Below are 55,594 nucleotides of genomic sequence, written 5' to 3'. Positions count from 1 at the left end.
GTAGGGGTAGTGGTGGAAGAGTGCGCGGCCGAACATTCTCATGCCGAGCCGCAGCAGCGGCGGCTGCGCATCGGCCATCGCGGAGAGCGGGACGTCGCCACGGAACAGGAACATCGGGTTGAGCAGCGAGGACCCGCCGGTGAGTTCGAGTGCGTCCAGGTGCCCGTCGGCCTGCAGCATCTGGGCGAACGGGACCGACTCGTCGAGGTCGAATCCGCCACGTACGCCGTCGGTCATGTTCATCTTGGCGATGACGGCGACGTCGTCGCCGACCGCTTCCTTGACGGCGGCCAGGATGCGGCGCGGGAAGTCGGCACGGTTGGTCAGGGTGCCGCCGTACTCGTCCCGACGTCGGTTGATCTTGGGTGACAGGAACGACCCGGCCAGGTAGGTGTGGCCCAGGTGCACTTCGACGGCGTCGAAGCCGACCTCGCGGGCGGATGCGGCAGCCTGGCCGTGGGCGTTCACGATCCGCCGGATGTCGGCATGGGTCGCGGCGCGGTCGAAGCCCATCGCCAGAGGGTTGAACCGTGCCGACGATGCGAGTGAAGGCAGCCCGTTCGAGCGGGAGTTCGCCACCGGTCCCGCGTGGCCGATCTGCGCGCTGACCTTGGCCCCGGTGGCGTGTACCGCTTCGGTCAGTCGGCGCAGCCCGGGCAACGCCTCGGGGCGCCAGTAGACCTGACCGCGTTCGGTGCGCCCTTCCGGTGCGACGGCGATGTAGGCGACCGTCGTCATGCCGACGCCGCCCCGGCCGACGGCGGTGTGGTATTCGATCAGCCGGTCGGTGACCAGGGCATCCGGGGTCGCCCCTTCGAAGGTGGCGGACTTGATGACGCGATTGCGCAGGCTGACGGGGCCGAGCATGGCCGGGGCGAGCGGATCGGGAGTCGGGGTCGTGGTGGTCACGGGGCGTCCTCAGGGGCAGTGATGTGTACGTCGAGCCAGCGCAGCATGGTGTCGACGGCGTGGGCGGGAGAGCGGTGATCGCAGTTCTGTGCCCAGTCGCGCAGTGCGGCGTGGGCTGCCTCGCGGTAGGTGGTGGCGACGGCCTGGTAGATCGCGGCTGGGGCGCCCGGCTGACGCCGCGCGATCTCCTGGGCGAGGGCGTCGGTCCACGGCTCGTAAGCGCGTACGGAAGCCGTGGACAGCTCGGGTTCCGCTGCGACGACCCGCATCCAGTGCCCACCGGCGCGTCGTACCAGCGCATCGTCGGAGACCGACGCGACCACGGCGGTGCGCAGGACGTCCGGCAGGGGCGCGTCGAGGGGTAGGGCGCCGAACGCCTCCATGAGGCGCCGGGTCGCCCCGGGAACACCCACCCAGGCGAGGGCGGCCTTGGACGGGAAGTGCCGCATCAGCGTACGGGCGCTGATCCCGGTGGCTGCGGCGATGTCGTCCCAGCTCGTGGCGTCATAGCCGCGCTCCGCCCAGAGTTGTAGCGCCGCAGCGCCGACCGCTTCGGGATCGAGCACCGTGGGGCGGCCACGTCGGCGAGGCGCGGCTGCGGGTGGGTGAGGGGTCACCGAGGCCATGCATCCAGTCAAGCATTTATGTCAGAAACCGTCAATAATAGTTTGGCTGCGCTGGCCGAGCCCCCAAACGACGCGGGTCGGGGCGGGCCGACGGGGGTCAGGGCTGCTCTCGGCCGAGGCCGAGACCGAGGGCGGTCAGGGCAATCGGGACGGTACGGGCACTGGCCAGGTGCCGTACGCCGCCGAACTCGTGGACGTAGAGGTGGCAGCCGCCGAGGTGGTAGCGGATGCTCACCGGCCGCCCAGCGAGGTGCCGGGCCAGGCGCCGGATCAGCCGGATCGGGTCTTCGACCGCTGGGGGCGGCTCCGGCGTCTGCGGGATCGGGATGCCCTGCCGCGGATCGTCCGGTACCGAGCGGTGCGTGGCGTTTCCGAGGTATTCGAGGAAGCACGCGGCGGCAGCCTCGGGGCTGCGCTGGTAGGGCTTCGGGTCGGCCGGGATCGACCGATCGGGCGGGATCATTTCGATGCCCCAGCCCTCGCCGTGGATCTTGGTCGGGTCGTCCTCGTTGAGCCGGTGGTCTTCCAGGGTGACCAGCAAGGTCTGGTGCAGGCCGAGGGCGAGCCGGACCAGGTCGGTCAGCGGCGGGGCGACCGGCGGGGCGGTGCAGACCAGCACCCGACCAGCGGGCTGCCCGCCACCCGCGTCGACGAGATACCGGGCCAGCGGGTCGACCTCGGGATGGTCGACGGTGATCGTCCCCTCGCACAGGTCCTGCCCCACCTCGTAGCGACCGTCGAGATAGGTGAGGTCGGCCGGTCGGCCGCCGAGGTTCATCGCCCAGTGGTCGAGCTGATAGCACAGGGGCAGTTGGAAGACCGGCTTCCCGCCGGGCTGGGTGGCGACCAGCGGTACGTCGATGGGCTGGTCGGGGACCAGCCAGTTGACGTGCAGGGTGGCCTCGGCCAGGTCGGTCATGGTGATCACCAGCCCGTGGTGGAGCCGATGACTGTCCCCGCAGGTGGGGCAGGGCATCGTGGTGGGTGCGACGCCGGCCCCGGAGCAGCCGGGGCAGTCCGGGTCGGGCGGCTGGTTGCCGAGGGTGCAGAGGCAGGGCCGCAGCCGATGTTCCGGATCGCAGTCCGGGCAGGGGCCGTACGGGATGGGGTCGCCCTGCCACCCGGGAGCCGGTGGCTCCCAGACGCGGGCCAGGAGCGTGACGCTGCTGCGTACGACCTGGCCGGTGGCCTCCTCGGTCAGCACCTCGACCTGGTCTTCGACCTGAAGCCGCGTGTGCTGCCAGCACCCGTCCCGCCAGATGGCCTGCGCGCCGGGTGCCCGGCCACCGATACCGTCCAGGTCGGCGTGGATGCGGCTTTCGACCTGGTCAAGGTCGATCGTGGGCGGGCCGGCGCGGTGGGCCGGGTGTGGGCGCAGGTAGTGGGCGGGTGCCGTCCTGGCCCGTTCGACCAGGCCAGACATCGCGTCCGACACGCTGGTGGCGGCGATCGCCGTCGACAGGTCATTGGCCCAACGACGGGTCTTGACCGGCACTGCCCCGCCGGGCAGCTCGTAACGGATCTCCCAGATCACATCCTGCCCACGAGCCCGTCGGGCCTCCACCACCAGGTCTAGGGAGAGCAGGTCGGCCAGGTGACAGAGTCGACTCAGCTCGGCGGGCAGGTCGCGGGCGGGGCTCGGCGTGGACCGACCGCAGTAGAGCCGCCACGGCTGCCACGCGTGTCGGGCGATCGCCGTGCCTTCCAGTCGGTGCCGGTCGGCAATCGGCAGGTCGGGCCGCCAGTCGGCGGGGAGCAGGACGGTGAGATCGCAGGGCCGGCGTTCCAGGCCGTACGCGTCGCGGTATTCGACCGCGCCCACCTCGGCGGCGAGAGCGGCGACGATGGGGGTCAGCGCCAGCTCCCACCGCCCGCCGACGTTGCGTCGGGGTTCCACCCCACCGGGTACGACGTTGGCCGAGCGCGCCACGCCGGTGTCCAGGTTGACCACGGTGAGTACGAGTTGCCCGCGCTGCCGCCCGGTGGCTCGGCACGCGTCACAGTCATGTGTCAGGTAGCCGCTGCCTTTGCACAGCTCACACGCCTGATAGGCCCGCCCGTCCACGGTCCGCTCCGCGTTGGCGTCGATGAGGAACCGGTTGCCCATGCGTACGCAGCGGCAGACCGTCAGCGCGCGACCCTCCCCCTCGCACTGCGCGCAGACCACCACGGGGGGCGAGAACATTCCCAGGCTCACGCCCGCAGCCCTCCCCGAGGTTGGCAGACACCCTCGTGGTCGGGTCGCCGTTCGCAGCGCCGCCCGTTGGCGACCAACTGGGAGCAGAAGATCCGATGATGATCGTCCTGCTTGTCCTCGCACGTGACGGTGGCCTCGCCGCCGTCCAGCTCGTCCAGGAACGCCAACGACCGCACCAGGGTCCGGGCGAAGATCAGCGCCGAACTCAGGTCGCCCGCCGTGAACGGCAGATGTGCCACGTACCGCGCCGACTCGACCGGCGCGACCTTCCGAATCTCACTCATCGGATCAGACCGCCCTTTCCGCAGCTCACAGGGGATGAAAGGGCGGCCCGGCACCTGGCCGTAGGGCCGGGCCGCCCACGCTGCCAGGAGGGAATCCCGGGGGACGGGATTGGCAGCGCTCAGCAACGAACCGGGGTCGGGACGAGCAGCCGGGACATACGTCTGCCCTAGGCTCCTCATCGGACTGCGGTCCGTGAAGTGACCGTCACAGCATGCACAAGTTCGAGTTTGATATCAAGGGTTGCCAGGCGAATACGTGCAGTGTTTAGATTCGGTAAGTTGTCGATGTGTCGCTGGTTGAAGGAGTCGTCGTGGCAGTACGCGCCTCAGATCCGTCCACTTCGCACGAGTCGTCCTCGGGTGCGCTGACCTCGCCCGTCGTACAGGGCTGGGAGCTGGGAATACGGCTGCGCCAGCGCCGCGAGGAGATTGGTCTGACCGCGACCGCCGCCGGTCGCGCGGCGGGCATCATCCAGGCGTACGTGACCGGCGTGGAGACCGGCAAGGTCAAGCTCCCGGCCAAGCGGCTGGAACAACTCATCAAGATCTACGAGCTGGAGCCCGACGACGCGGCCGAGTTGGAGGCGCTACGCGCAGGTGCCACCCAACGCGGCTGGTGGCACGAATACTCCCAACTCTTCCCCGCCGAGTTCATCCGCTTCCTCGGCTACGAGGCCGGTGCTACTTCAATTCGTTGCTACACCACGGAGGTGGTGCCGGGGCTACTCCAGACCGAGGACTACGCCCGCGCCGTGATCCGGGGCGGCACCACCACCATCCGACTCACCGAAGTCGAGCGGCGAGTCGCCGCCCGGATGGCCCGACAGGCCCGCCTCACCAGTGACCGGCCGATCCGGATCAGCGCGGTGCTGAGTGAGGCCGCGCTACTCCAGCAGGTCGGCGGTCCGGCCGTGATGCGCGCCCAGCTCGATCACCTTGCCGAGCTGATGATCGAGCGGCCGGAGCAGATCGAAGTGAGGATCATGCCATTCACCGCCGGAGCCCATCCCGCATTCGGCGGCCCGTTCCAGGTCCTGTCCTTCCCATCGCCTCGGCTGCCCGACCTGGTCTGGGAGGAGATCCTGACCTCCATCGACATCATCGACCAGTCCGTCCGGGTGACGGACTACGTGGTGACTTTCGCCGAGACGCGGGAGCTGGCGTTAAGCTCAGAGGACTCGCTCGCTCTGATCCAACGGATCGCCAAGGAGATGACGTGACCTCCCTCGACACTGCTCCCGGCCAGGACTGGTTCAAGTCTTCTCGCAGCTCTGACAACGCCAACTGCGTCGAGGTGCGGTTCGCCGATGACGCTGTGGGCGTACGCGACTCCAAGGACCGCAGCGGCCCGGCGCTCGCCTTCGGCGCTGCCGCCTGGACCGGCTTCGTCGCCACCCTCAAGGCCGGCACGACCCCGCGTACCTGACCCTCGCTCCCTTCCCAGGAATCGGCGCTACCAACAGTGGCGCCGATTTACTCTTTGCGGTGAATGCCCCGGAGCGAGCCGTCAGTGTCCATGGATTGTGGAGGCAGGCACCGCATGTAACTCAGTGCCCGGCGGAGGTGCTTGAAGGTCGATCGGTTCCGATAGTGTGCGACTGGTCACGCGGGGATGGAGAGCCTCGCTGATGCGCCTGTCCGTGTCCGGCCGCTCCCCAGCGGCGTGCAGGGAGGATCGCATGGCCAGTATCGAGAAAGTCCAAGCCGCACTTGCCCAGCCCGCCGAGCAGGGCAAGCAACAGGTTGCCGAGGCTGCCACCCTGATCCAGGGCAGCTCTGCAACTGCCCGTGAATACAGTGGTCTCCTGAGCTGATCTGATCCAGATAAGCATCGGTGAGGTCAAAGCCACTCTTCGCGCGGGCAATGATGCCGTTGCGGACGGCGAGGTCACCTTCAAGCGGGCTGTCAGTGGAGCCGAGTTAGCGGAGAGGCTGGCTCGTCACACCATTGAGGGCAGTCAAGCCGACGAAGTGCAGGAAGCGTTGATGGTGTTGGCTGAGGCTGCTACTGAGGTTGATCGCACCTTGCGCCGCTATCACGCGGCCGTCGGCCATGCGACTGCCTATTTGGCGAAACTCGGATGAGCGCCAGCGTGGGTGACATCGTTGCCCAACTCCGTGACGTGCGTGAACGTCTGGCCAATGCAGCGGTGACCGCGATGCGCGCCAAGGCGGACACGGACCAGGCCCATAGCCGTTACGCGGAAGTTGCGCAGGGGACCAATGACCCCCTGATCAAGCGGGCGATTGATGAAATTCATACGGCGAGCGATAAGACTGCGAAGTACGCCCGTCTTCTCGAAGGTGCACGGAGCCTGCTCGCCGCATACAGCAACAAAATCGCGCCCGGCTCGGCACCTGGCCAAGAATCCCTCGACGCTCCGATGCCCTCGGGTGAGCAGTTGGTCGAGGAGGTTGGTGAACGCTTCAGTGCTCGTAGAGGCGCGGGTGCTTTCCTTCGGAAGTCGATGCGCAACGCCGAGAATTTGAAAGATGCCGCGAAGGTCCTTACTGGAGTGGGAGAAAAAGGTGTAAAGATCCTGCGTAATCCAGGTGGCTCCCCGGGGCCACAGCCGGTTACCTCTTCGACAATTCCTGCTTTCGTGCCAACTCAACCAAGATCCAAGATTGAGGTGTCCGAGGCAGGCGGTCAGTTGGTAATAGTTGGCCTGATAGTTGGTGCCGCCATAAATCAGGCGGATAGATTAATTCGTAAAGGAATGGCGAGGTTGCGAACGTATGAGCGCAAAAGCAGAGCTAAGTGAACTGATCCGGGCCATGGCTCGGCGTGACTGGGGAACCATCGATCGCCTACTGGGTGAGCTTCGTGCGCTTGAATGGGATGGGGCGATCCAGATGATTGGTGCCGCTTTTGCTTTGGCTGTTCATCGACGTTTCCAAGGTCAGTCAGATCTGCGAGAGATAAGTCGATTCGTTGCCGAGACGAGATCTCGTTATGAGGAGGGGGGTGAACTCCCGGCTTTGGAAACGGAGGGGTTGATTCGAGCTGCGCTAGGTGAAACAGATCTTATGGACAATATCGGCCCGGATGTGGCACTGCCCGCTCAGATTGTCGTCCTGGGAACGTTACTCCAAGATGAGGGTCTCACAGAAGCTGAGCTAGAAGCCTTTATCGAGGAAGTCGAGGAGGTTGCGGCGGAATACATGTAAGCCGCTCATCTTGTTGACAAAATTGATCCCATGAGTGGCCCTTTCAGTGCTGATTGCCCTACTTGCCATGTTGCTCCCGGAAGTCGACGCCGCTGAGGCTCAGCCCGCCAGTCGGGCGCGATCAGTATTTCAAAGCATTAGTGCGGGCGAGCCGCAGCCCACGGCCATCAGATATCCCGATCCAGCAGGTCACATAGTTGTTGTTGGTCTGATAGTTGGCATGGCGGCTCAACAGGTGAGTCAAGTGATCCGGAAGTGGAACGGCGAGTTGATGCCCTCGCTCAGTCAGCCGCCTGGGTCGACGCCCATCTACTGTACGAAAAGAGTCTACGTGAGAAGCTCTCGCTCCGTCCGGCCCGATAGGCGTCACCTTTGGAGTCCCCTGCTGATGGGAATTTTCGTCAGCAGTTGCTTTCACGCACTGTTTATCATGCTCGTTGGAATGTTCCCACAGTCTGGCGACGATTTAAAGTTGTGGTCCACGTATTTTGTCTATGTCAGCGCGCTTTCTGGCTTCGTCACCGTGGTCATCGGGCTCATCCTGGCCTCGCGACGATCACGTCTCGCCCCATTTGGCATCGGCCTGGTGGCTGGTGCGTTGGTGTCTCCCCTGCTTTGGTTGGTTGCTGTGTCTATCTAACCCAGCGGATACGGGCTTCGCTGTACCCCTCGTCCCAAACAACCGCCGGTGCTCGCTTCATTCCTTCAGTGGCTGATCCGCAGGACACGCCCCAGGGCCGTCCTTCGGTAGGAACTTTGCGTGTGGCCCAGCAGGTGTCCCAATAGGGGATGTCTGTGGGTGTCAGGTCCACGGCACTATCTGGGAGGCGAGGCCAGCCGCCGTCTCGCGTACCGCCCCGATGGTGTGTGGCCCAGAATCGAGACGCTCACCCGGTCGGCAGCGGCTCGTCGAAGGCGTACGCGAGGTTCGGGACCTCAACCGACGCCCTCGGTTGCCGGGCCAGTTACGCGAGGGACCGCAGTCGGTCGACGAGTTCGCGCTCGAAGAAGTCGATGAACCCGTCCGGGTCGGGGCCGGCGTTTTGCAGTACGAGATGGTCGAAGCCGGCGTCGGCGTACTTCTTTACCGCCTGCACGTGCCGCTCGACGTCGGGTCCTACCGCGAACTGCTGCCGGATGTCGTCGTCGGTGACGGTCCGGGAAGCGGCGTCGAAGTTGACCGGGTTGGGCAGCTCACTCATCACCTTCCACCCGGTCACCGACCAACGGCTGGTCTCCCAGGCTGCCCGTACCGCCTGTTGCTCGTCGGGGGCCCAGGCCACCGCGACCTCGGCATACCGGGGGCCGGTGCCGCCCGCCGCACGATAGTCGTCGACCAGGTCGGGTTTGGGCTCGGTGGCGAAGAGCCCGTCGCCGAGTTCGGCGGCCAGTTTGACCGAGGCCGGTCCGCTGGCGGCCACCGCGATCAACGGCAGCCGGTCGGGCAGGTCGAACACCCGGGCGTCCTCCAGGCGCAGGTGCTTGCCCTCGTACGACTGGTAGCCGCCGGACCAGAGCAGCCGGATGATTTCCAGGGCTTCGCGGAGTAGTTCGTGCCGGCCGGAAGCGTTCGGGAAACCCTGTCCGACGACGTGTTCGTTGAGTCGTTCCCCGGAGCCGACACCGAGGACGAACCGGTCGTTGGAGACGATCGCCAGGGTCGCGGAGGCCTGGGCGATGATCGCCGGGTGGTAGCGCACCGTCGGGCAGGTCACCCCGGTCGCGAGCCCGATTCGATCGGTACGCGCCGCGATCGCCCCGAGCGCCGTCCAGGCGAACGGCGAATGCCCCTGTACGTCGAGCCACGGATGGTAGTGGTCACTCATCTCTACGAAGTCGAAGCCGGCCTGCTCGGCCCGTACCGCCTGGCGGATGAGTTCCGCAGGTCCGAACGCCTCCGCCGCGAGCTTGTAACCGATCTGCATGCCGTCCCTTCCCGCTGACTCCCGCTGACTCCCACTGTCCTTCCGCCAGCTTTGTCCCTTCCCTTCCGCTAGGTCGGCAAACCTCTGGGGCGGGCCGTGCGCCGATGGTCAGCACCACGAGCGCCGCGCCGCGACGTAATTCGCGTCCGTTCTTCTCATACCCCCGGCATAGGCTGCGCGGTACGGATCACCACGGGGAGAGGGTCGAATGTCCAACGAGGTCGCTCTGCTCAGACTGGTGGCGCAGCGGATCGCCGGCCCTGGCCTGGCCAGCGTGAGCGAGGTGGTCCGCTGGATGACCGCCCTTCAGGCGCAGGATTTCCCGGGCGTGCTCACCTCGATCGCCCTGCGTACCGTTGCCAACAGCCGGGCAGCCGTCGAGGCCGCCTTCACCGCTGGCGAGATCGTCAAGTCGTGGCCGATGCGCGGCACCCTGCACGTCGTACCGGCCGAGGACCTGCCCTGGCTGCTGGAGTTGTTGACGCCACGGGTGATAGCCGGGGCAGCGGCCCGCCGTGCCCAACTCGACCTCGACACCGCCGTCTTCGAACGGGCCCGCGAGTTGGCCGGCGACGCGTTGACCGGCGGTCGGCAGCTACGACGGGACGACCTGCTCGCCGTATGGCGGGCGGGGGGACTGGTCACCGACGGCCAGCGGGGCTACCACATGCTGTGGCACTTGGCGCAGACCGGCACCCTCTGCTTCGGGCCGATAGCCGATGGCGAGCAGATGATCGTGCTCGTCGACGAGTGGATTCCTCAACCACGCCACCCGGAGCGGGACGAGGCGCTGGGTGAACTAGCCCGGCGCTACTTCCAGAGCCACGGCCCGGCCACCGCCAAGGACTTCGCGAGGTGGGCGAATCTCGTGGCGGTCGACGTCCGGACCGGTCTCGCGCTCGCCGCGCCGCACCTCGACCGCCTCAGCGTCGACGGAGTCGATTATTTCCTGGACCCGGGTACGCGGGACCGGCTCGCCGCCGCCCGATCCGAGGCGAGTGGCGTCTTCCTGCTGCCCGGCTTCGACGAGTTCATCCTCGGCTACCTGGACCGCAGCGCGATGCTGCGGCCCGAGTACGCGTCCCAGATCGTCCCGGGCGGCAATGGGATGTTCCGTCCGACCGTGATCGACGACGGTCAGGTCGTCGGCACCTGGAAGCATGCCGGCCGAGGGGCGAAGCGGACCCTGACGGCGTCGCCGTTCGAGGCGTTCTCCGACGAGTTGGCCGAGGCGATTCAACAGCGCTATGTCGGGTTGCCTGGCAACGCCGGCCAGGGTTAGTGGGTATCGAGTCGGCCTCTGCGACACTGCCCGTCATGAATGCCCGTGACGATCGAAGTGCCGAAGTTCAACCACTGCTCCGGGAACTATGCGTCAAGCTGGGTTTTTGTTTGCCGCCGGACGAAATCCATCGGCTTTGTGAGTCACCTCCGGGCGATGTGGACAGCTTCACCGATGCGGTCTTCCAAGCGGAGGGGATGGGTGACAAGAGCTACCCGGACCTGCGCCGTCAGGTGCGGAAGGTCGTAGCCCGACACATGAGCCGGTGGGGAGCGGCCGATGATCAGACCTAGCCGGGCCCTTCCGGAAACCTCACCTGTCCGGGCACCGTTAACGCGATCAAGGCGTTGACCAGGAAATTTGTGGCACATCCGGACCGTAGACGGACGTCTGTTCAGGTGCTATCACTGTGAGTGAGGATAGTTGCGGCCCTCGATCCCGCCAATGGTCGCTGTCCCGACCAGGTGACGACAACGGTCCCCGGGACCAGCAGGATGCCCCCACCAGATGAGTGCTTGAGACCAGCTCCGGAACACCGCCGTAGCGGCGCTGGCTGGAGAGGACGACGCTATGAGCCAGCACTCGACCCGTGATCTGCGGGCGCACTGATGCGGCCCATCCAGATCGTCTCCGGTCGGCACCCGTTCGAGGCCATGTTGTTTGTCGCCGCGCTCGTCTGCGGCGTCCTGCTGATCGTTGCCGGCTTCCAACCCCCGTCGATCGACGTTGCCATGCCACCCGTAGTCGAGGTGATCTGGGAGGTGGGCCTGGTGCTGGTCGGGGTGGGCGGCCTGCTCGGGATCAGCTGGCCCGGCCATCTGGTCACCGGGATCGGGATCGAACTCGGCGCGATGGTCCTGCTCGGCACCACCACGGCCATGTACTCCATCGCCGTACTCATCGTTAGCGGCCGGTTGGCGCTGATCGCCGGTGCCTTCATTGGCGCGGTCGCCGTCGCGTCCCTGTGGCGATCGTTGCAGATTCTGCGTGACCTGCGAAAACTACTGCACGCGAGTGAGCAGAACCTGCTTGCCGACGTGGAGTTGCTCGTGGAGGGAGACGACCCATGATCGGGTTAGAACCGGCCCCTTCCGGCCCCATCTGGGTGCAGACGCTGATGACCACCGTCGCGGTGCTCGGGGGCACCGGGGGAATCGCGGCGATGGCTACGGTGCTCAGCCAACGGCGCAGGTTCAAGGCCGACACCGCAGACGTACTGACCGACACCGCCCTGACCCTGATCGACCCGCTCCGCGCCCGGGTGGCCGACCTCGAAGCCGAGACCGCACGGGCTCGCCAACAGGTAATAGCGGCCAACAACGAGATCAGCGAGCTGCGGGTCGCCGTATATGAGATGACCATGGTGATTCGCCGCTGGCGGGCGGCGATCCTCACGCCGGACGTGACCATTGAGGAACTTCGGCGGATCGTCGCCAGCAACGATCCCTCGACGCACCGGGACCATCACACCTGATCGTCGCGGGATGGTTGACTGACCCTGTGGTCGGTATCCGACCGGTGTCGGCTCCGATCCGCTGCGCCGGCCGGCCACGGGCGACGGTACGAGAGGAGCGCCGCGGCGACGTGTCGAGGACACTGCGGGTCAGTACCCGGAATGCGAGTTTCCAGCAGTGGCAGGCGTTACTGACCAACCGCACCAAGCGGCAGCGGGCCGGGGAGTTTCTGGTGCAGGGCGTACGGCCCATCACCCTGGCCGTCGAGCACGGCTGGCACGTACGCACCCTGCTCTATCCGGACGGTCGACAACTGTCCCGGTGGGGGCGGGACCTGCTCGACCGGGTCGGCGCGACCCGGGTGGCGATGGACCCGGAACTGTTGGCTGAACTCGGCGGCAAGGACGAGGAACGGCCGGAACTGGTGGCGGTCGTCGCACAGCCACCGGACCAGCTGGACCGGATAGCCAGCCGACCGACCAGCGGCGGACCAACCAGCGGCGATCTGCTGGTGGTTGTTTTCGACCGGCCGACCACCCCCGGCAACATCGGCACGCTCATCCGGTCGGCCGACGCGTTCGGTGCCTCCGGCGTGATCATCACCGGCCACGCCGCCGACCCGTACGACCCGAAGGCGGTACGGGCGAGCACCGGTTCGCTCTTCGCCGTACCGGTCGTGCGGGTGCCCGGTCATCGGGAGGTGCTGGACTGGGTCGACTCGCTCGCCGACCGGCACCCGTCCATCGAGATCATCGGTACGGACGAGCACGGTGAGGTGGAGGTCGCCGACCAGGATCTCACCGGCCCGCGCATCGTGTTGATCGGCAACGAGACCCATGGGCTCAGCTCTGCCTGGCGGCAGTCCTGCCACCGGATGGTCCGGATCCCGATCACCGGTGCGGCCAGTTCCCTGAACGCCGCGACCGCCGCCACCGTCGTGCTCTACGAGGCGGTACGGCAGCGGTCCCGCTCGACCCGGGACAGGTAGGGTAGCGGCCCCGCCCGACCCCCGAATGAAACTGACCGGGCGGGACCGCTGGTATGTCGACCGCTGGTATGTCGATCAGCGGACGGTCACCTTCCAGGCCCGGGTGACCGTCTGCTCGATCCGGTTACCGTCCCGGTCGACGGCGGTGACGCGAATGGTGGCGAACTGTGCCCCGGCCGGTGCCGCCGGCATGGTTGCGGTGACCGTGTCGCCGCCCCGGGTCGCCGCTCGCCGCCAGGTCACCCCGTCGTCGTACGACACGGCGACCGTGGCCTGGAACCGTCCCCGGCCGGTGGCACCCGGCTGGTAACCGGGGCTCAGCACCAGCGAATACGGCCGGTCGGCGCGGACCACGTTGGTCAGGTCGGTGTCGATGTCGTAGCCGACCTGGAGCAGCGGCAGCACAGCCGGCTGCTCGCCCTTGGGCCGCTTCGAGCGGAACGTCCACGTCGTCGAGGTGGCGGTGGAGGTGGTCCACCAGGCCGGGCCGTCGAACCGGTCCCGCTGCACATCCAGGGTCAGTCGATATTCGGCGGACCCGCCCGGCACCACGAAGTGCGCCGACGAGGCGGTGCTGTCGCCGACGATTGTGCGGCCCCGGCGCAGCGTCAACCGGCTCCGGTCGGATCGGCCGTCGATCCAGCCGTACTGGCTGCCGTCACCGTTGGCGTACTGCGGCACGGCCACCCGGATCACGTCGTGCGCCCGGTTCGCCGGTACGCCGTACGCGTAGTTGGCCAGGGTCTGCGGCATAGCTGGCCGGGTCAGTGCCGGGAACCACACCTCGCGTACCCGGTCACCGGGCTGGAACGCGCGCAGTGGGCCGAACATGGCACCCGCCCGCTGGCCGGGGCCGATCGAGTTGATGACCGCCGTGCTCTGCCAGGTGACGTCCTGGGTGTTGACCCAGTCGGTACGCCGTCGTGCCTCGGTGACCACCCGGCTGAACGAGAACGCCGTGCTCACCCCGGTCGGGTAGCCGGCCCGCGACTCCTGAATCCGCATCCCCGGCGCGTGCTCGTGGAACTCGGTCTCCACCGTGGCCAGCCGCAGATCCTTTGCCGTGTAGTGCGGATCGGCGGGCACCTGCTTCGGGTCGGTGAGCAGCAGGTCGTACTGGTAGGGGGAGTGGGCCACCCCGGTCAGCGTGATCGTCGTCGGTTCCTTGCCCAGCCGGTCCCGGAGCTGTCGACCGTCGTCGTGGCTGATGGCGTACGCCGGGGCCGACGCGCCGAACCCGGAGGCGAAGAGGCGGTCCGGGGTGTCCGGGGCGAGGAGCGCCACCCGGGCACCGGCCGCGCCAGCGGCCCGGAGTTGTTCCTCCACCGGCTCTCCGTTGACTGCCCGGAGCAGCACCGCCGCGTCCCGGGCACCGGCCTTTGTCAACTCCTCGGGGGTGCCGTTGCCGCCGTCCACCAGCCGCAGCTGGTGTCGGCCGTCCAGGGCGGGTGCGTCCTCAAGCAGGAGCGCATCCCGCAGCATGGTGTCGCCGGAGCCGGTGACCGCACCGGTCAGCGGTGGCGCGGCCAGATCCCAACGGGTGAAGAACTGGAAGGTGCCCACCGACACCGGTCGGGTCGCGGCGACGTACGCCCGGCGCACCTGGTGCGGGTTGTACGACATACCGCTGATCTGCGATCGGTTACCGGCGGTGCGCTGCCAGCTCAGCCCCAGTTTGGTCATCGTGGTCGGGTCCGGGGTGTCGATGACCAGTTCCTTGGCGGTACGCGCGTCGTAGCGCAGGGTCCGGTCGCCGGTGACGGTCAGCTCCGGGTCACCGAGCACCGTGACGTCCTTCGAGTCATCGACCGCGTCGGTGCTGAGCAGGTAGGTCATCACCGTGTACCGCCCGGCGGGCACCTCGACGGTACCCGGCATGCCGTTACGCAGGTGCGCGTAGTAGGTCTCGCCGCTGTCCAGGTTCCACAGCTCGGCCCGGCTGCTGAAGCCCTGTGGTGCCCGACCGTCCCGGTCCACCCCCTCGACGGTCAGGGTGTGGATCGGGGGCGTCAGGTGAAAACCGATCGGGGTACGCAGTTGCCGGCCGCCGCTGCGGGCGGTCAGCAGCCCGGCGTACAGGTTGGGGGTGGTGGCGGCGGTGTCCAGCCGTACGGTGGCGGTGGCCTTGCCCCCGGCGGGGATGGTGAGCCGGGCCGGGCTGACGGTCAGCGCGGCCCGGCGGGCGGTGGCCCCCACCTCGCTGGCCTGCGCGGCCAGCTCGACGGTGACCGGGCGGCGACCCGGGTTGCGATAGGTGACCTTGGCGGTGTGGGCGGGCGAGCCGGCCGGGATCTTCCCCAACGACACGGACGCGACGTCCACACTGATCTCCTGGCCGAGCGCGGCCGGGACGTCCACCCGGCCGGCACCCTGTTCCCACACCGGCGTTGCGGCCGGTTTTGCGCTGCTGACCAGGGCGGCCTTGAGTTGGTCAGCCCGCCAGTCCGGGTGCCGCTGGGCGAGCAGCGCCGCCGCGCCGGCTACGTGCGGGGCTGCCATGGAGGTGCCGGACATCGCCGTGTACGAGTTGTCGGCGATCTCACCGAGGGCGGTGCCGGCGGCACGGGCGGCGATGATGCCGACCCCGGGGGCGGTGATCTCCGGCTTGATCGCGCCGTCGCCGAGGCGCGGGCCTCGGCTGGAGAAGTCGGCGGTCCGGTCCTGGTCGGAGACGGCACCAACGGTCAGCGCACTGTCCGCCGTGCCGGGAGTGCCGACCGTTTGCAGACCGGGGCCGGTGTTACCGGCGCTGACCACGAACAACGCACCGGTACGGGCGGTCAGCGCGTCGACTGCCTCGGTGAGCGGGTCGGGCCCCTCGAACGCTTCCGCGCCGAGGCTGACGTTGACCACCCGGGCACCCTGCTCGACCGCCCACTCCATGCCGGCGATCACCCAGGACAGGTCGCCTGAGCCGCTGCCGCCGAGAACCTTGCCGACCAGCAGGTCCGCGCCGGGGGCCACGCCCTTACCGCCGAGGCGTCCGGCCTTTCCGCTGCCGGCGATGGTGGCGGCGACGTGCGTACCGTGACCGGAGCCGTCGGTGGCGTCGGGGTCGGTGGTGAAGTTCGCCGCCGTGGTCACCCGACCGGCCAGGTCGGGGTGGGCCGGGTCGTAGCCGGTGTCCAGGACAGCGACCTTGACGCCCTTGCCGTCGTAGCCGGACTTCCACGCGGTGGGCGCGCCGATCTGCCCGACGCTGCTGGTCAGGTCGGCCCGCACCTGGCGGTCCAGCCAGATCCGGCCGACGCCGGCGGCGAACGTCTGCGCGCTGGCGGCCGGGGCCGGTCGGTCGGGGGCGATCGCCGCCCACAGGTCCCGGGTCCGGGACTTCTCCCCGGTTACCGCGACACCGCCGATGCTGCCCAACTCCCGCGTGCGGGTGGTGCCGGCCGGGGCGGCTGGCGTGGCGGCCCGTGCTCCCGGTGCCCCTGACGCTTCTGGCGCTCCTGACGCTCCTGGCGTGCCGGTGATGAGCAGCGGCAACGTCGAGCGGGCCGCGTCGTGGTAGCCGTCGGCCACCAGGTCGGTGATGTTGAACAGGGCCGGGTCGAGCCGCCCGGCGGTCACATAGGGCAGCGCCTCGTCCGGGGTGACGTAGACGTCGCCGTCCCGTTCGGACAGATGGAAGCCACGACTGCGGACCGCACTGTCGTGGTCGACTTCGGCGACCTGCCGGCCGTCCGGGAAGGTGGTGAGCTTGACCACGTCGCCGGTGATCAGTGTGACCGTGTGTACGGCCGCAGCCGACCCGGCCGATGTCGATGGCACTGTTGCGCCACCGGCTGCGGGCTGGGCGTTTGCCGGCACGCCGGTGGCGGAGATCGCGGCGGTGACAGATACCGCGACAGCTATTACGCTGCGCAACTTATTGGACACGAATTACCCCTTGACGTGCTGGTCGGGTACCGAGCAGCGTCACATTTCGTGACCACGGGGGTAAAGGATCTCGGACAAGCGCAGCTGCGCCATGACGCACTTGCGCCATGCGGCCAACCGCCATCAGCGGTTCGGTTCCGAAGCGGGCAGCCGTGTTGAGGACGGTGGGCCTCAGCACGGCGGAAGAGGCAATCTATCTCGCGCTGGTTCGCCAGGGGCCCGCCCCGGTGGCGCAGCTCGCCGAGCGGGTCGGGCTCACGGTGGCGCAGGTACGGCGGGCCGTCGCCACCCTGGAACGCGAGGGATTCCTGCACCGTACGCCGCCACCGCAGGAGCGGATCGTGCCGGTACCGCCCGACCTGGCCGTCGAACAGTTCGTCCAGCGGCGGTACGCCGAACTGGATCGGACCCGGGAGGCGGCGCACCGGCTGGCGGCCGAGGTCAGCAACCGGTCAGCGGACCGGCGGACGGAGGAGCTGATCGAGATCGTGTCCGGTCGGGCCGCCGTGGGGCGGGCCTTCGACCGGCTGCAACGGACCGCCCGTCAGGAGATGCGGGTGCTGGTCGCGCCGCCTTACGCGATCCCCAAGGAGGTCAATCCGACCCAGTTGGACCGGGAGGCGGCCGGTGTCACCTATCGGGCCGTGTACGACGTCACCGCCCTGGCCGACGTGGAGTTCGCGGCCAGCGTGGCCACCCACATCCGCTCCGGCGAGCAGGCCCGAATCGTCGACGCGCTACCGACCAAACTGGCCGTCGCCGACCGGGAGTTGGCCCTGTTGCCGCTGGCCTGGACCTCGTCGGCGCACGACACCGCCCTGCTGGTCCACCCCTGTGGACTGCTGGACGCCCTGGTCGCGCTCTTCGAGACGGTGTGGGCGCAGGGCACCCCGCTGTCGGTGACCGGCGCTGCCGGACTGGCCGGTACCGAGGCGATCTCCGCTGAGGATCAGCATCTGCTGTCGCTGCTGGTCGCCGGCCTCACCGACGAGGCGGCCGGTAGTCGGCTCGGCATGAGCCGGCGGACCGTCGTACGGCGGGTGCAGGGGTTGATGGAGCGCACCGGGTCCCGGTCCCGGATACAACTGGGGTGGCAGGCCCGGGAACGCGGTTGGCTCTGACTACCCGGTTAGCTCTGACCGCCTGGTGGTCCGGCGAGCGGCGGACGGCATCATGGGCGGATGACCCTCCGATCGGTCCTGAGCCTGCTGGTCCGGGCGGACACCTACCGTCGGGGCGTCTTTCTGCTGCTCGGCGGGGTGATCCTGCTGCCGTACGTGCTGCTGGTCGCCGCCTTCGTCAACATGTTCGGCGAACCGTACGTGCCCCGGCCGGCGCTGACGCTGATGGCGGCGGTGTCGGTCGTGATCGTCGGAGTGCCACCCTTCCTGGGCGGCACCCGAGCACTGGAGATCGCGGCGGTGCGGTCCCTACTCGGTGTCGACCTGCCCGTACCGGCGGCTGGCCATGGCATCGATCGGGAGACCCGGCTGCGCTCCGCGCTCTGGTTCGTCGTACACCTGGTCACCGGTGGGGTGGTCAGCCTCGGGGTGCTGATCGCTGTGCCGATGGCATTGGTCTTCGTGGCGAAGCAGTTCGGGATCGCCCCCTCGGCGATCGACGGGCTGCGCCTCGGCCCGCTCGACGAACACGACATTGGCTGGCTCACCCTGCTCGGCGTCGTACTGCTGGTCGGGTTGGGCTACCTGGTCGCCGGACTCGGCGCACTGGCCGCAGTGCTGGCACCGGCCCTGCTCGGTCCGTCGCAGACCGAGCGGATCGCCGTACTCGAAGCGCGGGCCGCGCAGCTTGCCGAACGGAACCGGCTGGCCCGGGAGCTGCACGACTCGGTCGGGCATGCCCTCACCGTGGCGACGCTCCAGGCCGGGGTGGCCCGGGAACTGTTCGACAAGGATCCGGAGTTCGCCCGCCGGGCACTACAGGCCATCGAGGAGACCAGCCGGCGCGCCACGGCGGATTTGGACCATGTGCTCGGGCTGCTCCGCGAACGCGACAACGAGGCGTCGGGCCGGGACAACGGGGTGTGGCGCCAGGGCGACGAGACGCCGGAACATGACAACGAGGAGCCGGGACGGGACGCGGTCACCCGGGCCCCGCAGCGTACGTTGGCAGATCTCGACGAGCTGGTCGCCGCCGGTCAGGCCGCCGGGCTGCCGGTCACCGTCGAGGTGACCGGTGCCGTCGACACCCTGCCGAGGGCGGTCTCCCGCGAGGGCTACCGGATCGTGCAGGAGGGGCTGACCAACGCCGCCCGACACGGCGACCGACAGTCGGTGACCCTGCGGATCGGCGTACGGGCCACCGGGGTGGAGATCGACCTGGTCAACACCGTGCCCGAGCCGCCTACGGTGCCCGGTCCCCGGCGGCAGGGCCAGGGCCTGACCGGCATGCGCGAGCGGGTCCTGCTGCTCGGCGGCCGGCTCGACACCGGCCCCGACGACGGGCGCTGGCGGGTCTTCGCGTACCTGCCGGCGGTACGACCAGACGACGACCCAGAGGAGCTGCCGTGACCACCACCGTGCTGATCGTCGACGATGACGAGCTGGTCCGGATCGGGCTGCGCGCCATCATCGACGCCCAGCCCGACCTGACCGTGGTCGCGGAGGCCGCCGACGGGGCCGAAGTGCCGCCCCTGGTCGCCAGGTTCCGTCCCGACGTGGTGCTGATGGACGTCCGGATGCCGGCCATCGACGGTATCCAGGCCACCCGGCACCTGATGGCCACCGTCGCCGAGCCACCCCGGGTACTGGTCGTCACCACCTTCGAAAACGACGAGTACGTCTACGACGCGCTCCGCGCCGGAGCCAGCGGGTTCCTGCTCAAACGGGCCCGCCCGACCGAGGTGGTCGAGGCGGTCCGGGTGGTGGCCCGCAGCGACTCGCTGCTCTTCCCTGCGGCGATCCGCCGACTCGCCACCGCGTACGGCCCCTCCGGCGGCGGCGACGGGTTACGCCGGGCGCGGCTGACCGAACGGGAGGCGGAGGTGCTTCGCCTGATGGCCGCCGGACTGTCCAACTCGGAGATCGCGGCCGAGTTGGTGCTGGGGGTGGAGACAGTGAAGACCCACGTCGGCAACCTGCTGGCGAAGCTCGGGGCACGGGACCGCACCCAGGCGGTGATCGCGGCCTACGAATCCGGCTTCGTCACCCCGGCCGTCAGCTGAGAGGCGCACCCGCCGCCGCTTCCCCCTCTCATCCCTCCCGCCATCCCTCTGTCGGGGGAGCCGGTTCACCCTGGTACGGGAGTCGGCTCGCGGCTCCGCTCGCGATGGTGGCAGTGGACGAACTGCCACCATCGACGAGGGGAACCCGAGATGTCGAACCCCACCACCCTGCCCCACCAGTTGTCCCAGGCTCCGCCCCGGCGACGATGGTGGACCGACCGGGTCGGCTACCTCGCCGCCGGTTGGGCCGGCCTGTACGGCGTACTCGCCCTGGTCTGGACGATCAGCGGCAGTGGGTACCCGTACGGCACCGCCGACCCGGCCGGTGAGCCGAGTCTGCTGCGCTTCGTTCCCGCCGCCGTCGGCGCACCAGTGCTCGCCGTACTGTTGCTCACTGTCGCGGTGGCGGCGCTGGCCATGGCCGGTCCGCAGGCGGTCCGCCTGGGGGGTGCCGCGCGGGCGTTGTTGCTGACCTACTGCTGGACGGTCGCCGCCATTCTGCTGGTGGTGGTGCCGGACGTGCAGGTCCTCGCCACCACCGGGTACGCGCCGATGCTGATCATTGGTGCGCCGTTCGGCTGGCCACCGGTCGACTACGCCAACGTCTTCACCTGGTCGCTGGGTAACAAGGTGTTCGCCCTGCTCGGCGGGGTGCTGCTGGCCCGTACCGCCGTCACCTGGCTGTTCCATACCGTTGGCGCGTGCCTGTCCTGCGGTCGCGGTGCCGATAGCCCGACCTGGACCTCGGCCGAGTCGGCGGCCCGCTGGGGCAGGTGGGCCGGGTATACCGCCGCGATCATTCCGCTGCTCTACGCGGTCGTTCGGTTCGCCTGGCTGGCCAACATCCCACTGGGTATCAGCGCGGAGTTCCTCCAGGAGATGTGGGACGTCGGATTGGTCTGGGCCGGTGCCGGACTGGCCGCGTTCGCCGTGGTCGGCGCGATCCTGACACTGGGTCTGATGCAACGCTGGGGGGAGCGGTTCCCGCACTGGATGATCGGGCTGGCCGGCCGTCGGGTGCCGATCATGCTGGCGGTCGTGCCGGCCACGCTGGTCGCGATCACAATCACCGCCGCCGGGCTGACCCTGTACAGCTCGCCCGAGCTGTGGAGTTCTGGTGGGTTCGGCTTCACCACCGTCCCGATGCTGCTCTGGCCGCTGTGGGGGGTCTCGTTGGGTGCGGCCACGCTCGCCTACTACCTGCGCCGCCGTGGCGCCTGTGCCCACTGCGCCTCCTGATGCAAGGAAGGGCCCCTTCTTATCGCTTTCTGTATAGGAAGGGGCCCTTCCTAACCACCGCCGAACCTAGACTCGGAGCATGGAGACGGCGGAGCTGCGCCGGGCCTACGACGTACTGCTGGCCGAGGTCGAGGCGGGCGGATTCGGGGTGCCGCCAGCCGGCGAGCTGACCGCCGAGCAGGTCCTCGCCCATCTCGCAATCAACGACGAATTGCTCACCGAGACGACCGAGGCGGTGCTCGCCGGCTCGCCGTGGGCCTACTACGACATCGAGGCGATCCACCGACCCCAACTCGATGAGCTGATCGCCCGGTACGGCGGGCTGACCGAGTTGGCTGCCGTACTGCGGGACAGCAGTGCGAAGTTGTGCGCGTTGACCGAGTCGCTGGGCGACAAGGCCGAGACGCCGGTCTGGACGCACATCCGAGAGGGCTTTGATCTGCGGGTGGACGAGCCACTGCCGTGGGGACGCACGCTGGACATCCACGGGCGGGTGCACCTGCCCGCGCATACCGAACAGCTGCGCACTCTGCGGACCCAGTGAGGCTGATACTGTTTCTGTGATCGCCTGCTCACGATATGGGATTGATGCTTGGTGAAGCGCGGCACTTTGCCATAGATTGCCATCAACTGATGGGAGTCGATATGCCGCGTCATCAACTGTTCCGGCGGCTGGGCGCCGCCGCGACCGCCGCGCTACTTGCTCCGACCGCACTGACTACCGCCGCCACAGCGGCGCCGAACCCGGCCGCCCTGACGATGCCGACCACTGCCGCTGCTGCCCTGGCGGCCCCGGCCATCGTCACCACCGACACCGACGGTGGCACCGACGGTGGCACCGGCTCGGTCAACCCGGACTGGCGTCCCCGGGTACCGCTCGACCAGTTGACCGTCGATACCACCCTGGTCGCGACCGGCCTGGAGCGACCGACCGCGATCTCCGCGCCCGACGACCGCAGCCGCCGGCTCTTCGTCGCGGAAAAACCCGGCCGGGTACGCGTCTACCACCCCGACACCGGTCTCGCGGCCGAGCCGTTGCTGGACCTCACCGACCGGGTCTCCACCGTCGGCAACGAGCGGGGGCTGCTCGGGATCGCCACCGCGCCGAGATTTGCCCACACCCGGGCCGTCTACGTTGCCTACACCAGCGTGCCCGACGGGGCGTTGACCCTGTCGCGGTTCGTGCTCGCCGGCACTGACCCGGCGGCCGGCGAGCAGGTCCTGCTGACCCAGCCACACGCCGAGTTCAGCAACCACAACGGTGGAGATCTGGCGTTCGGCCGGGACGGGCATCTCTACTGGAGCCTGGGTGACGGTGGCGGTGGCAACGACCCAATGAACACCGGCCAGGACCTGAGTACGCTGCTCGGCAAGATTCTCCGGCTGGACGTACGACGTTCCTGCGGTGAGCGTGCCTACTGCGTACCGCAGGACAACCCGTTCGTCGGGCACCCCGGTGCCCGCCCGGAGATCTGGGCGTACGGGCTGCGCAATGCCTGGAAGTTCTCGGTCGATCCGCGTAACGGCTCGCTCTGGATCGCTGATGTCGGGCAGAACGCCCACGAGGAGGTCAACCACCTGCAGGCCGGTGTTGGTGGTGTCAACTTCGGCTGGTCCTGCAAGGAAGGGCCGGCGGTGGTTCTCCCCGAACGCTGCCAGCCGGATGCGCAGTACGTCGACCCGGTGTTCCACTACGGGACCCGGGTCGACGGTTGTGCGGTGATCGGTGGGCACGTCTATCGCGGCCGGCAGTTCGCGCGGATGGCCGCCGGGACGTACCTGGCGACCGACTACTGCTCGGCTACCGCGTTTGCGATCCGGCCAGTCCGGGGCGGTGGCTACGAGAGCCGGGCAATCGGACAGTTGCCGGCCCGACCGAGCACCTTCGGAGTGGACGCCAGGGGCGAGCTCTACGTCGCTAGTGACATACCGGGCGAGTTGTACCGGGTTTCCTTCGGGAGGCAGCCGAGCTAGCGAACGCCGCAGACTACGACACGGTCCACGCCTGGTTCGTTCCGTTGTTGCAGGACCACTGTTGCAGCTTGGTGCCGGGGGTCGTGCTGACCTCCGGCACGTCCACGCACTTGTCGCTGTTGACACTGACCAAGGCCACCTGACCGGCGCCGAGGGCGGTGAGCCGCCACTGCTGGTTGGGGCCCCCGTTACAGGTCCACTGGATGACCGCTGCGCCGTCGTCGGTGCTCAGGTTGTAGACGTCGAGGCACAGGCCGCTGGCCACGTTGACCAGGGTCACCGTCCCCTCACCGGCTGGGGTGGCGAGCCAGTGTTGGCTCGGTGAGCCGGCACACTCGGCCTGCTGGACGGCCGCACCTTCGGGGGACACCCCGCCCACGACATCCAGGCAGAGCGGGGCATGGACCAACCGAAAGATCTGTCCGGCGCTGGTGGGGCTGCTGGGCGTGGCCTCCGGCGTGGGCTCGTCCTGACTTGGCTCCGCTGTTTCTGGCGCGTATGCACTGGCGGTGGTGGCTGTCGGCCCGGCCTGGTATCCGTCGTTGGCGCGGGAGTTGCCGCCGAGCACGGCCCCGATGAGCACACCCACCAGGCCCAGGATGCCCACCACGCTGACTGCCAGGATGACCAGCAGCATCCGGCCCCGCGGCAGCCGGGATCGCGGGCCGGAACTGTAGAGCGTGCCGCCCGGCGGTGGGGAGAGTTCGTCAGGTATGGGCATTCAGGCATAGTGACCGACGCCCCGAAACCCCGGTCAACGGGGGCTGGCTAAAGGCTGCTGTCGATGGCAGGCAGGCAGGTCCCTGGGGCTGGTTGATGCCGATGGCCGGCACCGGTGACCCGGTGCCGGCCACAGCCCATGCTGCTACGCGGTGCGAACGTGCAGCAGGTCAGCGAGCCGGTCGGCCAGCGGTCGGGCCTCCAGATGCAGCCGGGCCACGTTCAGCCCGTCGTCGCCGAGCACCGCGAGGAGGACGGTTTCACTCACTGCGTACACGGCGAAGTAGCCCCGGTGACTGTGCACGGTGGACTCCCGGAACGGACCGTGCCGTAGGGCGAGTCCAGCCTGCCGGCCGAGGCCGAACGTGGTGGCCGCCAGCGCGGCCAGGTCGTGTGGTTCGGGGTCACCGGTAAGGTCGTGCGAGATCAGCAGCCCGTCCACACCCGCGACGACGCAGCCCCGTACGCCGGGCAGCGCGTGCCGCAGGCCGGCCAACTGGGCCCGTACCGCCTGGTCGGTGTCGGGGCCGGCGAACGATTCCCGGTGTGCGGGGGTTTCGAACCCGTCGAATCGGGCCGACCGCTCCCGGCGGGGCAAAGGTTCGACATGCGTGCCTCGGTTGTCGATCACAGTTCGAGGCTTTCCTCGACCATGCGGAGCCGGTGCCGGGCGAGCGCCAGGTTGGCCCGTCCCTTGTTCAGCGCCAGGTAGAGGAAGAGTCCGCTGCCCGCCCGGGAGTGCAATGGCCGGATCAGGTGGTATTGCGTGTCCAGCGTGATGAGTATGTCCTCGATGCCGTCGGGGAGCTTCAACATTTCGATGGTGCGCAATTTGGCCCGGACCACATCGGTGTTGCCGGCTGCCGCCACAGTGAGGTCGAGTTCGGCGGTGCCGCCGGCGGTGGCCAACGTCATCCCACTGGTGAAATCCACCAGGGCGACGCCGATCGCCCCCTCGATGCTCATCGCATCCTTCAACACCACTTCCAGGTTCGCCACTGGCGCTGCCTCCATGTCTTGGTACGCCACCACTGCCGCCAGGGATGCCAGGCAGCTGGGCGCCAAATCCGTCCGGCGGGTCAACTGTTGCCCGTTCAGCTAACTTACTGTGGCCCGAGGCGGCGGGGAATCCGCTAGTTGGGCGGATTTGTGCAGGCCAAACGCATCGTAACTGCGTCGAAACAAACGCGTACTGTCACATAGTCGGGAGTTGGTGCCGCATCGGCCCGGCCGGGTCGGGTTCAGCTATCCGATGCGGGCTGAGCCCTGGCAATTTACGGGTCATCCTGACCAGCAGATCCTCTTCGAACGTGGCGGATTCGTCCCCACACAGAACGTCATCTGCTACGACCGGAAGATCCGAGATGCGTACCCGTCTGTGGAGACCCTGCTGCGGCGATCGAGCAGTCCCAACGCCCGTGCGGACACTCCGTACTACGAACTGTTCAGTCGAGTCTTCCGGCAGAGCATTCGGTACGCGTTCGCTAACGGTGGCCGATTGCCGACAATTTTGTCGACGACTTTACTGACGCCCTTCGCGGCATAACGCGCTAGGTCGTACGGCGCTAGGTCGTACGGTGGGTGGCCCCCGGCTTACGGAGCCGTGACCACTGTCCGTGATGTTTCTGACGTTTCCCGGCGGGCGACCGGCCCGCCTTGGCCAGACGGGCCCGGTCAGGCCGCCGCCCGATCTCTTCGTCAACTCACTGGCCACCGATGTTGAGCTGGGAAAACGCGCCGTTAAGCGGTGCTGAGCTGGGAAAACGCGCTGTTCGTATTGGGGTTGGCTCGGGGCGGCCGCAACGATCATGGCCGGCGGGGCGGTCCCTATCATCCCCACCATGACGGAGCCGGAAGCGCGAAATGACTACCACAGCCTGCTTGGCCTGCATCACTCGATGCTGCTGCGCCGAAGCATGCGCGGTGGCGGTCGGGGGATCGGTGACCCCGCCGAACGCAGCGCTGCGCTGCTCGACGGCTGGCCACAGCGGCTGAATGACCAACGGCTGATGCAGGAAAGCCTCGCCGTTGTGCAGCCCTTCGGGGACACGCTGATGTACCTCTATACCTTGCTTTTCCGTGACTCTCCGCATTTACGCACGCTCTTCCCTGATTCGCTCATTGCGCAGCGTGATCAACTGTCCACGTCGATGCGTCGGCTCATCGACGACCTGCACCGGCCGGACGCAGTCGTCCAGTTCTTCCAGCAGCTTGGCCAGGCCCACCGCCGGCTGGGGGTCCGCGCCGCCCACTTTCAGCCATTCGGCGACGCGCTGCTCGAAGCGCTGCGTACCCGAGGCGGCAGCGCATGGCGGCCCGAATACGACCAGGCATGGCAGCGGGCGTACAACTTCGTAACCCAGGTGATGAGCGACGCGGCGCAGGCGGCGCTCTCCTCGCCGCCGTATGTCACCGCCACCGTGGTGCACCACGAGATGACCGGACCGGACCTGGCCGTGATCCGGGTACGACCAGCGCAGCCCTACCCCTACGTCGCCGGACAGCACGCCACGATCGAGTCGCCGCACCTGCCACACACCTGGCGGTTCTACTCGATGGCCGACCCGCCAGCGCCGGACAACATCCTCGAGTTCCACATTCGGGCCACCGGTGCCGGCCGGCTCAGTGACGTGTTGGTCAACAAGATCGGTGTCGGCGACGAGCTGCGGCTCGCCCCGGCCCGGGGAACGATGACGCTGGCGAGTACGGCGGTCAAGGGCGTGCTGCTGGTCGCCGGCGGCACCGGGCTGGCCCCCATCCGGGCCCTGCTGGGTGAACTGACCCGGCAGTCGAGTCCACCGCCGACCTATCTGTTCTTCGGTGCCCGTACCTATGGCGAGCTCTACGACCTTCAGATGCTCGACGCGTACGCCGCGCGTTATCCCTGGTTGCAGGTGATCCCGGCGATCGCCGAGGGAGCCGCCTACCCGTACGAGTCGGGCACCGTGGTCGACGTGGTGACCCGGCGCGGCAGTTGGGCGGGATACCACGCCTACCTGTCTGGCCCCGCCGACATGGTCACGGCACTGGCGGCCCGCCTGGCCGGACTCGGCGTCGACCCCGACCACATCCGGTACGACCCGCAGTAGCCCGCAGGCCGGACTGCCCGGAGTGCGCTGGCGGTGGTCTGCTCGCCGGCTGGCTCAGGAGACAGTGGGCTGCTGGTGGCACCCGCACTCGGTCTCGCCGACCTCGACGAGACCGAGCAGCCGGGCCAGAGCGGCGGCTTCCCGGCGGGTCAGGGTGACGCTCAGCGCGGCATCCGGGTCGTCCGGGCGGTAGACGACCAGGTCCCGGCGGCCGTTGTGGTGACACACCACCCCGACGTGCTGATCGTCGTCGGTGGTGATCACCTGCCGTAGGCCGATGCCAGGGAGCGGGACGTCCTCGACGCGCATTTTGCCCTCGTCCTCCTTCTGACCTGGCTAGAGGCTTGCCTGGAAGTTTCGGCCTCCGTCGTTCGGAGGCGTGCCCAGAAGCTCCAGCCTCCGTCGTTCGGGGGTCCGCCGCATCGGCCCGCGTCGGCCATGACCTGGCCCAGGTGGTTGCCGATGGTCGGCAAGGTGTCGAGCCGGCAGAATGGCCGTGATCAGGTGGGACGGGGCAGATCCCGGTTGGGCCAGTCCAGCAATCGGGCACCGAGCACGGCGGCGTGCAAGGTGAACCAGTCGGTCGGGTTCATCGGGTCGTAGCCGGTGAGCGTACGGACCCGCCCCAGTCGATAGGTGACTGCCCGTACGGACAGGTGCAGCCGACGGGCGGCGTGGGTGGCCACCCCGCCGGTGGCGAAGTACGCCTCGATCGTCGCCAGCAGTGGTTCCGCCCCGCCCCGGGCCAGCGTCAGCGGGGTGAGCACCCCCTCGATCAGGTCGGCGATGGCCGCCTGGTCCCGCAGCAGCATCCGGTAGACGAGCAGGTCCTCCGCCTGCGCCACCGGGTCCGGCAGGCCCAGCTTGCCGGCCAGGTCGAGCGCCTCGCGCGCCTCCTCGTAGGAACGGGCGATGCCGAAGACGCCCGGATAGGGACGGCCGACCGCGATCCGCCACGGCCGTCCGGACGGTATCGACTGGAGGGCGGCCTGCATCACCCGGCCGAGTTCACCAGTGGGCTGCCGTCGGCCGCGTTGTTCGGGGGCGACGGCGACTCCGGGTACGAGCACCGCCAGCATGCCCTCCTTCGCCGACACCAGCACATCCCGGTCACCGAACCGGTCCAGGATGACCCGCTCCAGGCCCCCGGTCGCGGCGGTCACCTCCGCCCACCGACGGTCAGGCAGGGCCAACGCCACCTGGTGGGCACGGGTGAGGTCCAGCCCGAACGGCTCGGCGCGTTCGACGATCCCGGCGACGTCCGGATCACCGCGCAGCAGATCGTCGATCAACTCGCGGCGCAGCGCCTCCTCCCGCCGTACCATCAGCCGACGGGCGGCCAGATATCCGTCGACCAGCGCCGACAGGGCGTCGTTGACCACCCGCAGTACGGCTTCGCCAGCCAGCCGTACCGGTTCCGCCTCACCGGCCTGCGCCACCACCGGCAGCAGCCGCCAGAGTCGCCAGGCCGCCGAGACGTACAGTTCCACCGCTCGACCGACCGGAATCCCCTGCTCCGCGGCGCGCCGTCCGGCCGCGCCGATCGCGTCCAGCGCGGGGCGGTCCAGCCGGCGGCCCGAGGTGGCCGCCTCGGCCAACTGGGGGAGGAACTCGCCGAGCAGATCGTCGGCCACCCCGCCGGCGTCCCGGCTCGCCGCCCGGGCCACCCCGGAAAGATCCTCGTCGGATCGGCCAACTCGTCGTCCACCGGACCGACCCGGGCCACGACTCGGCTGGGCACGTGACTCAGCCATCAGCCGCGCCTCCCACCGTCCGGGCAATCCACGCCCGCAACATACCCTGGCGACTGCCGGACCCCGGCAACTTGAGAAGGACCCGAAACCGGAGAAGGACCCGAAGTTGGCGAAGGACCCGCAGCTGGTGGACCTGTGCCCGCGCGGGAACCACGGATTGTCACCGGGTACCGGTACGGTCGCTGGCCAGGTCCGTCGGAGGGAATAGCGTGACGAACGTCGACCAGCGTCTCGACCGGGTACGCGGTGCCAGCGCACCCCGCCGGCACAACGCCCGTACGATCGCCGCCCTCACCAGCAACCCGGGGTGCCGCCGACGGGCGTTGCTCGACGGTGCCGGGGTCGACAAGCAGCGGGTCGCCGGGCACATCGGCTTTCCCGCCCAGTTCGGTCAGTCCCAGTTCGCCATCACCCGGGGCAACGCGTTCGAGGCCCAGGTCAAGGCGGACGGCTGCGCGACGCTGCTGCAACTGCTGCGCGAAGTGTTGGGCCTGCCCATCCCCGACGCGTCCTACACCGACTTGGGGGTTCCAGACGACACGCTCGGCGGCACAGACAGGAGCGACGGTGCCAGGTCGCGGCGCCCGCAGTCGCCGACCGATCGCCACACGCACAGCCGTGACCTGCTGACCGGGGCGGCCCAGCTCGCCGCGTCGGGGGGAGCCCTCTTCGACCATCCGCTGCTGCACCTGGCGGTCGCCGGTCAGCGGGTCTACCTCGAACCAGACCTGATCGCGTTCCAGCTCGCCGGTCAGTTCCATGTGGTCGAGATCAAGTCGTTTGCGGTGATCGACGGGCAGGCCGACGCCAGTAAGGTGTCCGCCGCCGCGACCCAGGCGGCGGTCTACGTGCTCGCGATGCGCCAACTGCTGGCCGAGGCGGGGCAGGATCCGGAGACCGTCTCGTCCGACGTGATCCTCGTCTGCCCCCGCGACTTCTCCAACGAGCCGACCGCCGCACTGATCGACGTACGAAAGCAGTTGCTGGTGTTGCGGCGACAGCTCGACCGGATGGCGCGGGTTGAGGAACTGGTCGCCGTACTGCCCGACGGGTTTTCCCTCGACCTGGTGCCGGACCGGGACGGGCAGCCGACCCGGCCGCCGGCGGCGCTGGTGGCCGCGCTCGGCGAGGTCGAGGCCCGCTACGCGCCGGAGTGCCTGGCCGCGTGTGAGCTGGCCCGCTTCTGTCGGCACGAGGCGCGCGGCAGCACCGCCAGCCTGGGCAAGTCGGTCCGTGACGCGCTGGGCGGGATCGACCAGGCGGCGACCGTGCTGGGGCTGGCGAGTGGGGAGCTGACCCCGGCCCCGGAACAGGCGGAGGCCGCCGCGCTGCTCCGAGCGGCCGCCCGGTTGCGCGCCGAGGTGCTGGCCACCGCCGGTATTGACGGTGGCGAGCCTGCCGCGGGCTCTTTCGACGGGAGTCGGCCGGCCGGCATCGTTGGCAGCCAGTGCGCCGCCGGCTTCGACCGTAGCCAGCGCGCCGCCGAGCAACCGGTGGTCGTCGGATGAGTACGCTGACCGCGCTCGCTCGGGCCCAGGCGGTAGCCACCGGGGTGGCCCAACCGATCGCCACCGTCCGGCACCTGCACCTGTCCGAGCAGCCGCTCGTCCTCGTCCCGCTCGCCATGGCCGGTGAGGCGAACGCGCCACTCGCCGCAATGGTCGGCACCGCCCCGGACCGGGCGCAGCTGCTGATCGTGCCGCAGCCACGCAACCGCGACCAGCGGTTCGCCTTCGTCACCGAGCTGGCCTCGATCGTCGTGCCCTATCTGGACGGTCATCGCGGCGTCGCCGAGGCGGTGCCGGTAGACCGGGGAAAGGATGTGCGCTACCGGTACGTCGACGCACCCCAGATCCTGGTACCCAACCCAGCCGGCGTCACCTTCGTCCGGCTGCTCGGCCGGTCCACCCGGTTCCGCCGTACCGATGGGGAATATCCGGTCGACGCGTCCGTTCCGCTGCTCGGTCGATGGTTGACCTTCCTCGCCGACCGCGCCGAGCATCCCGGATCGTCCCAGCTGCTGGCGTTGACCGACGCGCTCACCCTGCACTGGGCCACCGGGCAGAGCGCGGTGGAAGACAACCATCTCGCCGCGCTGCTGGCCTGGATCAGACCACCGGCCGGGATGTCCGGTGCGCAGGCGGCGGAGGCGGCCGAGGATCCGGCGCTCCTTCCACCTGCCGGTCCGGCCAGCGACCCGGACTTCGACAACCGGCAGTTGGCCCCGGCGATGGCCGCGTACCAGGCGGCACAGGACGATCCGGTCGCCCAGCAGCAGGCCCGAGCCGCGCTCGCGGACCTGCTGCGGGGACAGCTGGAGCCCACCTGGCGGCTGATGTGGCAGGCGGTCGACCTGCTCCGGTCGAAGCCGCCCGGTGCCCGGGTAGCCGATCGTTGGGCCGAGGATCGGGACGCGTTCACCGACTACGCGGCGTACGTCGACGAGGGCGGGCATCCGCAGGCCCGGCGGGATGGCGCGGTGGCGGCGGCACACCGCCTGCATCGGCTGGAACGGGCCCTCACCACGTACGCGGTGCAGCGGGCGTACGACGATCCGCTGGTGATGGCCGACCACCGGCTGACCGGGGAGGCGTTCGTCGGCGAGGTGACCCTGGCCGATCCGACCCGGGTCGACGACAGCGGCAAACGGCCGGTACTGCGTCCCCGGATCATGCTGCACACCACCGATCCGGTGCTGGTGCGGCCGGGAGTGTCGCTCTACTCGCCGACCCGGCCGAGCCAGAAGGCGCGGGTCATCTTCGTCAACCCGACCAGCGATGTCGAGAAGACCGAGGTGGTGCTGGAGTTGTCCGGCGGGATGGGCCGGTCGTTGACCCCGCCGCCAGGCAGCGTGCCCAAGGTGGGGGAGCGGCTCTGCTACACGACGTTGTCCGAGGGCTTCCGGCCGTCCGGCGCGTTCCCGGCCCGGGAGGAGACACCCTGGACGCACGGCGGACCGCCCGGCGATGGTGCCCCGGCGCAGGAGGACGCCATCGAGGAGTGGAACTAGCTGCTTGCCCTGCTCAGGCGGCTATTACCCGGGCCGCGTGGAGTACGTCGGCGGGGAGTGGATGGTCGAGCCGCCAGATGATCCGCATCGGGCGGTCTCCGGTGTGCCGCTCGTATGTCATCGGGCCCGCGTAAAGGTACGGCGGTACTCCAAGGTCACCATCGGGGACCTTGGTTTCCCGAACGAACAGGTGCACCGTCGAACCACGCCTCGCGTGTGCGATGTACCGCTGACCGGTCGGCGAACTGGCCGAGGTGGTGCTCTGCGACTCCCACTGGAACAGTTCATCGGTGAGCGCCCGGTCCTGATACATGGTGGACGGCGAGTAGTGCTGTGCTGATTTGACCAGCGTGACGAAGAAGATGTCCGACTGCTCGGCCTCGATCCACTTGACCCCTTCCCGCAAGCTTCCCGGGTTGGTCATTCCGAAGGCGGCACACGCCTCGTTCTTGCTGTACCGGGCATGTATCCGTAGCGGCACGCGGTCCGAGCGGCCAGGCGTGGTGATCCGGTGGATGCGGCCACGCAGCACGTCGACGATCTGCCGCAGTTCCAGACAACGGGCCGGGTCTGCCCAGAGCCGGTCCAGCCGTTCGTCCAGTTCGGCCAGGGGCGCTGTCGGTCCCCAGAGCATGAAGTGCAGCATGTGCAGCAGTCGGTGTGACACGGGCCGGTCGCCGGCAGCGACCTGGGTGCCGGCAGTGCCTAGGGCACCGGCAGTGCCTAGGGCACCGGCAGTGCCTAGGGTGCCGGCAGCGACGTGGCTTAGCAGGTCGAGCCGGTCGAGGTCATCGAGGTGAAGCATCCGGCCGAAGGCGGTGCTGAGGGTGACGTCATCGGGGCCGACAGCCGTGTCGTCGAGCCCGGCCATGCGCCGAAGCCCGGTCCAGCCACCAAGGCCCTTTCGGCGATAGATGTCTTCGAGCTCCAGGCCGGTCTCCTGTAGGAAGTCGCCGAGGGGCACGTCGCCGAGTTGGCGTAGCTCGCTGAGAAGTCCCTTCTTCGAGCTGGGTATCGCCCGCTTCAGATTCCCCAGCACCACCTCTTTGGCGACTCGGTCGAGTTCGATATGGCAGCCGCTGGGCAGGGTCGGAAAGTCCTCGGCGACCGCCCGCTCCAGGCTCCGGCGACTCACCCCGGTCAACGCCCGCCAGCGCAGGTCGAACCGGAAGTTGGCATGCTGCCCGCCAATGAAGTCGAGGACGGTCAGACACGCCTTGTCGTCGTCCAGCCGCAGACCACGACCGAGCTGCTGTAGGAAGATCGTTGCGCTCTCGGTGGGACGTAGCAACAGAATCGTGTCGACCATCGGCAGGTCGATGCCTTCGTTGAACAGGTCGACTGTGCAGAGCACCCGTAACTTGCCGGATCGGAAGGCAGCCAACGCTTCGTACCGGGCGGCCGTGTCGAGTCGCGAGGTGACAGCGTGGGCGGGTATCCCCGCCCGGTTGAACCAGTCGGCCATGAACTGGGCGTGGCCGATACTGACGCAGAACGCGAGTGCCCGCATCCGGTCGACATCCACCTTGTCCCGTACGGCCTGCAGCACCATCCGGGCTCGGGCATGGTTACCGGTGTACAGCCGATCCAACTCGCTGTTGTCGTAGCCCTGGCCGCGTTTCCAGCGCAACTGCGACAGGTCGACATCGTCGTGCAGCCCGAAATACTGGAACGGTGCGAGTAGCTGTCGGTCGAGTGCCTCCCACAGGTGCAGCTCAACGGCGGTGTGCCCGGCAAACCAGCGGCGGATGTCGCCACCGTCGGAGCGATCCGGGGTGGCGGTCAGCCCGAGCAGGATCTTCGGATCGAGCCGACTCAGCAGCTGCTGATAGGTCGGCGCCTCGGCGTGGTGGAACTCATCGATGATTACCATGTCGAACTGGTCCGGTTTCAGCTCCAGCCGACGCAGGGACTGGATGCTGGCGAAGACGTACCGCCACTGGCTGGGTCTGTCGCCGCCGACCAGGGTCTCGCCGAAGCTACCGTCACGCAGGACGTGCCGAAAGACCGACCGGCTCTGCCGCAGGATCTGATCCTGATGGGCGACGAAGAGCAGGGAATCGACAGTTCCGGCCTGGCGAAGTCGGTGGTAGTCCAGGGCGGCGACGAAGGTCTTGCCGGTGCCGGTTGCCATCACCACCAGGTTGCGGTGGCGACCATGCACCGCCCGTTCGGCCGCGAGGTCGTCGAGGATCTCGCGCTGATAGCCGTACGGTCGTACGTCGATGTTCGCGACCTCGATGTCGAGTGGGTTGGTCGCGCCGCCGGTTCGCTCGGCGGTCAGTGCCCGGCGCAGGCGCAGCCCATCCCGCTCCGGCTCGTACGACTCGAAGGCCGGATCATCCCAGTAGTCGTCGAACGTCGCCTCGAAGGTGTCCACGATGTCTGGCTGTTCCAGCCTGGCTACCCGGATGTTCCACTCCAACCCGTCTACCAGGGCCGCCTTCGACAGATTGGATGAGCCCACGTACGCCGTGCTGGCCCCGTTGCCGCGTCGGAACAGCCAAGCCTTGGCATGTAGCCGGGTGGTTCTGGTCTCGTAGGAGACCTTGATGTCCGCGCCCAGTTCGGCGAGCCGGTCCAGGGCTCGCTGGTCGGTCGCGCCCAGGTAGGTCGTAGTGATCACCCGTAGCTGACCGCCGCGCTCGATCAGGTCGCGGATTGGCCGTTCGAGAAGGCGTAGCCCCTGCCATTTGATAAAGGCGCAGAGCAGGTACGCCTCGTCGGCGGAAGCCAGTTCGTGACTGATCTCGTGCCCGATCCGAGGCTGGTTCTTGCCGTTGACCAGCAGCGCTCCTCTGTTGAGCGGGGTAGCGGGTCGGACCGGAAAGCTGATCACGTTCGTTGACTCATCAGCGGCCGCGATCGCTTTCAGCAGGTCGTGTGAACTGGCTACCCGGTCGCTGGCGCCGGTCGCGTCCGGGGCCAAGCGTTCGATCGCCTCCGCGATCCGGTTGGCGACCTCCACCTGCCTGACCAGTCGGTGCTGGTCGGAGCTGGGAACCGCCCGTAATGCCCGGCGGGCGAGGTCAGCGATGTGCCGGCTAAGCACCTCATCCGCGTCGACCGGGTCGAGCTCGCTCCGCTGGACCAGGTCCGCGTCGATGCGTTGGAGCCGCGTCGCGAGCTCCTCAGTGATCAGATGTTCGTAGATGCCCCGAGGCAGATCCGTCACGGGGAGAAGCTAGCCGTTCGCGCTTCTCCTCGCTGCTCCGGGGGCCGGTCGGACAGCTCGAAAGGCGCGCTCTGAGGCCGGCATTACATGAGCTGGTCTTGATGCGGGGCGCGCACCTACGGTCGGTCGGTGATCACCACACAGTTGCTTACGGCGCTGACCGGCTTCGGGGCTGGGCTCTCGCTCATCGTCGCCATCGGCGCGCAGAACGCCTTCGTGCTCCGACAGGGGCTGCGGCGCGAGTACGTCGGTCCGGTCGTACTGGTGTGCGCTGTCTCGGATGCGCTGCTCATCGTCGCCGGCATCAGCGGCATCGGGGCGATCTTGGAGAGGTGGCCCGTAGTCCTCGACCTCGTACGCTATGCGGGCGCGGTGTTCCTCGTGGGCTACGGCCTGCTGGCGGCCCGACGCGCCTTCACCACCGGGCGGATCGACACCGACCCGGCCGGCGGTCGTACGACGTTGCGGATCGTGTTGCTGACCTGCGCGGCGTTGACCTGGCTCAACCCGCACGTCTATCTCGACACGGTGCTGCTGCTCGGCTCGATCGCCAACACCCACGGTGACCCGGAGCGTTGGTTCTTCGCGATCGGTGCTGTCATGGCGAGCTGCCTCTGGTTCAGCGCTCTCGGTTACGGTGCCCGCCTGCTTCGGCCGGTGTTCGCCAACCCACGCGCCTGGCGCATCCTGGACGCGGCGATCGCAGTCGTGATGGTGACGATTGCGGTCACGCTGGTGACCGGCGGTTGACGTGCACCTGGGTGGCCACGTTCGGGCCGTTGTCGACGGGACCCGGTTTTGCGGTGGCAACCGGCATCTCGGCGGGGGCGAGCAAGCCTTCGGGAGGGAAAAGGAGCACCCGAACGTCTGGTAGTGCATCGAACGCATGCTCGATCATCGGTCGGATCTGGTCCCAGTCAAGTCCTCCGTTGCCGCACCCGAGAGCGGGCACTGCCACGGACTCGATGTCATGCTCCCGTACGACCCGGACCAGGGCGACCAGGCCAGCCTCGATATCGCGGATCTGGGAGGTTGACCGCCAGTGGCCCTTGGTCGGGAAATTGATCACGTAGCGTCGAGGGCCAAGGCGAGCTGAGTCGAAAAGGAACATCTCGCCCAGTCTGACTTCGCCTGCGGTGCACGCCGCTCGGTAGGCCGCGTAGTTGGCGGGATGGGCGCGTTTGAACTGTAGGGCGATGCCCTTGCCCATCACCCCCACGGTGTTGACGGTGTTGACCAGAGCCTCGGCCTCTGCCGTCAGCAGGTCGCCATGGCTGATGATGATCACTTGCTCACCTCCCCGGACCGTATCCGTAGTACCAGCTGGGTCTGACATCAACGTAAGCCCTCGGGATGCCGGCCGACCGTAGGACCTGTCGCAGTCCGAGCGGTAGTGTCCCGGGAGCATGAGTGGGGAGGGGCGAGGTTGCGAGCCGAGTTGACGGTGCCGCCGGGGGTCGAGGCGGAACGGGTGATCACTGCCGTACTGGCCGACCTGCGTTCCGGCAACCACCGTGGGGTGGTGGTCGACTCGCCACCCGGGGCGGGCAAGTCGACCCTGGTGGTACGCGCCGCCGGTGAACTCGCCTCGGCCGGCGAGCCGCTGATCATCATCGCGCAGACCAACGAGCAGGTCGACGACCTGATCGACCGGTTGGCCAACTCCGCCCCCGAACTGCGGATCGGTCGGCTCTCGGCCACCGACTACGTACCCTCGGCCCGCGTTGAGGAGCATCCGGGGGTCCGGGTCGGTGGCAAGGTCGCGGAACTCGGTGGGCCGGCCGTCATCATCGGTACGGCCGCCAAGTGGGCCACCGTCACCGAGGGCTCATGGCCGTGGGCGATCGTGGACGAGGCGTACCAGATGCGCTCGGACGCCCTGTTGCGCGTGGCCAGCCGGTTCGAACGGGCGCTGTTCGTCGGTGACCCGGGACAGCTCGACCCGTTCTCGACCGTGGAGACTGTCCGCTGGACCGGGCTGACCTGGGACCCGATGCAGAGCGCGGTGGCGGTGCTGCTGCGCCACAACCCGGACCTGCCGGTGCACCGGCTACCGGTGTCCTGGCGACTGCCCGCCTCGGCAGCCCCGGTGGTGGCGGCGGCGTTCTATCCGTTCACCGGGTTCCGGGCCGGCACCACCGAGACCGACCGGGTGCTTACGTTGACCGAGCCCGGCCCGGGCGATGCGTTGGACGCGAGCGTGGAACTGGCGGCCAGCACCGGATGGGGCTGGTACGAGTTACCCGCCCGATTCGTACCCCGTACCGATGCGGAGGCCGCCGCGGCCTGCGCGGCGTTGGCGTTGCGGATCCTGGACCGGAAGGCGGTCGCGGTCTCCGAACGTACCCCGGAAGGCGCGCCGGTCACCGCGGACCGGATCGCGATCGGGGCCGCGCACCGCGACCAGGTTGCGGTGATCCGGTCGCAGCTCGGCCCGGCCGGCGCGGACATCACCGTCGACACCGCCAACCGACTACAGGGCCGGGAGTACGACGTGACCGTCGTGCTGCACCCGCTCTCCGGTCGTCGGGACGCCACCGCCTTCCACCTGGAGTCCGGGCGGCTCTGTGTGCTCACCAGCCGGCACCGGCACGCCTGCCTGGTGGTGGCCCGGGGCGGCATCGCCGAACTGCTCGACGCCCACCCGTCCACCGAACCGGTCCACCTCAACGTCCCGGTCAAGTTCCCCGACGGTTGGGAAGCCAACCAGGCGATCCTGGCGCGGCTCCAGGCCCACGCCAGATAGCATGACGGACTTGGCCATCGGGGGAGGAGCCATCATGAATCGTGTACTGCGGATATTGGCCGTAGGCGCCGTGACGCTGACCGCGCTGGTCGGCTGTCGAGAGTCGAACGTGGATCCGGCGGGTGCGGCCAAGGTGAGCCCGGGTGCCACCGATCCCAGCCAGGTCGCCGAAGCGGCGGGCCTGGGCAGCGGGGCGGGCAGCGGAGGTCTCGACCCGAACACCAGCAACGTGGCGGCCACCGGTGGACCGACCACCGCACCGAGCGGGAGCACGACCGGAGCCAAGCCGTTCCCGACCGGGGGTGCCGAGGTGGTCCGTACCGCCGTGCCGGTCGAGGACTACCACGCCCTGTTCAACCAGGCGGTTGCCGCCAAGTACCGGCCGACCTGGCTGGACGGCTACGACGTGGCGGGCAGGACGTACTTCAACGTGGTCTTCCGGCCGGACAAGGGCGCTGCCTGGTACGAGTACACCGAGATGAGCGCCAGCGGATACCAGAGCCGGCACGACACCCTCAAGGCCAAGGGGTTCACCCCGGTCTTCGTGGAGAGCTATCTGCACGGTGGCCAGGTCCGTTACGCCGCCATCTGGGAGAAGGGGGCCGCGGAGTACTACGCCTTCCACGGTCTCACCGCCGACGCGATGCAGACGAACTTCGACGCGAAGGTGAAGGCGGGCTTCACCCCGGCGCAGGTGTCCGGGGTCACCGTCGGCGGTAAGACGGTCTTTACCGGGCTGATGACCAAGCGCAGTCTCGGCAAGTCCTGGGCGATCCGGTCCAACCTGACACCAGCCACTTACCAGAAACTGTTCAACGAACTCACCGCCAAGGGCATGGGGCCGGCGTACGTCAACGCGTACACCGTCGACGGCGCGGTCCGGTTCGTCGCGACGTTCGCCGCAACCGCGAACACGCCGTATCAGGCCCGGCACAACCTGTCCGCCTCGGCGCTGGCCAGTCAGCAGGCCACCCACACCAAGGCGGGCTATCGCACCAGGGCCATCGCCGGGTACGACTCGAACGGGTCGGCGGCCTTCATCGCCATCTGGGCGAAGTAGTAGCCGACGCGGCAATCTGGATCACGGGCGCTGCTGGATGTCGACCGGTTCGCTGGCCGACACCGTCAGCCCGGCCTCGGCCAGGTGCTCGGCGACCCGTCGCCACCGGGCCGCGTGCCGGTTGCAGATCTCGCGGGCCTGTCCCTCCAGCAGCTGCCCACCCCGCAGGTCCCGATTGCACAACTCGGTCCGGTCCCGGTGGCTGGCTTCGTATCCTCGCCTCGCGAACTCGATCTCCACCGACCGGATCGTCCGGTCGACGCTGTCCATCCGGTGCTGGACAAGTTCCTCGATTGGCCGCGGAGACCGCAGGTCGTCACCGTCGAACTCATCGGAGCCGGCCATGACCACGTCATCGAAGCCGGGCACCGCTGGCGGGAAGGTCGCCTCGGCTAGCTTGGCCGGGTCGACCGCCTCCCGGACCAGCTGGATGAAGTCCGCCCGGTCCCGCCAGTAGCGAGCCCGGTCCCGGGCAATGCGTTCCAACACCTCCCAGGTCCGAATGTTCACCCCGAGCCAGTCGATGATCTGATGGATGTCCGTCCCCTCCGACTGGCGGCCGCGTCGATGCCAGGTCTGTTCCAGCAGGACCGCGCCCTCGCAGAGGAGTTCCTTCACGTACGCCGACATCCGCAGGTTGATTACCTTGTCGGGACGGGGAAAGAAGAGTTTCAGACTCGGGTACTCGTCCCGTTCGAAGTGCCAGAACTCTGGCTGGTGCCGTAGTGGAGCCAGATCCGGATCGCTGCTGACGATCCAGGCGCGCAGTCGGGCGGCGACTCCGCTCTCCGTACAGGCCAGGGAGGCCCGCAACTGCTCCACCGCCTTGCAGGAGAGCTGCTCGATCGAATCGCAGTCCGCTGGCCCCAGCGGCCGGTTCGACACGTAGCCGTACAGGGCGAACCCGTAGGTGCACGCCGCGTTGTAGTAGTCGTAGGAGCTCAGGTGTGGCCAGCGCAGCCAGCGTCGCTGCGCGCGCCGGATCGCCCGGTCCAGGAGTTCGACCGAGGGCGGCCAGCTGACCGTGATCGCCTGGGCCCGGCGGCGGGCGGTCCGCCGCCACCAGGGACGCAACGAGCCGCCTTGGCCGAAGACCGGAGCGGGGACGCCGGCCCCGTCCAGCCGGGCCGGTCGCCAACCCTGGTGCCGCCACTCGTACAGCGCCTTCGACAGGCGCAGCGGGGCCCAGACGTCGCGGGCGAGGCGGAGCACCGTACGGGTGGCGACGGAGCGCGTACCTGGCACCAGCCGGGCGAGCAGGACATCCTCGTGCAGCCGGTACATCTCCTGGGCGGCAGCGATCTGGAGTACGACCCGAGCCGCCTCCGGCGACTCCGCCAGCACCTGCCGGAGCCACTCCTTGGCGGCCTGCTCCTCAGCCGGCTCGCCGGGCCGCTGGTCAATCCGCTGGTCAATCCGCTGGTCAATCCGCTCGCCGGCCCGCTCGCCAAGCCGCACGTTGGCTTGCTCGCTGGCCGGCTCGCTGGCCGGCTTGGCGAACGCCGCCGCCACCGGCCAGTACCGGTCGACGAAGGCCTCCTGTAGTCGCTCCCGCATCTGCCGATGGACCTTCGCCCGTTCCCCCACCGCGTCCTGCGCGAACCAGTGTTCGATGGTGCGCTCAGAGTAGGCGAGCGTGCAGGCGTACTGGTATCGAAGCTGAATGGACTCGCGGCGCCGGACCACGTAGCTGAGGAAACCGAGCAGGTAGCGCCACGGGTGGCGCAGCCGGCGACGCCGGGTGCTCCACAGATGGTCGGAGTAGCGCCCGGTCAGTTCGCCGATCGCGAGCGCCCCCTGGTACGTGTCCAGCGCGTCGAGGAAGAGGCCGAGGTCCTCCTGGACGCTGGCCACCATCAGCCGTAGGTCGGCGTTGAACGGATCGCTGCGCAGGGCCCGGGCATAGCTGAACAGCGCGGCGTCCAGTTGCCGTCGGTCCTGTGCCTTCTTGCCCTCGTTGTACGCCTCGAAGAGGTCCGCCGGCAGCTCCCGCCCCCGCCACTTGCGCCACGGCGCAGTCTTGGCGAGCCGGGTCACCGGCAGCACCGTCGCCAGCACCCAGTACGCCGTCTTGCTGGCCGCCTCGTCCCAGTCACGCCCCCACTGGGTCGTCATGGCGCTGCGCCCACCGCCGAGGAACGAGGTGACCGTGGCCGAAATGCCGTACCTGGGTTCCTGACGGCGGATCTGGAGCGCGCCGGTGACCAGGTAGCCGGTCCGGGGCCACATTCGGGGCAGCGCCTGGAGGGCGAGCAGAATCGCGTTGGTCGACGTGACGTCCATCTTCGCCGCGACGTCGAGGAAGCCTTTCGGTGGTGGGTCGGCCGGTCCGGCGTACGGCGGGTAGATCTGGGTTTCGGACAGGTGCCGGCACAACTGGCTCTTCACGTCGTCGACCGGCGCTCTCTCGTCCGGGGTGGCGTTGGTGAAGGCGTGTACGTCCACCGGGCCGGGCAGGTAGGCGAGCCGGGCCATCTGCCAGTGCCGCCAGGCCAGGAAGCAGACGATGGCGAGCACCACGAAGCCGACCCGTTTCCACAGGTCGATGCCGTTGCGGACGAACAGCGCGTCGAAACCGTCGAGGATCGACACGACCGGCGTGCCGTGCCACCAGACGCCGGTCGCATTGCCGGCCCGATAGAGGGCGGCGAGCACCGCCGTCGTGGTGGCCAGGACCATCAGCCGCCAGAGCCAGATTCTCGGCATCGGCAGTGGGGCCGGCGCGGCACGCGAGTCTCTCCGGAGGCGGTGGGGTGTCCGCTCATCCCACTGCCGGGATCGTTGTCTGCTCTTTGACGCGCTCCTGGTCCGGTCTGCCATCTCGGCCGCCGATCGGTTCTGCTCCGCCCTGTCGGTGCGTGTTGACCTCTTACCATCAGGCTAGGGAGCGCTCCCGGCAAAAATGGCAAGACGGGAGAAACCACCCGTCCCACCGCTTTACCCCCTCCCCACAGACCTCAGAGATGTAAGGAAGGGCCCCTTCTTATCGCTTTTTGCATAGGAAGGGGCCCTTCCTAACACCCAAGCCGGGGTGGTTACTGGGCCCAGGGCAGTTGCCGCGGCTCGTCGTTTCCCGGCACGAAGGCCTGGCCGCCGATGGGCATGCAGACCAGTGCCTCGACCGGCCCTTCGTCGACGGTGACCTGGCGTACGACGCCGGCGGGCAGGACGGCGGCCTGACCGGCGGACACCGTCCGGGCTGTTCCGTCGACGGCGATCGAGACGGAGCCGGTGAGCAGCATCCACACCTGTTCCCGGTCGATCGAGTGCACCGGTCCCTGCCCGTCGGGTGCCATCCGTACCCGCCAGGTGCTCAACTCGGTGCTGCCCTGGGTGGGCCCGGCGAGGGCGGTCATCACGCCGCCCGGGGTCGTCGTCGTACGGTCCTCGGTCTCGCTGATCACGATCATGACACTCCTGAGTCAAGTGGCTTTACTCGCTACGGAAGGGATGAGTAAAGCCGCTTGACTTGCATGTGTCAAGATGAGGTATGTCCAGTGGTGATCCGCTTGAGCGCACCGAGTTCACTTTCCTGCTCGGGCTCGGCTTCCAGCTTGTCCTCGGCGAGTTCAACCGCCGGCTGGCCGAGGTGGGCTATGCCGACTTGCGGCCGGTGCACGGGTTGGCGTTCCAGGCGTTACGCGGGCCGGGTATCACCAGCACCGAACTGGCCGATCGGCTGGGGGTCACGAAACAGGCCGCCGGGCAGATCGTCGACGACCTGGAGAAGCGCGGATACGTACGACGGGAGCCGCACCCGGACGGCGGCCGGCGCCGGCTGGTGGTGTTGACCGAACAGGCCCTCGACCACCTGACCGTCGCTGGACAGGTGTTGCATGGACTGGAAGCCGAACTGGCTGGCCAGCTCGGCGACGCGAACCTGGCCGGACTGCGTACGGAGTTGGCCCGACTGGTCCGGGAATTGGCTGGCGACCGGCTGCCGCCGTTGCGACCGGTCTGGTGAGCGCCTACAAGGGGAGCGTCTACGGGGAGTGGTGGGGCGGCTGACCGGGGCACAGCAGTCTACTTGGGACTTGTGGGCGAAAAGGGGCGACTCGCCGCGAGCACTGTGTGTCCGTTGCCCTCTGTCGACAGTCCGGTAGCTTTCCGTCAGTCGATATGCCGGTCGCGCTGCGGGCGGCTGGTCTACGCGCATGGAGGTCCGGCATGACCGCTCCCCGGTGGGTTCTGCACCTGCCCACGAAGCTGACCTCGCTCGATGAGGCGACCGCTCTGGCCGAACGCCTCCGCGACGCGTTGTCGCACGTAGCGGCCATCGACTTCAATGCCGCAACGCTGTCGGAGAAAGACCGGCTGATGGTCCGCCATCAGGTCTTCTGTGGCACTGCGTTGCCCGACCAGGGTCGCTGCGGGCTCCGCCATGAACACCCTGGCCCGTGCGCCGCACTCTCCGAACCACGGCGTACGGCGCGATGAGCGCGACCGGTGGTCAGAGCGGCGCGATGAGCGCGACCGGTGGTCAGAGCGGCGCGATGAGCGCGACCGGTGGTCAGAGCGGCGCGGTGAGCGCGGCCGGCGATCAGATCAGCGGGGTGAGCGCGGCCGGCGATCAGATCAGACCGCCCGCTGCGATGAGGTTCTGACCGGTCATCCAGCGCCCGTCCGGCCCGAGGAGGAAGGCCACCACGTCGGCGACGTCGGCGGGCTGGCCGAGCCGCCCCAGCGGGGTCATCTCCTCCGCCATCCGCAACCCCTCCGCACTGTTGGTGCCGCGCAGCAGGTCGGTGTCGGTGGTGCCGGGGGAGACCGAGTTGACCGTGATGCCCCGGCCACCGAACTCGCGGGCGGCCACCCGGGTGAACTGCTCCACCGCAGCCTTGCTCGCCGCATAGACGGCGACCCCGGGGCCGGCCAGCACGGTGTTGCCGGTGGAGATGCTGACGATCCGGCCACCGTCGCGCATCCGTCGCGCGGCCTGCTGGATGGCGAGGAAGGTGCCCTTGGCGTTGACCGCCATGATCCGGTCGTAGTCCGCCTCGGTCACGTCGACGATCAACGCGGGTACGGCCATACCGGCGTTGTTGACCAGGATGTCCAACCCGTCGAGGTGTTCGTCGGCCGCCTCGAACAGGGCGACGACATCGGAGACCACGCCGAGATCGGCCCGTACCGGGATGGCACGTCCGTCGGACTCGGCAGCCACCTGCTTCGCCGCGGTCTCGTCCTGCTGGTACGTGAACACGACGGTGGCACCGTCCGCCACCAGTCGGGACACGATCGCCCGACCGATACCTCGCGAACCACCGGTGACGATCGCGCCCTTTTCGTTGAGCTGGCCCATGCTGCCCCCGTCCCCATCGTTACTGAAGGGTATTGATCCCATCACTGAAGGTGCCGGTAGGCAAGAGGGCTGAGACGGTACGGTCGAGCCCGGTCGATTTGACGAACCGGGCAAGAGCGGGCAACGTAGGGCAGGACGGCCGTTGACCTGCCCATCTTTCCGACAGAACCCAGCCGTACTTCTGAACCCTCCCACGTGGTGCTCGAAATCGGGCTGATCAGCCTGTGCCGGGTGACCGCTACGAGAATCCACGAGGAGTTTCATGCTTACCTTGACTGAGAACGCCGTGCTCGTAATCCGTGATCTGACCGCCCAGCAGGCAGCACCGGAAGGTGCCGGTCTGCGGATCGCCACCGATACCGCAGCCGGCTCGCTGACGTTGGCGATCGCCGAGCAGCCGGTCCAGGGCGACCAGGTGGTCGACGAGTCCGGCGCGCGGATCTTCCTGGACCCCGAGGCAGCCCAGTTGCTCGACGACAAGGCGCTCGACGCCGCCGTTGACGCCGAGGGCACCGTGCAGTTCGGCTTCGCGGAGAGCCCGCGCCTGGTGTGATCGTCCGGCTGGCCGCCCGAGCCAGGGCGGCCAGCCGTCTTCGCGTACCCATCGCCCGTCATCGCTTGGCGATGCGCTAACTCCTGGGTAAGTTCCCCGTTCCGCCCGCCGTTGGCGGCCCGGTGGGGCAGGCTCGGCGATGACAGGGGTGGTGGCGGCTGTGCGGGTGGGACTCGACGTCACGCTTTCCGGCCCGGCCACACTGGTACGGGTCGGGGCAGCGGTAGCCGCCGCGCTGCCCGCCATCGTCGTACGGTCAATGGGCCTGAAGCTGCCCTCGGTGGCCGCGATGGTCGTCTTCGGTGTGGCGGTGCTCGCCTCGGTGGCGTTGCTGATGTGGGCCGCCGAGGTGGTCCGGGTGGATGTGCCGGGCACCGTCGCGTTGGCGCTGCTCGCGCTGGTGGCGGTGCTGCCCGAGTACGCGATCGACATCTACTTCGCCTACCGTGCCGGATCTGATCCGGCCTACGCCGCCTTCGCCACGGCGAACATGACCGGGGCGAACCGGCTGCTCATCGGGGTGGCCTGGCCACTGCTGGTCGTTTTCGCCATCTGGGCGGTACGACGACGCGGGCGACCCGGTGACCGCACCGCCGTACGACTTCGACCCCACCGGCGGACCGAGATCTTCTTCCTTGCCGTGGCCACCGCGTACGCGCTGGTCATCCCATTGACCCGGCGACTGGCCTGGTACGACACGGTGGTCCTGGGCGGGCTATTCGTGCTCTACCTCTGGCGGATCCGGCGGGCCGAACATGCCGAGGAGAATCTGGTCGGGGTGGCGGCGACCCTGGCCCACCAGCCGGACGTCCGGCGGCGGATCACCGCCGGTCTTTTGTTCGTCGCGGCGGCGGTGGTCATCCTGGCTGCCGCCGAGCCCTTCGGCGAGTCCCTCATCGCGGGCGGGGTCGCCCTCGGTATCGACGAGTTCCTGCTGGTCCAGTGGTTGGCCCCGGTGGCCTCCGAGGCCCCGGAGGTGATCGTCGCGGTCGCGTTCGCGCTGCGGGGGCGCGCCGATGACGGCCTGGGGGCTCTGCTGGCCGCCAAACTCAACCAGTGGACCCTGCTGATCGCCTGCCTGCCGATCGCCTTCCTGCTCGGTGGCGGCGAGCTTGCCGGGCTGCCCCTGGATGATCGGCAGGTCGAGGAACTCCTGCTCACCGCTGCGCAGACCATGCTTGGGGTCGCGATCCTGGTCGACCTGCGAATCACCCGGCTGGAGGCGACCCTGTTGTTCGGCCTGTTCGCCATCCAGTTCGCGTTTCCCACGCCGACCATTCGCTATCTCATCGCCGTCGTGTACGTGGTACTGGCCGTCGGGTTGCTGATCCGCCGTCGACATCACCTGCCCGAGCTGCTCGCCGTAGCCCGCTTTGATGTTAGGAAGGGCCCCTTCCTATACAGAAAGCGATAGGAAGGGGCCCTTCCTAACACCCGAGGCAGGGGCGGGCGGGATTGAGCAGGGCTGATCCGGCCGACCCATTTGGTGGATTTCGCTTGGGGGTGGAATGTGTCCATTCTGGTCGGATGCAGCCATATGACGGAACGCCGGGACCCCAGGAGCCGTGGCGGCAGGGTGCCCCTCCACCGCAGCAGCCCGCGCCGGGCTCCCCCTCTTCGTCGTACCCGCAGGGATATCCACCTCAGCAGCCGTCTCCAACCGGCTACCCGGCCCAGCCCATATCTGGCTATCCCGCCCAGCCCGTGCCCGGCTATCCCGCCCAGCCCGTGCCCGGCTATCCCGCCCAGCCCGTGCCCGGCTACTCCGGGCAGTCGCCGCACGGTTACCCGCCGCCGGGTACGCCGCCGCCGGCTCCACCACCGGCGGGCACGCCGAAGTCGGGCGGTAAGGGCTGTCTGATCGCGGTGATCGTCGCGGTCGTACTGCTGGTGTTGTGTGGCGGTGTGGCCGTGGCCGGTGTGCTGCTGCTGGGAAACAGTGACGACAGCAGTAGCAGCGAGACCAGCAGCCCCAGCCTCAGCCCCAGCAACGACATGGGCAAAGGCGGCAACAGCGGCGGCATCAAGGTGCGGATGGAAGCGAGGGCGGACAGCGGCACCATCGCGATATTGAGTTGGGTGAGCGGTGATCAGAAGGGCGCGGAGAGCAACATGGCCAGTCCGTGGATCAAGGAGATCGGTGTTTCCAGTGGAGATCTGGTGTCCATACTGATTACTGGCCGTGGGTACGTAAGTTGCAAAATTATCTCGGGTAGTGAGGTAAGGGCGGAGCAGCGGAGTACCGATGGCACCGTACGCTGCGAAGCGCTTGTGAAGTAGTGCCGGTGACGCTCGGCTCGTACGTGGTCACGTTCGAATGTCGAGCTCTTCCCGGGCCGCGCTCAGGAGCCGCCGTTGCGCCGGTTGAGAGGGGCAAAGCACCTTTTCAGATGTTTCGCCGGAGAGCGACATGTGTCCACCATGGTCGGATGCAACCGTATGACGCGACGTCGGGACGCCAAGAGCCCTGGCAGCAGGGCCAGCCGAGTCAACCGGGTGATCCGGCGCAGCCGGTAGCCGGGTATCCCGGCCAACCGCAACAGGGTTATCCGGCACCCGGGCCGCCGGGTATGCCTCCGGTGGGTATGCCTTCGGCGGGTAAGCCCAGATCGGGCGGCAAGGGCCTGCTCATCGGGGCGATCGTTGCCGTCGTACTGCTGGTGTTGTGTGGCGGTGCGGGAGTGGCCGGGGTGCTGCTGCTACGGAACAGTGACCGTGGCGGCGTCGACGGCGGGGGTAGCACGGTACGTCTTGAGGCGACCTCGGACAACGGCAGCATCGCGCTCGTCACCTGGAGGACCTCCAACGACGTGGGAACGGAGCCAGGGGTATCCAGCCCTTGGAGCAGGGAGGTAGACATCTCCGGGGAGACCGAGGTGTCAATGGTGGTCACGGACCCGGGGACCATCACTTGCAAGATCATTCTTAACGGTACGGTCAGGTCGGCGAAGCAGGTCACCGATGGGATCGTGATCTGCTCCGCTCAACTGTAATAGCGGAGTACCGGTGCCGGCCGGATCGCGAAACGTCGCTGACCGGCCGGCGATGGCGCTTACCGGGCCCGGTGGTGATGCTTACCGGGCCTGGAGTTGAATCCTTACAGGGCCTCGACGAAGTACGGCGTCACGGTCATCCAGCCGTTGCCGGCCGCACCGTTGAGCCGACCACTGCTGGTCTTGGAGAGGGTGTACCAGGAGTCGACGTAGTCCGGGTCGTCGACGTACCACGAGGTCGGAACGGCTTCGAGGATGGCGTTCGCCAGCGGGATGTACATGCCGCCGTCGACGATCGTCAGCAGGGCGGTGACCAGGGCCGTGATCAGCGTCTGGTAGTTGGTGTCGCCGTCGTCCTCCATCATCACGATGTCGGCCAGGTTGTACTTGTACCCGTTGAAGTGGACCAGGAGCTGGTTCGGGTAGTACGTCTGGTTGGCCTTGTCGAGGTACGGCATCTGCACGGCGTCGATCTTGACCTTGCCGTCGAGGCCGAAGCCGCCGACGAGGTTGAAGATCTCGGCCTTGCCCTTGATCCAGGGCTCCTTGACGTCAGCGACCTGGATAGAGGTCACCTTGGTGGCCCAGTAGCCGGTGGCGGTGGTGCCCACGCTGGTGGCGCTGGCGGTAGCCGAGGTGGTGACGCTGGCCGACGCGCTGCCGATGCCGTTCGCGGTCAACGTGTTGCGGAGCATGTTGAGGCCCATCGGCAGAGCCTTGGCCGCATCCACCTCCACCACGAGGACCGGCCGAACGGGCAGCTGCATCGGGTCGAGCTGGACGGCCTGGCCGGTCGGGTCGTACGCGGTCACGCTGGTGATGGCGTCGTCGTTCGGGACGGCCGCGACGAGCGGCGTGATGCCCTGGGCGAGGGCGTCGCCCATCTGGGGGTCGGCCACCCGGAGCTGGAGCAGGGAGCCACTGGTGCTGGGCAGCCCCTTGGCGGCGAGCACCTCCTGGTTGGCGGTCCGGATGGCGGCAGCCAGGGTCGTACCGGGCTCAATGGTGGCGAGGTCGAGCGAGGCCTGGGCAACGGCCGGCACGATTCGCTGTCTGGCGCTTGGGTTGGCCAGTGTGCTGGCGACGTCCCGGGCAATCCGGTCAGTGATCGAGAAGACCTGACCGGCGGTGGGAGTGGCGACGAGGCTGGTCGCCGATGGCGCGTCGGCCGGTCGGGCGTACGCCGGGGTGGCGATTGCCGCGGTCAGGGCCGCGGTCAGGCCCAGTGACAGGGCGGTGTTGCGGAAGGTCCGCGATGGATACACGGGTGCTCCTTTGTGGATCGGGACGCCGGTCGTACCGGCACTCGAAGTGATCAAGGGACAGTGTTATATCGAAGACCGGGAGATCGTCAATGGGCGGGGTGGGGGAAGTTCGGATGGCGGGCGATGAAGGGAACCTTCTGTTGCTAAACCATCCGCATGGCATATGGTTGACATAGTCATGTATTGCGCCGGGTGAGGAGGCCATGCTCGTGGCGGACCATGGTCACGACCTGCTGTTCGGCACCTTCCTGACGCCGAGCGCCGAGCAGGCGCAGCAGGTCGTCGAGCTGGCGCAACTCACCGAGCAGGTCGGTCTGGACCTGGTCAGCGTCCAGGACCACCCCTACCAGCCGAAGTTCCTGGACGCCTGGACGCTGCTGTCGGTCATCGCTGCCCGTACCGCGCGGGTGACGGTGCTGCCCAACGTCGCCAACCTGCCGCTCCGCCCGCCCGCGCTGCTCGCCCGGTCAGCGGCCAGCCTGGACATCCTCAGCGGCGGTCGGGTCGAATTGGGCCTGGGCGCGGGCGCATTCTGGGACGCCATCGTCGCCCAGGGCGGACCCCGGCGTAGCGCGGGCGAGGCGGTTACCGCCCTCACCGAAGCGATCGAGATCATCAGGGCGCTCTGGACCCCGGGCCGAGGGGTACGCCTCGACGGCGAGCACTACACCCTCCGGGGTGCGAAGCCCGGTCCGTTCCCGGCGCACGACATCGGGATCTGGCTCGGGGCCATCAAGCCACGCATGCTGCGGTTGACCGGTCGCGTCGCCGACGGCTGGCTGCCCAGCTCGTCCTACGTGCCGCCGGAGCAGTTGACCGCCGCCAACCAGCTCATCGACCAGGCGGCGACCGAGGCCGGTCGGTCCCCAGCAGCGGTACGCCGCCTCTACAACATCGTCGGCTCGTTCAACGGCGACGGTCGCGGGTTCCTCCAGGGGCCGCCCGCCGTCTGGGTCGAGCAGCTCGCCGAACTCACCCTCGACGAGGGAGTCAGCGGCTACATCCTGATGGCCGAGTCCGCCGACGGCATCCGGCGGTTCGCCGCCGAGGTCGCGCCGGCCGTACGGGAACTGGTCGCCGCCGAGCGCGCGGCGAGTTCGTTGGTCAAGAGCGGATCCGGTACGCCGACCGAGACAGTCACGGAAGTGCCTGGTACGCCGACCGAGGCAGTCACGGAAGTGCCTGGTACGCCGACCGAGGTGGTCACCATCGCGCCGGCTCCAGCGCCGGTCAGGCGTGCCGCCGAAGGGCTCGCCGTGACCCCGACCCCAGACGACGGGGTACGGTTCAGCACCGAGCGCCCGTGGGACGAGAGCGACCGCCCGACGGGACCGGACCCGGAGTCGGGCCGGCGGTACACCCGACACGAGCAGGCATCCGGTCAGCACCTCGTCGACGTGCACGACCACCTGCGTAGCGAGCTCGCCCAACTGCGCGACATCGCCGACCAGGTCGCGGCCGGAACGATGGACGTCGGCGCGGCCCGGTCACACCTGAACACGATGACGATGCGTCAGAACAACTGGACGCTGGGTGCCTACTGCGAGTCGTACTGCCGGGTGGTCACCACCCACCACACCATCGAGGACCAGGCGCTCTTCCCACATCTGCGTCGGTCGGACCCCCGGCTCAAGCCGGTCATCGAACGGCTGGAGCAGGAGCATCACGTCATTCACGGCGTGATCGAACGGGTCGATCAGGCGCTGGTCGCCCTGGTGACCGCCCCCGGCAACATGACGGAGCTACGCGCCGCCATCGACCTGCTTACCGACACCCTGCTGTCCCACCTCGCGTACGAGGAACGGGAGCTGGTCGAACCCCTGGCCCGCCTCGGCTACCGCTGAGCTATCCCTGCACGAGACCGCCGACCCCTCGGTTCGTGATCGTCGTGGCCTTGCTGTCACATCGTGATGACGATCTTTCCGGTCAGTCCGCTCTTTTCGAATCGTTCGTGTGCACGGCGGATGCGGGTCAGGGGATGCTGTTCGGCAACGCGGAGGGTGAGCGCTCCGGTGTCGACGAGTTCGACGAGTGCACGCAGGCCAGCCGGGTCGTGGCGAACATAGTTGTGTTCCGCGCCGGAGGCCTTTTCAGTGAGTGCAGTGGGAATCTCCTCGTCGCTAACGGTGACCAGCCGGCCACCGGTATGCAGTAGTCGTGCGTCGAAGACGCCTGCGGTGTCGAAGATGGCGTCGAACTCTCCCAGCGTGCCCGGATCGGCAGAGACGTTCGTTGCGCCGAGTGCCCGGGTGACATCTACGTGCTCGGGTCGGGAGACAAGGCCGCTGACCTCGATACCGTCGGCGGCGAGCAGTTGTACGGCGATACCGCCGACGCCACCCGCAGCACCGATCACCAGTATGCGTTCCCCGACGCGTGGGGAGAGGCGGTGGAGGGCCTGCTGAGCGGTGAGTCCGGCGAGAGGAAGTGTTGCGGATGTGGCGAGGTCGACCGATTGAGGCGCTGCGACCAGGAGCGATGCCGGTATGGCGACGATTTCCGCCCAGCTTCCTCGTCCCGCAGACGGAGGGTTCAGGGCGATGACGTGATCGCCGGGCCGCCAGTCGGTGCCGGCAGGGGCGTCCAGGACGATCCCGGCAATGTCCCAGCCGAGCGTGGCGGGGAAGCGATCGACCTGCTGGACCGTGCCCGGGGTGCGGGTCTTAACGTCGACCGGGTTGATGGTTGAGGCGACCACGGCGACGAGCGCCTGGTCGGGTCCGGCCTGTGGCGCCGGGATCTCGTTCACTTCGAGGACCTCTGGGCCGCCGTAGCCGGTGATCTGCGCGGTTCTCATGCGAGCTGCTCCTCTTTTCCATCTTCTTGGTTCTTGTGGCCATCGGGGTGCGAGGCGTTGTCGGCGCGGGTTCTGGCGCGTAGGGCGAATCCGGCCAGCAGCAGGCCGAGTGCGGCGAAGGCGGCGCCGCCGAAGCCGCCCCAGCGCAGCAGCCCGGCAGCCATGCCGACCCCGCCGAGTGCGGAGCCGATCGCGTTGGCGAGGTTGAACGCTCCGACGTTGACGGCCAGCGACAGGCTGGGGGCGGCACCGGCGTGGCGCAGCAGCAGGGTCTGCAACGGGGCGATCGTCGCCGTGGACAGCAGACCCAGCACGAGGGTGAGGATCACCATCGGCACGGGGTGCTCGGCCAGCAGGGGAAACACGGCGAGGCTGACCACGAGGGCGATCAGCACGCCGCGCAAGGTCGCGTTCAGCGAGATGTCGGTGAGTCGACCGGCGATGAGGTTGCCGGCGAAGCCGCCGGCACCGTAGGCCAGCAGCAGTGCGGGGACCAGGCCTGCGGCCAGGCCGGTGATTCCGGTCAGCAGTGGGACGAGGTAGGTGAAGACGACGCCGACGCCGGCGAAACCGAGGATCGTCGTCGCCACCGCCAGAAGGACGGGCCCGCGAAGCAGAGAGCGGACCTCGTCGCCCACGCCCGTCGTCGGGGCCGGGGTGCGTGGCATCGTCAGCGCCAGCAGCACCACCCCGAGCAGCGCGACCACCGCGATGATCAGGAACGGCAGCCGCCAGTTTGTACCGCCGCCGAGCAGCGCCCCCAGCGGCACGCCGAGCATGGTCGCCACCGTCAGCCCGGAGGCCACGATCGCGACCGCCTGCCCCGAGCGCGCCTGTCCCATCACCTGGGTCGCAGTCACCATGGCGATCGCGAACAGTGTCGCCTGCGCGCATGCCGCGACGACCCGGCCGGCGATCATCCAGACGAATCCAGGTGCAGCAGCAGTCAGGATCGTCCCGACCACGAACAGCATTCCGAGACAGAGAACCAAGCCCTTGCGCGGCAGGCGAGCGGTCACCACAGTGACGAGCGGTCCACCGATGGCCACGCCCAGGGCATAGGCGGTCACCGTCTGACCGGCCGCAGCGACGCTGACCTGGAGGTCGTCAGCCACTTGGGGCAGCACGCCGGCAACGAGGTATTCGGCGGTGCCAGTACAAAACACCAGCATCACGAAACCGGCCAGGACCACGCCCGGCCGTACAGTATTCGGGGAGACAGATCGAGTAATGCTCACCCTGCTAGGCTGAACCTTCACATCAATGAGAAGGCAAACGGCCAGTACGGAGAGGCGCGTCACATGCGGATCTCAGAAGCGGCCCGGCGAACCGGCATTCCCGCACGGCTTCTTCGCTACTACGAAGAGCAGGGACTCCTGCATCCTCAGCGGAACACTTCCGGGTACCGCGACTACTCCGACGACGACCTCGCCGCCGCCAAGCGCATCAGGCAACTCCTCGACGCAGGCCTGAGCACCGCCATCATTGGCGTCGTCCTGCCCTGTCTGACCGAACGCGCCGGGCAACTCGTCCCTATCTGCTCTGAGCTGGTTGACGACCTGCGCCGCGAACAGACCCGCATCGTCACCGCCATCGACGCGCTTGCCGCCTCCCGCGACGCCATTGGCAAAGTCATCGCGGCTGGCGCACCGACACGAACGCCGTAGCTTCGGCGAGCCCGACTACATCGCCCTGCTCGACGAAATGCTGATTCGACGGGCCGGGATCAAAGGTCTGCCCAACCGGAGGCGGCCCCGTCCGAAGCACGAGACGCCGACGGCCACAGCGTGGCGGGTATGCGAAACTCCAGCGATGGTCGTGACGGCCGACTTCATCTTCTCCCTGGTTGGCGAGGGTTTGGTGAGCCGGCAGCCAAGGACGGTCACATGTACTCTGCTGCCGTTTCCTCGACGTCCCTGATGAATTCCTCAAGATGGACCTCAGTTAAGTTGGCGTCTTGAAGAAGTGTGCCGAGGACGGCGATTTGAACGGAGAAAGCAACTTCGGGATCGATATTGTCGATGAGATGCGCTTCTCCTAGGACGGCGCGGATCATGCCTTCCATCTCTAGCGCGGGAAGAGTTTCTCCCTCTTGGTATCGTGCCCGGGTTTCCGTTACGAACTGAGCAATCTGCTGAGGGGTTTGATTGCGAAATCGTCGTTCAACGGCAAGGGCGAAAGCTGCACTGATTAAGACGGACGTCGGCATGGTCAACCGCTTCTTCGAACCGGCGGGTCGTTTGATCGACCTCTCGGGCGGCAGCGGTCAGTGCAGTCAGGGATTCTTCGACCTCGTCAGCGTGGCTACCGTCCACGGTGTGGCGGGCGAGTTGGCTGGCCTCGGCTGCCTCGCGCGCGGCCTTCTTGAACTGGATCTCGCCTTCGGTGCTGGCTTGGATGCCGGCCCGGATAACGGCCTTGACGTCGCGGATGCTCATGGGCTGGCGATCAGCCGAGGATGCCGATGTATTCGCGAGCCGCGCCGGAGCTGCCCTGGATCAGGGCGGCGGCCTGACCGAGTTGTTGCTTGGTCTGCTCGGCTCGGGCGATGGCTTCCGCGATTTTCGGGTGGCCTGTGCCGGCCGCAACGACTCGCAGGCGATTGATCACCTGCTCGGTATTCTCGGCAGCTGCCTGGATCTGCCTGACGGTGACGTTGCCCTGCTCGGCAGCCTGGGCGAGTGCCGCCTTGACTTCTTCGATGCTGGCCATGCGTCCCCTCCTGTTCGCCACCCGAGGAAAAAGTTGGGTGGACAGGCGTGTGGCGAGAGGCGACGGAATCGTCGCCATCTCTGCGTGGTCAGTCGAACCTAGCGGAAGCGACCAACCGGTCGCAGTCCGAAGAGTGCCCGAATGGGCGGTGCGGCTGGCAGGCCCTTTCTGGAACAGCTACTTCGGCTCGGCAACGAAGACGCCGACGCCTTCGAGGGTTTCGGTCAGGCCGGTTGCGCGCAGGATCATCATGGCCTTGCCGACCACGGTGTCCGAGACCCCGTAGTCCTTGCAGAGTTGAGAGCGGCTGGGCAGTTTCGTGCCCGGTGGCCACTCGCCTGAATCGATCTTCGCTCGCAGCTCGTCTGCGAGTGCTTGGTATTGCTGCTTGGGCATACACACTCCCCGGATGGCACGCCCATTCGATCACGTCCGACCTCCAATCTCAACCAGTTGCACGTGAGGCATTGACCTACAACCGGATTGTGGGTTCCCTTGGAACCCCCCGGATGGCACCTGGGTGTTCACCTCCGGTTGGGGCGGGTGGCATGTGCGGGTTGCCCGCCCCGACCCCCGTTCGTTGCTGTGCGCTGTCACTCCCGTCCCCCGGGTTCCCTCCTGGCAGCGTGGGCGGCCCGGCCCCTGCGGCAGGGTGCCGGGCCGCCCCTTCATCCCCCTGTGAGCTGCGGAAAGGGCGGTCTGATCCCGTGGATGAGGTACGGAAGGTCGCGCCGGTCGAATCGGCGCGGTACGTGGCGCATCTGCCGTTCACGGCACGCGACCTGAGTTCAGCGCTGATCTTCACCAGGACCCTGGTGCGGTCGCTGGCGTTCCTAGACGAGCTGGACGGCGGCGAAGCGACCGTCACGCACGAGGACGAGCAGGACCGTCACCACCGGATCCTCTGCGAGCTACTGGTCGCCAACGGACGACGCTGCGAGCGCCGACCGGACCATGAGGGGTCGTGCCAACCTCGGGGTGGGCTGCGGTCGTGACCGAGTTGTTCTCACCGCCCGTGGTGGTCTGTGACCACTGCGAAGGGCTGGCCAAGACACTGAACCTGTGCCGGTGCGTTGGCTGGGGCGACCGTTTTCTGATCGATACGGAGGCGGACGACCAGGGGGCCGACGGTTGCGCCTATCGGGGGTGCGAGTTGTGCGGGGGCAGCGGCTACGTGGCCCAGAACTGCAGCTACTGCGGTCGGACAGGTCAGCGGCGGGCGCAACTGGTGCTGACCGTGGTCAACGTGGACACGGCCGCAGCCCACCCCGAGGTTGGCACGACCCCTCATGGTCCGGTCGGCGCT

The 55,594-nt window shown here is 68.2% G+C and carries 55 protein-coding genes and 1 pseudogene (1 of these 56 cut by a window edge); 33 read left to right on the top strand and 23 right to left on the bottom strand.

Going from position 1 to position 55,594, the window contains the following annotated elements; translation table 11 throughout:
* The 4 genes from ACWDV4_RS10095 to ACWDV4_RS10080 all read right to left on the bottom strand — a co-directional run.
* Positions 1 to 909 carry the 5' portion of an NADH:flavin oxidoreductase gene (locus ACWDV4_RS10095; RefSeq protein ID WP_449976387.1) on the bottom strand. Its footprint begins 318 nt before the window's first position, so 909 of the gene's 1,227 nt are visible here — the first part of the coding sequence; it begins with the start codon at positions 907 to 909; its stop codon lies beyond the left edge, outside the window.
* Complete coding sequence (locus ACWDV4_RS10090; protein WP_449976384.1) at positions 906 to 1,526, bottom strand: TetR/AcrR family transcriptional regulator; 621 nt, start codon at positions 1,524 to 1,526, stop codon at positions 906 to 908. The genes ACWDV4_RS10095 and ACWDV4_RS10090 overlap by 4 nt, the downstream gene beginning before the upstream one ends.
* Before the next feature lie 106 nt (positions 1,527 to 1,632).
* The gene (locus ACWDV4_RS10085) at positions 1,633 to 3,732 is read right to left on the bottom strand and encodes a hypothetical protein (RefSeq protein WP_449976382.1); all 2,100 of its coding nucleotides are present in this window, start codon (positions 3,730 to 3,732) and stop codon (positions 1,633 to 1,635) included.
* On the bottom strand, positions 3,729 to 4,016 hold the full coding sequence (locus ACWDV4_RS10080) for a hypothetical protein (protein WP_449976380.1): 288 nt from the start codon (positions 4,014 to 4,016) through the stop codon (positions 3,729 to 3,731). The genes ACWDV4_RS10085 and ACWDV4_RS10080 overlap by 4 nt, the downstream gene beginning before the upstream one ends.
* Positions 4,017 to 4,327: 311 nt before the next feature.
* Between ACWDV4_RS10080 and ACWDV4_RS10075 the strand changes: the two genes are divergently transcribed.
* From ACWDV4_RS10075 to ACWDV4_RS10050, 6 genes are all read left to right on the top strand, one after another.
* Positions 4,328 to 5,236: a helix-turn-helix domain-containing protein gene (locus ACWDV4_RS10075; protein WP_449976377.1), complete on the top strand. Its 909-nt coding sequence runs from the start codon at positions 4,328 to 4,330 to the stop codon at positions 5,234 to 5,236.
* On the top strand, positions 5,233 to 5,442 hold the full coding sequence (locus tag ACWDV4_RS10070) for a DUF397 domain-containing protein (protein ID WP_449976375.1): 210 nt from the start codon (positions 5,233 to 5,235) through the stop codon (positions 5,440 to 5,442). The genes ACWDV4_RS10075 and ACWDV4_RS10070 overlap by 4 nt, the downstream gene beginning before the upstream one ends.
* A 253-nt stretch (positions 5,443 to 5,695) precedes the next feature.
* Positions 5,696 to 5,830: a hypothetical protein gene (locus ACWDV4_RS10065; RefSeq protein WP_449976372.1), complete on the top strand. Its 135-nt coding sequence runs from the start codon at positions 5,696 to 5,698 to the stop codon at positions 5,828 to 5,830.
* 267 nt (positions 5,831 to 6,097) lie between these two features.
* Entirely contained in the window at positions 6,098 to 6,781 is a 684-nt protein-coding gene (locus ACWDV4_RS10060) for a hypothetical protein (protein ID WP_449976370.1), read from the top strand.
* Entirely contained in the window at positions 6,756 to 7,187 is a 432-nt protein-coding gene (locus ACWDV4_RS10055) for a hypothetical protein (RefSeq protein ID WP_449976368.1), read from the top strand. Before ACWDV4_RS10060 ends, ACWDV4_RS10055 begins: the two co-directional genes overlap by 26 nt.
* A 388-nt stretch (positions 7,188 to 7,575) precedes the next feature.
* Positions 7,576 to 7,827 carry a hypothetical protein gene (locus ACWDV4_RS10050; RefSeq protein WP_449976366.1) on the top strand — a complete coding sequence of 84 codons (252 nt, stop codon included), beginning with the start codon at positions 7,576 to 7,578 and terminating at the stop codon, positions 7,825 to 7,827.
* Positions 7,828 to 8,152: 325 nt separating this feature from the next.
* Here the strand turns inward: ACWDV4_RS10050 and ACWDV4_RS10045 are convergent, their stop codons facing one another.
* Positions 8,153 to 9,112, bottom strand: coding sequence for a TIGR03557 family F420-dependent LLM class oxidoreductase (locus tag ACWDV4_RS10045; protein ID WP_449976364.1), 960 nt, complete (start codon positions 9,110 to 9,112; stop codon positions 8,153 to 8,155).
* Positions 9,113 to 9,320: 208 nt separating this feature from the next.
* Between ACWDV4_RS10045 and ACWDV4_RS10040 the strand changes: the two genes are divergently transcribed.
* The 5 genes from ACWDV4_RS10040 to ACWDV4_RS10020 all read left to right on the top strand — a co-directional run bounded on the left by ACWDV4_RS10040 (position 9,321) and on the right by ACWDV4_RS10020 (position 12,836).
* Positions 9,321 to 10,394: a winged helix DNA-binding domain-containing protein gene (locus tag ACWDV4_RS10040; protein WP_449976362.1), complete on the top strand. Its 1,074-nt coding sequence runs from the start codon at positions 9,321 to 9,323 to the stop codon at positions 10,392 to 10,394.
* Between the two features lie 35 nt (positions 10,395 to 10,429).
* Complete coding sequence (locus ACWDV4_RS10035) at positions 10,430 to 10,687, top strand: hypothetical protein (RefSeq protein ID WP_449976359.1); 258 nt, start codon at positions 10,430 to 10,432, stop codon at positions 10,685 to 10,687.
* Between the two features lie 315 nt (positions 10,688 to 11,002).
* The gene (locus tag ACWDV4_RS10030) at positions 11,003 to 11,464 is read left to right on the top strand and encodes a hypothetical protein (protein WP_449976357.1); all 462 of its coding nucleotides are present in this window, start codon (positions 11,003 to 11,005) and stop codon (positions 11,462 to 11,464) included.
* Complete coding sequence (locus ACWDV4_RS10025) at positions 11,461 to 11,868, top strand: hypothetical protein (protein ID WP_449976355.1); 408 nt, start codon at positions 11,461 to 11,463, stop codon at positions 11,866 to 11,868. The genes ACWDV4_RS10030 and ACWDV4_RS10025 overlap by 4 nt, the downstream gene beginning before the upstream one ends.
* Positions 11,869 to 11,978: 110 nt before the next feature.
* Entirely contained in the window at positions 11,979 to 12,836 is an 858-nt protein-coding gene (locus tag ACWDV4_RS10020; RefSeq protein ID WP_449976353.1) for a TrmH family RNA methyltransferase, read from the top strand.
* A 75-nt stretch (positions 12,837 to 12,911) separates the two neighbouring features.
* On the opposite strand, the gene ACWDV4_RS10015 is transcribed toward ACWDV4_RS10020, so the two are convergent.
* Positions 12,912 to 16,715: a S8 family serine peptidase gene (locus tag ACWDV4_RS10015; RefSeq protein ID WP_449976352.1), complete on the bottom strand. Its 3,804-nt coding sequence runs from the start codon at positions 16,713 to 16,715 to the stop codon at positions 12,912 to 12,914.
* Between the two features lie 164 nt (positions 16,716 to 16,879).
* Between ACWDV4_RS10015 and ACWDV4_RS10010 the strand changes: the two genes are divergently transcribed.
* The 6 genes from ACWDV4_RS10010 (at position 16,880) to ACWDV4_RS09985 (ending at position 23,112) form a co-directional block, all read left to right on the top strand.
* Positions 16,880 to 17,836, top strand: a complete 957-nt coding sequence (locus tag ACWDV4_RS10010; protein ID WP_449976350.1) for a helix-turn-helix domain-containing protein — start codon at positions 16,880 to 16,882, stop codon at positions 17,834 to 17,836.
* A gap of 60 nt (positions 17,837 to 17,896) precedes the next feature.
* Entirely contained in the window at positions 17,897 to 19,246 is a 1,350-nt protein-coding gene (locus ACWDV4_RS10005; RefSeq protein WP_449976348.1) for a sensor histidine kinase, read from the top strand.
* Positions 19,243 to 19,899, top strand: a complete 657-nt coding sequence (locus ACWDV4_RS10000; protein WP_449976345.1) for a response regulator transcription factor — start codon at positions 19,243 to 19,245, stop codon at positions 19,897 to 19,899. The genes ACWDV4_RS10005 and ACWDV4_RS10000 overlap by 4 nt, the downstream gene beginning before the upstream one ends.
* 150 nt (positions 19,900 to 20,049) lie before the next feature.
* Positions 20,050 to 21,138: a hypothetical protein gene (locus ACWDV4_RS09995; RefSeq protein WP_449976342.1), complete on the top strand. Its 1,089-nt coding sequence runs from the start codon at positions 20,050 to 20,052 to the stop codon at positions 21,136 to 21,138.
* Positions 21,139 to 21,217: 79 nt separating this feature from the next.
* Positions 21,218 to 21,682, top strand: a complete 465-nt coding sequence (locus tag ACWDV4_RS09990) for a hypothetical protein (protein ID WP_449976340.1) — start codon at positions 21,218 to 21,220, stop codon at positions 21,680 to 21,682.
* An 89-nt stretch (positions 21,683 to 21,771) separates the two neighbouring features.
* Positions 21,772 to 23,112 (top strand): PQQ-dependent sugar dehydrogenase, encoded by a 1,341-nt coding sequence (locus ACWDV4_RS09985; protein ID WP_449976338.1) that lies wholly within the window; start codon positions 21,772 to 21,774, stop codon positions 23,110 to 23,112.
* A 13-nt stretch (positions 23,113 to 23,125) separates the two neighbouring features.
* Here the strand turns inward: ACWDV4_RS09985 and ACWDV4_RS09980 are convergent, their stop codons facing one another.
* From ACWDV4_RS09980 to ACWDV4_RS09970, 3 genes are all read right to left on the bottom strand, one after another.
* Positions 23,126 to 23,833, bottom strand: a complete 708-nt coding sequence (locus ACWDV4_RS09980; protein WP_449976337.1) for an RICIN domain-containing protein — start codon at positions 23,831 to 23,833, stop codon at positions 23,126 to 23,128.
* 144 nt (positions 23,834 to 23,977) lie between these two features.
* Complete coding sequence (locus ACWDV4_RS09975) at positions 23,978 to 24,463, bottom strand: roadblock/LC7 domain-containing protein (RefSeq protein ID WP_449976336.1); 486 nt, start codon at positions 24,461 to 24,463, stop codon at positions 23,978 to 23,980.
* Positions 24,460 to 24,846 (bottom strand): hypothetical protein, encoded by a 387-nt coding sequence (locus ACWDV4_RS09970; RefSeq protein ID WP_449976334.1) that lies wholly within the window; start codon positions 24,844 to 24,846, stop codon positions 24,460 to 24,462. Before ACWDV4_RS09970 ends, ACWDV4_RS09975 begins: the two co-directional genes overlap by 4 nt.
* Positions 24,847 to 25,673: 827 nt before the next feature.
* On the opposite strand from ACWDV4_RS09970, the gene ACWDV4_RS09965 reads away from it, so the two are divergent.
* A complete protein-coding gene (locus ACWDV4_RS09965) occupies positions 25,674 to 26,921 on the top strand; it encodes a globin domain-containing protein (protein ID WP_449976333.1) in 1,248 nt (415 codons plus the stop codon).
* Positions 26,922 to 26,975: 54 nt separating this feature from the next.
* Here the strand turns inward: ACWDV4_RS09965 and ACWDV4_RS09960 are convergent, their stop codons facing one another.
* On the bottom strand, positions 26,976 to 27,230 hold the full coding sequence (locus ACWDV4_RS09960) for a potassium transporter TrkA (protein ID WP_449976331.1): 255 nt from the start codon (positions 27,228 to 27,230) through the stop codon (positions 26,976 to 26,978).
* A 191-nt stretch (positions 27,231 to 27,421) separates the two neighbouring features.
* Positions 27,422 to 28,675: a PucR family transcriptional regulator gene (locus ACWDV4_RS09955; RefSeq protein ID WP_449976329.1), complete on the bottom strand. Its 1,254-nt coding sequence runs from the start codon at positions 28,673 to 28,675 to the stop codon at positions 27,422 to 27,424.
* Between the two features lie 209 nt (positions 28,676 to 28,884).
* Between ACWDV4_RS09955 and ACWDV4_RS09950 the strand changes: the two genes are divergently transcribed.
* Both ACWDV4_RS09950 and ACWDV4_RS09945 read left to right on the top strand, forming a co-directional pair.
* On the top strand, positions 28,885 to 30,183 hold the full coding sequence (locus ACWDV4_RS09950; RefSeq protein ID WP_449976327.1) for a hypothetical protein: 1,299 nt from the start codon (positions 28,885 to 28,887) through the stop codon (positions 30,181 to 30,183).
* Positions 30,180 to 31,685: a hypothetical protein gene (locus tag ACWDV4_RS09945; RefSeq protein WP_449976326.1), complete on the top strand. Its 1,506-nt coding sequence runs from the start codon at positions 30,180 to 30,182 to the stop codon at positions 31,683 to 31,685. The genes ACWDV4_RS09950 and ACWDV4_RS09945 overlap by 4 nt, the downstream gene beginning before the upstream one ends.
* Before the next feature lie 13 nt (positions 31,686 to 31,698).
* Here ACWDV4_RS09945 and ACWDV4_RS09940 read toward each other — a convergent pair whose 3' ends face one another.
* Complete coding sequence (locus ACWDV4_RS09940) at positions 31,699 to 34,860, bottom strand: DUF3427 domain-containing protein (RefSeq protein WP_449976324.1); 3,162 nt, start codon at positions 34,858 to 34,860, stop codon at positions 31,699 to 31,701.
* A gap of 129 nt (positions 34,861 to 34,989) precedes the next feature.
* On the opposite strand from ACWDV4_RS09940, the gene ACWDV4_RS09935 reads away from it, so the two are divergent.
* Positions 34,990 to 35,610, top strand: a complete 621-nt coding sequence (locus tag ACWDV4_RS09935) for a LysE/ArgO family amino acid transporter (protein ID WP_449976322.1) — start codon at positions 34,990 to 34,992, stop codon at positions 35,608 to 35,610.
* Here ACWDV4_RS09935 and darG read toward each other — a convergent pair.
* The gene (gene darG / locus ACWDV4_RS09930; RefSeq protein ID WP_449976321.1) at positions 35,588 to 36,148 is read right to left on the bottom strand and encodes a type II toxin-antitoxin system antitoxin DNA ADP-ribosyl glycohydrolase DarG; all 561 of its coding nucleotides are present in this window, start codon (positions 36,146 to 36,148) and stop codon (positions 35,588 to 35,590) included. The genes ACWDV4_RS09935 and darG overlap by 23 nt on opposite strands.
* 138 nt (positions 36,149 to 36,286) lie before the next feature.
* On the opposite strand from darG, the gene ACWDV4_RS09925 reads away from it, so the two are divergent.
* Positions 36,287 to 37,606 carry an AAA family ATPase gene (locus ACWDV4_RS09925; RefSeq protein ID WP_449976319.1) on the top strand — a complete coding sequence of 440 codons (1,320 nt, stop codon included), beginning with the start codon at positions 36,287 to 36,289 and terminating at the stop codon, positions 37,604 to 37,606.
* Between the two features lie 34 nt (positions 37,607 to 37,640).
* Positions 37,641 to 38,666: a hypothetical protein gene (locus ACWDV4_RS09920; protein WP_449976318.1), complete on the top strand. Its 1,026-nt coding sequence runs from the start codon at positions 37,641 to 37,643 to the stop codon at positions 38,664 to 38,666.
* Between the two features lie 21 nt (positions 38,667 to 38,687).
* On the opposite strand, the gene ACWDV4_RS09915 is transcribed toward ACWDV4_RS09920, so the two are convergent.
* Both ACWDV4_RS09915 and ACWDV4_RS09910 read right to left on the bottom strand, forming a co-directional pair.
* Positions 38,688 to 41,372: a hypothetical protein gene (locus ACWDV4_RS09915; RefSeq protein WP_449976316.1), complete on the bottom strand. Its 2,685-nt coding sequence runs from the start codon at positions 41,370 to 41,372 to the stop codon at positions 38,688 to 38,690.
* A gap of 329 nt (positions 41,373 to 41,701) precedes the next feature.
* Positions 41,702 to 42,076, bottom strand: coding sequence for a cupin domain-containing protein (locus tag ACWDV4_RS09910; RefSeq protein WP_449976315.1), 375 nt, complete (start codon positions 42,074 to 42,076; stop codon positions 41,702 to 41,704).
* An 80-nt stretch (positions 42,077 to 42,156) separates the two neighbouring features.
* Here ACWDV4_RS09910 and ACWDV4_RS09905 point away from each other — a divergent pair, with 80 nt between their 5' ends.
* Positions 42,157 to 42,630, top strand: coding sequence for a MarR family winged helix-turn-helix transcriptional regulator (locus ACWDV4_RS09905; protein ID WP_449976313.1), 474 nt, complete (start codon positions 42,157 to 42,159; stop codon positions 42,628 to 42,630).
* A gap of 203 nt (positions 42,631 to 42,833) precedes the next feature.
* Positions 42,834 to 43,103, top strand: coding sequence for a hypothetical protein (locus tag ACWDV4_RS09900; protein WP_449976311.1), 270 nt, complete (start codon positions 42,834 to 42,836; stop codon positions 43,101 to 43,103).
* A gap of 133 nt (positions 43,104 to 43,236) precedes the next feature.
* On the opposite strand, the gene ACWDV4_RS09895 is transcribed toward ACWDV4_RS09900, so the two are convergent.
* A complete protein-coding gene (locus ACWDV4_RS09895; RefSeq protein WP_449976310.1) occupies positions 43,237 to 43,968 on the bottom strand; it encodes an SDR family oxidoreductase in 732 nt (243 codons plus the stop codon).
* A 262-nt stretch (positions 43,969 to 44,230) separates the two neighbouring features.
* Between ACWDV4_RS09895 and ACWDV4_RS09890 the strand changes: the two genes are divergently transcribed.
* The 4 genes from ACWDV4_RS09890 to ACWDV4_RS09875 all read left to right on the top strand — a co-directional run bounded on the left by ACWDV4_RS09890 (position 44,231) and on the right by ACWDV4_RS09875 (position 47,514).
* Positions 44,231 to 44,521: a HesB/IscA family protein gene (locus ACWDV4_RS09890; protein ID WP_449976308.1), complete on the top strand. Its 291-nt coding sequence runs from the start codon at positions 44,231 to 44,233 to the stop codon at positions 44,519 to 44,521.
* A 139-nt stretch (positions 44,522 to 44,660) separates the two neighbouring features.
* Positions 44,661 to 45,935: a sodium:proton exchanger gene (locus ACWDV4_RS09885; RefSeq protein ID WP_449976306.1), complete on the top strand. Its 1,275-nt coding sequence runs from the start codon at positions 44,661 to 44,663 to the stop codon at positions 45,933 to 45,935.
* A 290-nt stretch (positions 45,936 to 46,225) separates the two neighbouring features.
* On the top strand, positions 46,226 to 46,801 hold the full coding sequence (locus ACWDV4_RS09880) for a hypothetical protein (RefSeq protein WP_449976305.1): 576 nt from the start codon (positions 46,226 to 46,228) through the stop codon (positions 46,799 to 46,801).
* Between the two features lie 149 nt (positions 46,802 to 46,950).
* Complete coding sequence (locus ACWDV4_RS09875) at positions 46,951 to 47,514, top strand: hypothetical protein (protein WP_449976304.1); 564 nt, start codon at positions 46,951 to 46,953, stop codon at positions 47,512 to 47,514.
* Between the two features lie 104 nt (positions 47,515 to 47,618).
* Here ACWDV4_RS09875 and ACWDV4_RS09870 read toward each other — a convergent pair whose 3' ends face one another.
* Positions 47,619 to 48,779 (bottom strand): DUF3103 family protein, encoded by a 1,161-nt coding sequence (locus tag ACWDV4_RS09870; RefSeq protein WP_449976303.1) that lies wholly within the window; start codon positions 48,777 to 48,779, stop codon positions 47,619 to 47,621.
* A gap of 209 nt (positions 48,780 to 48,988) precedes the next feature.
* On the opposite strand from ACWDV4_RS09870, the gene ACWDV4_RS09865 reads away from it, so the two are divergent.
* A complete protein-coding gene (locus ACWDV4_RS09865) occupies positions 48,989 to 50,623 on the top strand; it encodes an LLM class flavin-dependent oxidoreductase (protein ID WP_449976302.1) in 1,635 nt (544 codons plus the stop codon).
* A gap of 56 nt (positions 50,624 to 50,679) precedes the next feature.
* Here ACWDV4_RS09865 and ACWDV4_RS09860 read toward each other — a convergent pair whose 3' ends face one another.
* Together ACWDV4_RS09860 and ACWDV4_RS09855 are read right to left on the bottom strand one after the other, a co-directional pair.
* A complete protein-coding gene (locus ACWDV4_RS09860) occupies positions 50,680 to 51,576 on the bottom strand; it encodes an NADP-dependent oxidoreductase (protein ID WP_449976300.1) in 897 nt (298 codons plus the stop codon).
* Positions 51,573 to 52,814, bottom strand: a complete 1,242-nt coding sequence (locus tag ACWDV4_RS09855; RefSeq protein ID WP_449976299.1) for an MFS transporter — start codon at positions 52,812 to 52,814, stop codon at positions 51,573 to 51,575. Before ACWDV4_RS09855 ends, ACWDV4_RS09860 begins: the two co-directional genes overlap by 4 nt.
* Positions 52,815 to 52,877: 63 nt before the next feature.
* On the opposite strand from ACWDV4_RS09855, the gene ACWDV4_RS09850 reads away from it, so the two are divergent.
* The gene (locus ACWDV4_RS09850) at positions 52,878 to 53,243 is read left to right on the top strand and encodes a MerR family transcriptional regulator (RefSeq protein WP_449976298.1); all 366 of its coding nucleotides are present in this window, start codon (positions 52,878 to 52,880) and stop codon (positions 53,241 to 53,243) included.
* A gap of 215 nt (positions 53,244 to 53,458) precedes the next feature.
* On the opposite strand, the gene ACWDV4_RS09845 is transcribed toward ACWDV4_RS09850, so the two are convergent.
* From ACWDV4_RS09845 to ACWDV4_RS09830, 4 genes are all read right to left on the bottom strand, one after another.
* Positions 53,459 to 53,785, bottom strand: coding sequence for a hypothetical protein (locus ACWDV4_RS09845; RefSeq protein WP_449976296.1), 327 nt, complete (start codon positions 53,783 to 53,785; stop codon positions 53,459 to 53,461).
* A complete protein-coding gene (locus ACWDV4_RS09840; protein ID WP_449976294.1) occupies positions 53,739 to 54,014 on the bottom strand; it encodes a hypothetical protein in 276 nt (91 codons plus the stop codon). The genes ACWDV4_RS09845 and ACWDV4_RS09840 overlap by 47 nt, the downstream gene beginning before the upstream one ends.
* Before the next feature lie 10 nt (positions 54,015 to 54,024).
* Complete coding sequence (locus ACWDV4_RS09835) at positions 54,025 to 54,288, bottom strand: hypothetical protein (RefSeq protein WP_449976293.1); 264 nt, start codon at positions 54,286 to 54,288, stop codon at positions 54,025 to 54,027.
* A gap of 177 nt (positions 54,289 to 54,465) precedes the next feature.
* Positions 54,466 to 54,684: a winged helix-turn-helix domain-containing protein gene (locus ACWDV4_RS09830; RefSeq protein ID WP_449976292.1), complete on the bottom strand. Its 219-nt coding sequence runs from the start codon at positions 54,682 to 54,684 to the stop codon at positions 54,466 to 54,468.
* 311 nt (positions 54,685 to 54,995) lie between these two features.
* On the opposite strand from ACWDV4_RS09830, the gene ACWDV4_RS09825 reads away from it, so the two are divergent.
* Both ACWDV4_RS09825 and ACWDV4_RS09820 read left to right on the top strand, forming a co-directional pair.
* A complete protein-coding gene (locus ACWDV4_RS09825; protein ID WP_449976290.1) occupies positions 54,996 to 55,283 on the top strand; it encodes a hypothetical protein in 288 nt (95 codons plus the stop codon).
* Positions 55,280 to 55,594: pseudogene (locus ACWDV4_RS09820) on the top strand (hypothetical protein); the annotation flags it as partial. The gene ACWDV4_RS09825 and the pseudogene ACWDV4_RS09820, both read left to right, overlap by 4 nt.

This window comes from Micromonospora sp. NPDC003197 (assembly GCF_053590565.1).
The sequence above is the reverse complement of the archived record's forward strand: the minus strand, read 5'-3'. Positions and strand labels throughout refer to the sequence as shown.

What these genes read in the sequence shown, in the direction of transcription:
- ACWDV4_RS09835 (WP_449976293.1), bottom strand. Translation starts at nt 54,288, where the DNA reads ATGGCCAGCATCGAAGAAGTCAAGGCGGCACTCGCCCAGGCTGCCGAG.
- ACWDV4_RS09845 (WP_449976296.1), bottom strand. Translation starts at nt 53,785, where the DNA reads ATGCCGACGTCCGTCTTAATCAGTGCAGCTTTCGCCCTTGCCGTTGAA.
- ACWDV4_RS09955 (WP_449976329.1), bottom strand. Translation starts at nt 28,675, where the DNA reads ATGGCTGAGTCACGTGCCCAGCCGAGTCGTGGCCCGGGTCGGTCCGGT.
- ACWDV4_RS09905 (WP_449976313.1), top strand. Translation starts at nt 42,157, where the DNA reads ATGTCCAGTGGTGATCCGCTTGAGCGCACCGAGTTCACTTTCCTGCTC.
- ACWDV4_RS09995 (WP_449976342.1), top strand. Translation starts at nt 20,050, where the DNA reads ATGTCGAACCCCACCACCCTGCCCCACCAGTTGTCCCAGGCTCCGCCC.
- ACWDV4_RS10025 (WP_449976355.1), top strand. Translation starts at nt 11,461, where the DNA reads ATGATCGGGTTAGAACCGGCCCCTTCCGGCCCCATCTGGGTGCAGACG.
- ACWDV4_RS09945 (WP_449976326.1), top strand. Translation starts at nt 30,180, where the DNA reads ATGAGTACGCTGACCGCGCTCGCTCGGGCCCAGGCGGTAGCCACCGGG.
- ACWDV4_RS10045 (WP_449976364.1), bottom strand. Translation starts at nt 9,112, where the DNA reads ATGCAGATCGGTTACAAGCTCGCGGCGGAGGCGTTCGGACCTGCGGAA.
- ACWDV4_RS10040 (WP_449976362.1), top strand. Translation starts at nt 9,321, where the DNA reads ATGTCCAACGAGGTCGCTCTGCTCAGACTGGTGGCGCAGCGGATCGCC.
- ACWDV4_RS09960 (WP_449976331.1), bottom strand. Translation starts at nt 27,230, where the DNA reads ATGCGCGTCGAGGACGTCCCGCTCCCTGGCATCGGCCTACGGCAGGTG.
- ACWDV4_RS10055 (WP_449976368.1), top strand. Translation starts at nt 6,756, where the DNA reads ATGAGCGCAAAAGCAGAGCTAAGTGAACTGATCCGGGCCATGGCTCGG.
- ACWDV4_RS09920 (WP_449976318.1), top strand. Translation starts at nt 37,641, where the DNA reads ATGAATCGTGTACTGCGGATATTGGCCGTAGGCGCCGTGACGCTGACC.
- ACWDV4_RS09970 (WP_449976334.1), bottom strand. Translation starts at nt 24,846, where the DNA reads ATGGAGGCAGCGCCAGTGGCGAACCTGGAAGTGGTGTTGAAGGATGCG.
- ACWDV4_RS09915 (WP_449976316.1), bottom strand. Translation starts at nt 41,372, where the DNA reads ATGCCGAGAATCTGGCTCTGGCGGCTGATGGTCCTGGCCACCACGACG.
- ACWDV4_RS09965 (WP_449976333.1), top strand. Translation starts at nt 25,674, where the DNA reads ATGACGGAGCCGGAAGCGCGAAATGACTACCACAGCCTGCTTGGCCTG.
- ACWDV4_RS10080 (WP_449976380.1), bottom strand. Translation starts at nt 4,016, where the DNA reads ATGAGTGAGATTCGGAAGGTCGCGCCGGTCGAGTCGGCGCGGTACGTG.
- ACWDV4_RS10005 (WP_449976348.1), top strand. Translation starts at nt 17,897, where the DNA reads ATGACCCTCCGATCGGTCCTGAGCCTGCTGGTCCGGGCGGACACCTAC.
- ACWDV4_RS10050 (WP_449976366.1), top strand. Translation starts at nt 7,576, where the DNA reads ATGGGAATTTTCGTCAGCAGTTGCTTTCACGCACTGTTTATCATGCTC.
- ACWDV4_RS09980 (WP_449976337.1), bottom strand. Translation starts at nt 23,833, where the DNA reads ATGCCCATACCTGACGAACTCTCCCCACCGCCGGGCGGCACGCTCTAC.
- ACWDV4_RS09885 (WP_449976306.1), top strand. Translation starts at nt 44,661, where the DNA reads ATGACAGGGGTGGTGGCGGCTGTGCGGGTGGGACTCGACGTCACGCTT.
- ACWDV4_RS09890 (WP_449976308.1), top strand. Translation starts at nt 44,231, where the DNA reads ATGCTTACCTTGACTGAGAACGCCGTGCTCGTAATCCGTGATCTGACC.
- ACWDV4_RS09895 (WP_449976310.1), bottom strand. Translation starts at nt 43,968, where the DNA reads ATGGGCCAGCTCAACGAAAAGGGCGCGATCGTCACCGGTGGTTCGCGA.
- ACWDV4_RS10030 (WP_449976357.1), top strand. Translation starts at nt 11,003, where the DNA reads ATGCGGCCCATCCAGATCGTCTCCGGTCGGCACCCGTTCGAGGCCATG.
- ACWDV4_RS10065 (WP_449976372.1), top strand. Translation starts at nt 5,696, where the DNA reads ATGGCCAGTATCGAGAAAGTCCAAGCCGCACTTGCCCAGCCCGCCGAG.
- ACWDV4_RS09830 (WP_449976292.1), bottom strand. Translation starts at nt 54,684, where the DNA reads ATGCCCAAGCAGCAATACCAAGCACTCGCAGACGAGCTGCGAGCGAAG.
- ACWDV4_RS09990 (WP_449976340.1), top strand. Translation starts at nt 21,218, where the DNA reads ATGGAGACGGCGGAGCTGCGCCGGGCCTACGACGTACTGCTGGCCGAG.
- ACWDV4_RS09840 (WP_449976294.1), bottom strand. Translation starts at nt 54,014, where the DNA reads ATGAGCATCCGCGACGTCAAGGCCGTTATCCGGGCCGGCATCCAAGCC.
- ACWDV4_RS10035 (WP_449976359.1), top strand. Translation starts at nt 10,430, where the DNA reads ATGAATGCCCGTGACGATCGAAGTGCCGAAGTTCAACCACTGCTCCGG.
- ACWDV4_RS09875 (WP_449976304.1), top strand. Translation starts at nt 46,951, where the DNA reads ATGCAACCGTATGACGCGACGTCGGGACGCCAAGAGCCCTGGCAGCAG.
- ACWDV4_RS09850 (WP_449976298.1), top strand. Translation starts at nt 52,878, where the DNA reads ATGCGGATCTCAGAAGCGGCCCGGCGAACCGGCATTCCCGCACGGCTT.
- ACWDV4_RS09985 (WP_449976338.1), top strand. Translation starts at nt 21,772, where the DNA reads ATGGGAGTCGATATGCCGCGTCATCAACTGTTCCGGCGGCTGGGCGCC.
- ACWDV4_RS09900 (WP_449976311.1), top strand. Translation starts at nt 42,834, where the DNA reads ATGACCGCTCCCCGGTGGGTTCTGCACCTGCCCACGAAGCTGACCTCG.
- ACWDV4_RS09910 (WP_449976315.1), bottom strand. Translation starts at nt 42,076, where the DNA reads ATGATCGTGATCAGCGAGACCGAGGACCGTACGACGACGACCCCGGGC.
- ACWDV4_RS09860 (WP_449976300.1), bottom strand. Translation starts at nt 51,576, where the DNA reads ATGAGAACCGCGCAGATCACCGGCTACGGCGGCCCAGAGGTCCTCGAA.
- ACWDV4_RS10060 (WP_449976370.1), top strand. Translation starts at nt 6,098, where the DNA reads ATGAGCGCCAGCGTGGGTGACATCGTTGCCCAACTCCGTGACGTGCGT.